Origin of the sequence: Bradyrhizobium sp. LA2.1, from assembly GCF_040547725.1 — a bacterium.
Taxonomy (GTDB): Bacteria; Pseudomonadota; Alphaproteobacteria; order Rhizobiales; family Xanthobacteraceae; genus Bradyrhizobium; species Bradyrhizobium barranii.
Genome location: NZ_JBEPQI010000010.1, coordinates 56674 through 114045, shown reverse-complemented (window position 1 = coordinate 114045; position 57372 = coordinate 56674). Strand labels below are relative to the sequence as shown.

Annotated in this window: 47 protein-coding genes and 1 pseudogene (2 of these 48 cut by a window edge); 28 read left to right on the top strand and 20 right to left on the bottom strand. The window is 65.2% G+C overall.

Annotated elements, in window-relative coordinates:
• Positions 1-1200, top strand: the 3' portion of a protein-coding gene (locus ABIB95_RS21045) for an aspartate:alanine exchanger family transporter (RefSeq protein ID WP_354241736.1). 501 nt of this gene lie to the left of the window's left edge; 1200 of the gene's 1701 nt are visible here — the last part of the coding sequence; its start codon lies beyond the left edge, outside the window; it ends in the stop codon at positions 1198-1200.
• A gap of 32 nt (positions 1201-1232) precedes the next feature.
• Positions 1233-1667, top strand: a complete 435-nt coding sequence (locus tag ABIB95_RS21040) for a hypothetical protein (protein WP_354241733.1) — start codon at positions 1233-1235, stop codon at positions 1665-1667.
• Between the two features lie 55 nt (positions 1668-1722).
• Here ABIB95_RS21040 and ppk2 read toward each other — a convergent pair whose 3' ends face one another.
• Together ppk2 and ABIB95_RS21030 are read right to left on the bottom strand one after the other, a co-directional pair.
• A complete protein-coding gene (gene ppk2 / locus ABIB95_RS21035) occupies positions 1723-2523 on the bottom strand; it encodes a polyphosphate kinase 2 (protein WP_071911459.1) in 801 nt (266 codons plus the stop codon).
• Positions 2524-2525: 2 nt separating this feature from the next.
• Complete coding sequence (locus tag ABIB95_RS21030; RefSeq protein ID WP_166343343.1) at positions 2526-2978, bottom strand: hypothetical protein; 453 nt, start codon at positions 2976-2978, stop codon at positions 2526-2528.
• A 174-nt stretch (positions 2979-3152) separates the two neighbouring features.
• Between ABIB95_RS21030 and ABIB95_RS21025 the strand changes: the two genes are divergently transcribed.
• The 6 genes and pseudogenes from ABIB95_RS21025 to ABIB95_RS21000 all read left to right on the top strand — a co-directional run bounded on the left by ABIB95_RS21025 (position 3153) and on the right by ABIB95_RS21000 (position 10071).
• Positions 3153-3587, top strand: coding sequence for a hypothetical protein (locus tag ABIB95_RS21025; protein ID WP_049807440.1), 435 nt, complete (start codon positions 3153-3155; stop codon positions 3585-3587).
• On the top strand, positions 3580-4812 hold the full coding sequence (locus ABIB95_RS21020; RefSeq protein WP_354241730.1) for an HlyD family secretion protein: 1233 nt from the start codon (positions 3580-3582) through the stop codon (positions 4810-4812). Before ABIB95_RS21025 ends, ABIB95_RS21020 begins: the two co-directional genes overlap by 8 nt.
• Positions 4813-4949: 137 nt before the next feature.
• Positions 4950-6839 (top strand): sensor histidine kinase, encoded by a 1890-nt coding sequence (locus ABIB95_RS21015; RefSeq protein WP_354241727.1) that lies wholly within the window; start codon positions 4950-4952, stop codon positions 6837-6839.
• Between the two features lie 140 nt (positions 6840-6979).
• Positions 6980-8707, top strand: a complete 1728-nt coding sequence (locus ABIB95_RS21010) for a DUF3300 domain-containing protein (protein WP_354242044.1) — start codon at positions 6980-6982, stop codon at positions 8705-8707.
• Positions 8704-9623: pseudogene (locus ABIB95_RS21005) on the top strand (DUF2950 domain-containing protein). The gene ABIB95_RS21010 and the pseudogene ABIB95_RS21005 overlap by 4 nt, the downstream one beginning before the upstream one ends.
• The gene (locus ABIB95_RS21000) at positions 9607-10071 is read left to right on the top strand and encodes a lipid-binding SYLF domain-containing protein (protein ID WP_354076849.1); all 465 of its coding nucleotides are present in this window, start codon (positions 9607-9609) and stop codon (positions 10069-10071) included. Before ABIB95_RS21005 ends, ABIB95_RS21000 begins: the two are co-directional and overlap by 17 nt.
• A gap of 17 nt (positions 10072-10088) precedes the next feature.
• On the opposite strand, the gene ABIB95_RS20995 is transcribed toward ABIB95_RS21000, so the two are convergent.
• On the bottom strand, positions 10089-10478 hold the full coding sequence (locus ABIB95_RS20995; protein WP_479711147.1) for a RidA family protein: 390 nt from the start codon (positions 10476-10478) through the stop codon (positions 10089-10091).
• Between the two features lie 267 nt (positions 10479-10745).
• Here ABIB95_RS20995 and ABIB95_RS20990 point away from each other — a divergent pair, with 267 nt between their 5' ends.
• Positions 10746-13067 carry a molybdopterin guanine dinucleotide-containing S/N-oxide reductase gene (locus ABIB95_RS20990; protein WP_354241724.1) on the top strand — a complete coding sequence of 774 codons (2322 nt, stop codon included), beginning with the start codon at positions 10746-10748 and terminating at the stop codon, positions 13065-13067.
• A 294-nt stretch (positions 13068-13361) separates the two neighbouring features.
• Here the strand turns inward: ABIB95_RS20990 and ABIB95_RS20985 are convergent, their stop codons facing one another.
• Positions 13362-14339 (bottom strand): helix-turn-helix domain-containing protein, encoded by a 978-nt coding sequence (locus ABIB95_RS20985; RefSeq protein WP_247303606.1) that lies wholly within the window; start codon positions 14337-14339, stop codon positions 13362-13364.
• A gap of 348 nt (positions 14340-14687) precedes the next feature.
• Here ABIB95_RS20985 and ABIB95_RS20980 point away from each other — a divergent pair, with 348 nt between their 5' ends.
• The gene (locus ABIB95_RS20980; protein WP_354241721.1) at positions 14688-17567 is read left to right on the top strand and encodes an ATP-binding protein; all 2880 of its coding nucleotides are present in this window, start codon (positions 14688-14690) and stop codon (positions 17565-17567) included.
• A gap of 6 nt (positions 17568-17573) precedes the next feature.
• On the opposite strand, the gene ABIB95_RS20975 is transcribed toward ABIB95_RS20980, so the two are convergent.
• The 6 genes from ABIB95_RS20975 to ABIB95_RS20950 form a co-directional block, all read right to left on the bottom strand.
• Positions 17574-18293, bottom strand: a complete 720-nt coding sequence (locus ABIB95_RS20975; RefSeq protein ID WP_354241718.1) for a hypothetical protein — start codon at positions 18291-18293, stop codon at positions 17574-17576.
• A 105-nt stretch (positions 18294-18398) separates the two neighbouring features.
• The gene (locus ABIB95_RS20970; protein WP_354241715.1) at positions 18399-19442 is read right to left on the bottom strand and encodes an alpha/beta fold hydrolase; all 1044 of its coding nucleotides are present in this window, start codon (positions 19440-19442) and stop codon (positions 18399-18401) included.
• Between the two features lie 38 nt (positions 19443-19480).
• A complete protein-coding gene (locus tag ABIB95_RS20965; RefSeq protein WP_354241712.1) occupies positions 19481-20437 on the bottom strand; it encodes an alpha/beta fold hydrolase in 957 nt (318 codons plus the stop codon).
• Between the two features lie 237 nt (positions 20438-20674).
• The gene (locus ABIB95_RS20960) at positions 20675-21373 is read right to left on the bottom strand and encodes a type 1 glutamine amidotransferase domain-containing protein (RefSeq protein WP_354241710.1); all 699 of its coding nucleotides are present in this window, start codon (positions 21371-21373) and stop codon (positions 20675-20677) included.
• Positions 21374-21570: 197 nt separating this feature from the next.
• Complete coding sequence (locus ABIB95_RS20955) at positions 21571-22278, bottom strand: hypothetical protein (protein ID WP_071911486.1); 708 nt, start codon at positions 22276-22278, stop codon at positions 21571-21573.
• A gap of 118 nt (positions 22279-22396) precedes the next feature.
• Positions 22397-25240 carry an ATP-binding protein gene (locus ABIB95_RS20950; RefSeq protein WP_354241707.1) on the bottom strand — a complete coding sequence of 948 codons (2844 nt, stop codon included), beginning with the start codon at positions 25238-25240 and terminating at the stop codon, positions 22397-22399.
• A 326-nt stretch (positions 25241-25566) separates the two neighbouring features.
• Between ABIB95_RS20950 and ABIB95_RS20945 the strand changes: the two genes are divergently transcribed.
• The 7 genes from ABIB95_RS20945 to msrA all read left to right on the top strand — a co-directional run bounded on the left by ABIB95_RS20945 (position 25567) and on the right by msrA (position 31038).
• Positions 25567-26235 (top strand): sensor histidine kinase, encoded by a 669-nt coding sequence (locus ABIB95_RS20945; RefSeq protein ID WP_354241705.1) that lies wholly within the window; start codon positions 25567-25569, stop codon positions 26233-26235.
• A 33-nt stretch (positions 26236-26268) separates the two neighbouring features.
• A complete protein-coding gene (locus tag ABIB95_RS20940) occupies positions 26269-26970 on the top strand; it encodes a VOC family protein (protein ID WP_354241702.1) in 702 nt (233 codons plus the stop codon).
• Positions 26971-27229: 259 nt separating this feature from the next.
• On the top strand, positions 27230-28543 hold the full coding sequence (locus ABIB95_RS20935) for an epoxide hydrolase family protein (RefSeq protein ID WP_354241699.1): 1314 nt from the start codon (positions 27230-27232) through the stop codon (positions 28541-28543).
• Positions 28544-28608: 65 nt separating this feature from the next.
• Complete coding sequence (locus ABIB95_RS20930) at positions 28609-29457, top strand: enoyl-CoA hydratase/isomerase family protein (protein ID WP_354241696.1); 849 nt, start codon at positions 28609-28611, stop codon at positions 29455-29457.
• Between the two features lie 121 nt (positions 29458-29578).
• Positions 29579-30001 carry an OsmC family protein gene (locus tag ABIB95_RS20925; RefSeq protein WP_166343305.1) on the top strand — a complete coding sequence of 141 codons (423 nt, stop codon included), beginning with the start codon at positions 29579-29581 and terminating at the stop codon, positions 29999-30001.
• A gap of 21 nt (positions 30002-30022) precedes the next feature.
• Complete coding sequence (locus tag ABIB95_RS20920; RefSeq protein WP_354241693.1) at positions 30023-30493, top strand: cupin domain-containing protein; 471 nt, start codon at positions 30023-30025, stop codon at positions 30491-30493.
• A gap of 29 nt (positions 30494-30522) precedes the next feature.
• Positions 30523-31038, top strand: a complete 516-nt coding sequence (gene msrA / locus ABIB95_RS20915) for a peptide-methionine (S)-S-oxide reductase MsrA (protein ID WP_283017274.1) — start codon at positions 30523-30525, stop codon at positions 31036-31038.
• Between the two features lie 94 nt (positions 31039-31132).
• On the opposite strand, the gene ABIB95_RS20910 is transcribed toward msrA, so the two are convergent.
• The gene (locus ABIB95_RS20910) at positions 31133-31774 is read right to left on the bottom strand and encodes a TetR/AcrR family transcriptional regulator (protein WP_354241691.1); all 642 of its coding nucleotides are present in this window, start codon (positions 31772-31774) and stop codon (positions 31133-31135) included.
• Positions 31775-31913: 139 nt separating this feature from the next.
• Here ABIB95_RS20910 and ABIB95_RS20905 point away from each other — a divergent pair, with 139 nt between their 5' ends.
• From ABIB95_RS20905 to ABIB95_RS20895, 3 genes are all read left to right on the top strand, one after another.
• Complete coding sequence (locus tag ABIB95_RS20905; RefSeq protein ID WP_354241688.1) at positions 31914-33056, top strand: HlyD family secretion protein; 1143 nt, start codon at positions 31914-31916, stop codon at positions 33054-33056.
• Positions 33053-34546: an MDR family MFS transporter gene (locus ABIB95_RS20900; protein ID WP_354241686.1), complete on the top strand. Its 1494-nt coding sequence runs from the start codon at positions 33053-33055 to the stop codon at positions 34544-34546. The genes ABIB95_RS20905 and ABIB95_RS20900 overlap by 4 nt, the downstream gene beginning before the upstream one ends.
• Before the next feature lie 83 nt (positions 34547-34629).
• Positions 34630-35568 carry an aldo/keto reductase gene (locus ABIB95_RS20895; RefSeq protein WP_354241683.1) on the top strand — a complete coding sequence of 313 codons (939 nt, stop codon included), beginning with the start codon at positions 34630-34632 and terminating at the stop codon, positions 35566-35568.
• A gap of 45 nt (positions 35569-35613) precedes the next feature.
• Here ABIB95_RS20895 and ABIB95_RS20890 read toward each other — a convergent pair whose 3' ends face one another.
• A complete protein-coding gene (locus tag ABIB95_RS20890) occupies positions 35614-38454 on the bottom strand; it encodes an ATP-binding protein (RefSeq protein ID WP_354241680.1) in 2841 nt (946 codons plus the stop codon).
• A gap of 298 nt (positions 38455-38752) precedes the next feature.
• Here ABIB95_RS20890 and ABIB95_RS20885 point away from each other — a divergent pair, with 298 nt between their 5' ends.
• Positions 38753-39742 carry a Bug family tripartite tricarboxylate transporter substrate binding protein gene (locus ABIB95_RS20885; RefSeq protein WP_354241677.1) on the top strand — a complete coding sequence of 330 codons (990 nt, stop codon included), beginning with the start codon at positions 38753-38755 and terminating at the stop codon, positions 39740-39742.
• A gap of 6 nt (positions 39743-39748) precedes the next feature.
• Here the strand turns inward: ABIB95_RS20885 and ABIB95_RS20880 are convergent, their stop codons facing one another.
• The 7 genes from ABIB95_RS20880 to ABIB95_RS20850 all read right to left on the bottom strand — a co-directional run bounded on the left by ABIB95_RS20880 (position 39749) and on the right by ABIB95_RS20850 (position 47919).
• Entirely contained in the window at positions 39749-40909 is a 1161-nt protein-coding gene (locus ABIB95_RS20880; protein WP_354241674.1) for an MFS transporter, read from the bottom strand.
• Between the two features lie 1023 nt (positions 40910-41932).
• Entirely contained in the window at positions 41933-43165 is a 1233-nt protein-coding gene (locus tag ABIB95_RS20875) for a Zn-dependent hydrolase (RefSeq protein WP_354241672.1), read from the bottom strand.
• The gene (locus ABIB95_RS20870) at positions 43158-43943 is read right to left on the bottom strand and encodes an ABC transporter ATP-binding protein (RefSeq protein WP_354241670.1); all 786 of its coding nucleotides are present in this window, start codon (positions 43941-43943) and stop codon (positions 43158-43160) included. Before ABIB95_RS20870 ends, ABIB95_RS20875 begins: the two co-directional genes overlap by 8 nt.
• The gene (locus ABIB95_RS20865) at positions 43940-44713 is read right to left on the bottom strand and encodes an ABC transporter permease (protein ID WP_085405609.1); all 774 of its coding nucleotides are present in this window, start codon (positions 44711-44713) and stop codon (positions 43940-43942) included. Before ABIB95_RS20865 ends, ABIB95_RS20870 begins: the two co-directional genes overlap by 4 nt.
• Positions 44714-44785: 72 nt before the next feature.
• The gene (locus tag ABIB95_RS20860) at positions 44786-45730 is read right to left on the bottom strand and encodes an ABC transporter substrate-binding protein (protein WP_354241667.1); all 945 of its coding nucleotides are present in this window, start codon (positions 45728-45730) and stop codon (positions 44786-44788) included.
• 105 nt (positions 45731-45835) lie between these two features.
• Entirely contained in the window at positions 45836-46564 is a 729-nt protein-coding gene (gene hutC, locus ABIB95_RS20855) for a histidine utilization transcriptional repressor HutC (RefSeq protein ID WP_014493578.1), read from the bottom strand.
• Positions 46561-47919, bottom strand: a complete 1359-nt coding sequence (locus ABIB95_RS20850; RefSeq protein ID WP_354241664.1) for a formimidoylglutamate deiminase — start codon at positions 47917-47919, stop codon at positions 46561-46563. The genes hutC and ABIB95_RS20850 overlap by 4 nt, the downstream gene beginning before the upstream one ends.
• An 82-nt stretch (positions 47920-48001) precedes the next feature.
• Here ABIB95_RS20850 and hutI point away from each other — a divergent pair, with 82 nt between their 5' ends.
• From hutI to hutU, 3 genes are read left to right on the top strand one after another with little or no spacing between them, the layout of a single operon-like run.
• A complete protein-coding gene (gene hutI / locus ABIB95_RS20845; RefSeq protein ID WP_354241661.1) occupies positions 48002-49216 on the top strand; it encodes an imidazolonepropionase in 1215 nt (404 codons plus the stop codon).
• Positions 49213-50772 (top strand): histidine ammonia-lyase, encoded by a 1560-nt coding sequence (hutH, locus tag ABIB95_RS20840; RefSeq protein WP_354241659.1) that lies wholly within the window; start codon positions 49213-49215, stop codon positions 50770-50772. The genes hutI and hutH overlap by 4 nt, the downstream gene beginning before the upstream one ends.
• A 13-nt stretch (positions 50773-50785) precedes the next feature.
• Entirely contained in the window at positions 50786-52456 is a 1671-nt protein-coding gene (gene hutU / locus ABIB95_RS20835) for a urocanate hydratase (protein ID WP_354241656.1), read from the top strand.
• 7 nt (positions 52457-52463) lie between these two features.
• On the opposite strand, the gene ABIB95_RS20830 is transcribed toward hutU, so the two are convergent.
• Positions 52464-53084, bottom strand: coding sequence for a TetR/AcrR family transcriptional regulator (locus tag ABIB95_RS20830; protein ID WP_283017252.1), 621 nt, complete (start codon positions 53082-53084; stop codon positions 52464-52466).
• Between the two features lie 257 nt (positions 53085-53341).
• Between ABIB95_RS20830 and ABIB95_RS20825 the strand changes: the two genes are divergently transcribed.
• The 4 genes in view from ABIB95_RS20825 to ABIB95_RS20810 are tightly spaced (at most 22 nt apart) and all read left to right on the top strand, a layout consistent with a single transcriptional unit that may run on beyond the window.
• Entirely contained in the window at positions 53342-54202 is an 861-nt protein-coding gene (locus tag ABIB95_RS20825; RefSeq protein WP_354241654.1) for an FAD binding domain-containing protein, read from the top strand.
• The gene (locus tag ABIB95_RS20820; protein WP_354241651.1) at positions 54199-54723 is read left to right on the top strand and encodes a (2Fe-2S)-binding protein; all 525 of its coding nucleotides are present in this window, start codon (positions 54199-54201) and stop codon (positions 54721-54723) included. Before ABIB95_RS20825 ends, ABIB95_RS20820 begins: the two co-directional genes overlap by 4 nt.
• A complete protein-coding gene (locus ABIB95_RS20815; protein WP_354241648.1) occupies positions 54720-57095 on the top strand; it encodes a xanthine dehydrogenase family protein molybdopterin-binding subunit in 2376 nt (791 codons plus the stop codon). The genes ABIB95_RS20820 and ABIB95_RS20815 overlap by 4 nt, the downstream gene beginning before the upstream one ends.
• 22 nt (positions 57096-57117) lie before the next feature.
• Positions 57118-57372 carry the 5' end (the start) of an ABC transporter substrate-binding protein gene (locus tag ABIB95_RS20810; RefSeq protein WP_354241645.1) on the top strand. It continues 987 nt past the right edge of the window, so only the first 255 of its 1242 coding nucleotides appear in the window; the start codon lies at positions 57118-57120; its stop codon lies off the right edge, out of view.

Sequence of the window (57372 nt, the reverse complement as noted above, 5' to 3'; positions counted from 1 at the left end):
GCGTTGTCCTACGGCATCACTTACATCTGGGGCACCGTCGGCATCATCCTGATCTGCAAATATCTGCCGCGCTGGTGGGGGATCGACGCCAAGGCCGCCGCCAAGCAGTATGAGCGGGAATTTGGTGTCAAGGATCTCGAGGGCGGCGGCCTGACCGGTTATCGCCAGTTCGCCCTGCGGGCCTACCGGCTGGAAAATCCCGCGACGGTCGGCATGAGCATCGCAAAATTCCGTACCGTGAATCCGGAATACCGCATCGTCAATGTTGGGCGGAACGGTGAGCCGCAAGGCGCCGATGCTGACCTCGTCTTGCAAAAGGGCGACATCGTCGCGCTGGGCGGTGCGACCGAGCATCTCACGGAGAAAATGGGCCTGATCGGTCCGGAGGTTGCGGACGCCAAGACGCTCGGCATCCCCATGGACCAGGCGGACATCCTCGTCACCAACAAGGACATGGTGGGACGCACCTTCGAGTCCTTCCGCGACACCGCAATCGCCGGCCAGTTGCAGGTGACCAAGGTCGAGCGTGGAGGCGTCCAGATTCCGGCGGGTCTCAAGACCAAGCTGGAGCGGATGGACATCGTCTCCGTGGTCGGTCTGAAGTCCGCGGTCAACGATCTCGGCGAGATGTGGGGGCGCATCGCGCGCACCAACACCTCGACCGACCTGCTGACGCTGGCGGTCGGCATGATCATCGGCTTCCTGATCGGCATGATCGAATTCCCGGCCTTCGGCGCCAAGATCGGCCTCGGCAACGCGGGTGGTCTCCTGCTCTCGGGCGTCATCGTGTCCTCGATCGTGTCGCGCTTGCGCTTCTTCGGCAACACGCCGAACGCGGCGCGCAATGTGCTGGAGGATCTCGGTCTCGTGGTCTTCGTCGCGATCGTCGGCGTCAATGCCGGCGCCGGTCTGCTGGCACAGCTCACCGGTGCGGTCGCCTTGAAGATCTTCCTCGCCGGTTTCATCGCTTGGACGATCCCGCCGTTCATCGTCTGGGCGATCGGCTTCCACCTCTTCAAGATCAATCCGGCGGTGCTGATGGGCGGCGTTGCCGGCGCCCGGTCGCATTCCGGGCCGTGCCGTGAAGCCGCAGTCGAAATCCAGAGCTCCGTGCCATGGATCGGCTTCCCGGTCGCCTACGCCGTATCGGGCATCCTGCTCACCGTGTTCGGCTACTTCGCGATGATCCTGGCACAATAGTCCGTTGCAACAACCAAAGGGGAATGAACGTCATGAGGAAATCTGCCATCGCCGCCTCCTTGATCATCTCGTTTGCGGCCGCTGCCGGCTTCAGCACGCCGTCACGTGCCGAGACCGGCCAGGTCGCCGTCGTCTTCACCAAGGGCGGCTTCATCGTCGGCGTCGGCGGCGGCGAGGGTGTTTTGGTGTTGCGGGGCAAACAATATCCCTTCACCGTGTCAGGCATGAGCGTCGGTTTCACGATCGGAGCTTCGACGACCAAGTTTGTCGGCCGCGCCCTCAATCTGAGGGGTCCGCAGTCGATCGAAGGCTCTTACGCGGCGGGCGGAGCCGGCGGCGCCGTCGCCGCGGGAGCCGGAGCCGTGCAGTTGCAGAACGGCAATGGCGTGATCCTTCAGCTCAGTGGACCGAGGGTCGGCGCGGAAGTATCGGCTGCGGTTGGCGGCGTCACGATCCGGCTGAAATAGGCCCGGGAGGGCACTCAAGCTAAACGGGCTGCGTCATCGCAGCCCGTTTCGCGTTTCAGTAGCGTTCCTCGACGAACTTCAGGCCGCGCAGGCTCGCCTGGTCGTTGTAACGTCCCTTGTCGGACCGCGGCGGCAGCTTGACCTTCTCCCGCTTGACCTTCTTGTAAGGGATCGTTCTCAGGATGTGCGAGATGACGTTGAGCCGCGCTCGCCGCTTGTCGTCGGAGCGGATCAGTCGCCACGGTGCATGCTTCGTGTCGGTCGCCTCGAACATCGTGTCACGCGCGCGCGAGTAATCGTACCAGCGCCCGAACGACTCGGTGTCCATCGGGCTCAGCTTCCACTGCCGCAGCGGATCCTCGATACGCGCCTTGAAGCGGAGCTCCTGCTCCTCCATCCCGACCTCGAGCCAGAGCTTGATCAGGACGATGCCGGCGTCCACGGCGAATTTCTCGACCAGCGGACACAATTCCAGGAAGCGCTTGTGTTCGGTCGGCGAGCAGAAGCCCATGACGTACTCAACGCCGGCGCGGTTGTACCAGCTGCGGTCGAAAATCACGATCTCACCGCCGGCCGGGAATTGCTCGATATAGCGCTGCAGGAACAGCTGGGATTTCTGCCGGTCGGAGGGCGCGGGCAGGGCGCAGACACGGAACACGCGCGGGCTCACCTTTTCGGTCAACGCCTTGATGGTCCCGCCCTTGCCGGCCGCGTCGCGCCCCTCGAAGATGATGATCACCTTCAGTTTCTGGGCTCTGACCCATTCCTGAAGGTGACACAACTCGACCTGGAGTTTTTCGAGCTCCTTCTCATAGTCCTTCCGCTTCATCCGCTCCACGGGCGCGTCCTTGGCCATGCTCAATCACCCCAGGAAATGGTCACCCCGATGTCGCCGGGCACACCGCCCGGAAAATCGATGATCTGATAGGCGATGCGATAGCCGCGCGGTTTCAGGTAATCGCTCCAGAGCTGGAAGATTTCCTTCGGAATCCCGGTCAGGGTGTTCTCCCAGCCCGCTTCCATCTGATTGATGGCGCGACCCTTGTCGGTGCACAGCGTGTTGGGGAAGCGATAGACCAGAACTTCGGTCAAGCCGTTCCGCACCGCACGCTGGATGATCGTCGAGGCGAGCTTGATCTTCTCGTCCTCGGTCTTGCCAGAAGGCTTGCTGAGGCGTTCAATGAGGGCGTGTTTCTCGGCTTCGGCGGCGGCGGCAAGGCGCGCATATTCGTCGGCCTTCTCTGCCTCCTTGAGGGCTGCTTCTTTCCGGATCTGCGTGGCGCTGGGGATGAGATCATCGATGCCGGGCATGGCAGGCGGCTCCTGTTGTTGCACGTCAACTTTCAGGCGAGGCTAGGTGGGGCCGTTCCAGGCCCGTTGATCCAAATCAAGCAATTGCGCCACCCGATACCGACACTGCTTTCGACGCATTCAAGTGGAAACGCGCCTGACGAGGAGAGAGCGTTGAGCGATCAGCTTCATCCGATGGCCCCGCATCATCTGCCGTTCTATCTCGCACCGGGAAGCGGGGCGGATCCGCTGATGGTCGTGATGGGAATCTTCCTGATCGGCACCGTGCTCTGGGTCGGTACTCTTTATTGGAAATTGCACAGCCTGCCCGAGCGAATGGCGCACAAGTCGCAGAAACTGCAATTCGAATTCGTAGCCGTGCTCGGCCTGATCTCGCTCTTCACGCACATGCACATCTTCTGGATCGCAGGCCTGCTGCTGGCCATGATCGACATTCCCGACTTCGGCGGTCCGCTGCGCAGCATCGCCGATTCCGTGGAGAAGATCGCGGATGCGACGCCCGAAGACAGCGACGCGGCCACGCAGGCCAGCCCGCGACCTACAGGTGGCGACACGCCGCCCCCAGAAAAGCCGGGGCCCGCGAAGGAGAAGGAGCACAGCCATGTTTGAGCTGATGTTCTGCTCGCTGCTGACGATCCTGCCCGACTATCTCTACCGCCGCTACGTCCAGGGCAAGCGCTTTGGCAAGGAGATCACCTTCTTCTCCATCTGGTACGAGCTGCGCTGGGGCATTACCGGCTGCCTGATGCTGACGGTGTCGCTGATCACCATGATCTTCTATTTCCATCCGTCGACATCCAACGCGACGCTTTATTTCCGCACCGTGCCGATCCTGCCCGAAGGCTCGGGCCGCGTGGCCGAGGTCAAGTTCGGCTTCAGCGCGCCGGTGAAGAAGGGCGACGTGCTGTTCACGCTCGACGCCTCGAAGCAGCAGGCCGCATTTGAGACCGCCAGGCGCAAGATTGCCGAAGTCGATGCCGCCATGCAGACGGCACAAGCTGACGTGGCCAAGGCCGAGGCGCAGATCGGCGAAGCGAAGGCGAATTACCAGCAGGCCAAGGACGAGCTCGACGTCAAGACCGAGCTGCAGCGCCGAAATCCCGGGATCGTGCCGCAGCGCGATATCGAAAAGCTCCAGGTGCTGGTCGACCAGCGCCAGTCCGGCATCGATGCCGCGACGGCCGCGCGGCAGTCGGCGGCCTTGCAGGTTTCGACCTCGCTTCCAGCGCAGAAGGCGAGTGCCGAGGCGACGCTTGATCAGGCCCAGGTCGATCTCGACAAGACACTAGTCCGCGCCGGCGTCGACGGGCGCGTCGAGCAGTTCCTTGTGCGCCCCGGCGACGTCGTCAACCAGTTGATGCGGCCGGCGGGAATCCTGATTCCGACGGAGGCCGGCCGATCGGTCCTTCAGGCCGGCTTCGGTCAGATCGAGGCCCAGGTGATGAAGACCGGCATGGTGGCGGAGGCGACCTGCATCTCGAGGCCGTGGGTCATCATCCCGATGGTGATCACGACGGTGCAGGACTACATCGCCACCGGCCAGTTCCGCTCCGGCGAGCAGTTGCTGGAAGCGCAGAACGCCGTTCGGCCCGGCACGATCCTGGTGTTCCTGGAGCCGCTCTACAAAGGCGGCCTCGAGGGCGTGACGCCGGGCTCGAGCTGCATCGTCAACGCCTACACCAGCAATCACGAAGAGATTTCCGCCAAGGACACGCCGACCAGCCGGAAGATCGCGCTGCACGTCGTCGACGGCGTCGGCCTGGTCCATGCCCTGCTGCTGCGCATACAGGCGTTGCTGCTGCCGATCCAGACGCTGGTGCTGAGCGGGCACTGACGTGCCAGATTGGATCGTTTCGCCCCGTCCTGCGTGCAGCTTGACTGCGTCCTCGGCACTGTCGAAGCGGCCCATTTGCCGCTAGAATTGTGGTCCGGAGGCGCCGGAGAGCGGTTGAGGCGAAGGGGAACGGGCGCATGACCATGGCGTCGGTCAAGCAGTGGCTGGTTGCTGCCACGCTGTTGGGTCTCGGCTTGTTGCTCGCCGCGTGCATGCTGTCCGGGCCCGCGCGAGCCGCTGAGCCCGGCTCGGCTGCGCGCAGCGAGCCAAAGCGCGTGCTGATCCTGCACTCCTTCGGCCGCGAGTTTCGCCCCTGGAGTGAATATGCGCGGAGCATCAAGGCCGAGCTCGAGCGGCAATCGCCCTGGCCGCTCGACGTCCAGGAGCACACGCTGCTCACCGCCCGTTTCAACAGTCCGGGCCCCGAAGCGCCTTTCGTCGATTATCTCGGTTCGCTCTACCAGGGTAAGCCGCCCGATATCGTGCTGAGCATCGGCGCACCTGCGGCGCGGTTCGTGCAGAGATACCGTGCGAAGCTCTTTCCGGAAACGCCGACGGTGCTGACCGTCGTCGAACAACGGCTGGTGAACCGCCTGGACCTCACCGACAATGACGTGGTCGTGTCCGTCCGCAATGATTTCGTGGCGGCCTTCGAGAACATTCTCAAGCTCTTGCCCGATACGAAAACGGTCGCCGTTGTGGTCGGTGCCTCGCCCCTCGAGAAATTCTGGATCGACGAGGTGAAGCGGGAGTTGAAACCGCTGGAAGGCCGGCTCGAGCTCGTCTGGTACTCGGACCTGCCGTTTGAGGAGATCCTGAAGCGCGCATCGGTGCTTCCGCCTCATTCCGCGCTGTTCTGGGGACTGATGTTGGTCGATGCCGGCGGCATTGTCCACGAGGGCGATATCGCCCTGCACAGGCTGCATGCTGTCGCGAACGCGCCGATCTTCTCGTATCAGGAGCCTTTCTTCGGCGACGCCAGCGTCGGCGGGCCCATGCACTCCGTCGCCGAAACCAGTTCGAAGACCGTCAGTGCCGCGATCCGGATCCTCGGCGGCGAGAAGCCGGCCCGCATCAAATACGAGCCGATCGGGTTCGGGACGCCGAAATATGATTGGCGGGAGTTGCAGCGCTGGGGGATCAGCGAGAGCAGTCTGCCGCCGGGCAGCGAAATCCTGTTTCGTGAGTCGACCGTCTGGGATCGCTATCGCTGGCAGATGCTGCTGATCGCGGCGGTGATTTTGATACAGGCCGGGTTCATCAGCGGGCTTCTGCACGAGCGCCATCGCCGTCAATTGGCCGAGATCGAGTCGCGACAGCGCCTGACCGAACTCGCCCACGCCAATCGGTACTCGGCCGTCGGCGAGTTGACGACGTCGATTGCCCACGAGCTGAACCAGCCGCTCGGCTCCATTCTGACCAATGCCGAGACGGCGGAGCTCATGCTCAAAGCCACTTCACCCGACATCAACGAGATTCGCCAGATTCTAGCCGACATCAGGCGCGACGATCAGCGGGCGTCCGAGGTCATCCGCAGGCTTCGCAGCGTTCTGAAGAAGCGGCCGTTTGAAATCAAGGACACCGAACTGAACGACACGGTACGGGAAGCGATTGGCCTGGTGACAGCGCTCGCCGACGGGCGCCGGATCACGCTGGCTTACGCGCCAGCCGCTGCGGAGCTGCACGTCAAGGGTGACCCCGTGCAGCTGCAGCAGGTCGTTCTCAACCTGATCATCAATGCGTTGGATGCGGTCTCCGACGCGGACATGAAGAAGCGCGAGGTCAGCGTATCGACCGGACGCGCCGGAGGCCACGCCGAGATCCGGATCGCCGACACCGGTTCGGGTATTGCGGTCGGCGACCTCGCGAAAGTCTTCAATCCATTCTTCACGACCAAGCCTCAGGGCATGGGTATGGGGCTTGCAATCGTCAAGACCATCGTCGAGGCCCATCACGGCACCATAGCCGCCGAGAACCAGCCGTCGGGCGGCGCGCTGTTCACGATTAGGCTCCCGATCATCCATTAGCGCGGACGCTTGCGATCCGGCAGCGCGGCATTGCTCTCGCGCCGCAACAAGGCGGCGAAGCCGTCCTTCGTTGATCTTGATCAATAAACGCCAGTACCGCGGCCCGATCTTGGTGGTCGGAAAGTTCGATGGAGGATGGCATGTTTCGCTGCGGCAAGACCCTGTTGGCGCTTGCGCTCGTGGTTGCGATCCCGGTCGTCGCGACTGCTCAGACCGCCGACAAGCCGGCGGCCCCGAGCACGCAGGCGCAGCCGGCAAGTCCGCCGGCACCGGCCGCCGAGGTTCTGAAGCCCGAGCAGCTCGAGGCCCTGGTCGCGCCGATCGCACTCTATCCCGATGAGCTGCTTGCCAATCTGCTGGCTGCCTCGACCTATCCGCTCGAGGTGGTGCAGGCCGACCGCTGGCTGAAGGACCACAAGAGCCTGAAGGGCGACGCGCTGAAGGCGGAGGTCGACAAGCAGGGCTGGGACGACAGCGTCAAGGCGCTCGCAAGCACGGCCGATGTTCTCTCCATGATGAGCGACAAGCTCGACTGGACCCAGAAGCTCGGCGATGCCTTTCTTGCGCAGCAGCCCGACGTGATGGATGCGATCCAGCGTCTGCGCAACAAGGCCTATGACAACAAGAAGCTGGTCACCACCAAGCAGCAGAAGGTCAGCGTCCAGAGCCAGGAAGGCAGGCAGGTCGTCGTCATCCAGCAGGCCGATCCGGAGACGATGTACGTCCCCTATTACGATCCGGCGACGGTCTATGGCACCTGGCCCTATGCGGACTATCAGCCGTATTATTTCGGCTATCCATCCTATATCGGTGCTGGCGTGGTCGCTGCTGGCCTCGCCTTCGGCACGGCCTGGGCGATCGGGCGCTGGGGCAATTACTGGGGCGGCGGCGCCAACTGGGGTAACCGCAACGTCTACGTCAACCGTCGCACCACCAACATCAACAACGGCTGGCAGCACAATCCGGCGCATCGCCAGGGGGTGCGCTACAACAACGTCAATGTTCAGCAGCACTTCGGGAACAACAATATCAGGGCTGGCGCGTCGGACCGGATGGACTTCCGCGGCCGCGATGGAAACCAGGTGCTGCGTCCGAACCAGGGTGCGGGAGATCGGGCGGGAGATCGCGCCGGCGACCGTGCCGGTGATCGTGGCGGTCCGGGTGATCGTGCAGGAGATCGTGCCGGTGATCGCGGTGATCGTGCCGGCAATCGCGGCGACCGGCCCGGCGGCGGCGATCGCGCTGGCGCGGGAGATCGTGCCAAGGGTGGTGGAGATCGCGCCAAGAATGCAGGCAAGAATGTGGGTAAGGGCGGCGGCGATCGTGCAAAGGCTGCCAACCGTGCCGGCGGCGGCGCTGCCGCCAATCGTGGCGGTGGCGGCAATCGCGGCGGTGCGATGAACGTCTCGTCCGGTCGGGCGGCGGCCGCAGCATCGGCGCGCGGACGCTCCAGCATGGCGAGCATGCCGCGCGGTGGCGGCGGCGGGGGCTATGCCGGGCGCGGCGGCGGTGGCGGAATGGCCATGCATGGTGGTGGTGGTGGTGGCTTCCGTGGTGGTGGAGGCGGAGGAGGAGGCCGCGGCGGTGGCGGCGGTGGCCGGCGCTCCGACATCGCGCTGAAGCATGACATCGTCCTGCTCGGCCATCTCTCTAACGGCCTCGGCTATTATCGCTTCAGCTACATCGGCAGCGACAAGGCCTATGTCGGCGTGATGGCGCAGGAAGTCGAGCGGGTGATGCCTGACGCCGTGACCCGCGGCAGCGATGGTTATCTGCGCGTGTATTATGACAAGCTTGGCCTGACATTCCGCACCTACCGCGATTGGCTCGCCGACGGCGCGAAGATCCCTGCGGAGGTGACGCCATGATCGGCCTGAAATCGCTCCATCGCGTGATCCTGCCGGGCGTGGTGGCGCTCGCCATGCTCGGCTCGGCGGCACAGGCACAGCAGTCCTACAAGACACCGGAGGATGCGGCCGCCGCGCTCGCGGCCGCAGTCAAAAGCGGGCCGGGCGACATTCTGAAGGTGCTCGGCAGGGCCGCCGAGGATATCGTCTCGTCCGGTGACGAGGTCGCCGACAACGACATCCGTCAGCGCTTCACGTCGATGTTCGAGGCCAAGCACGGCATCAAGGCGGAGGGCAACAAGACCGCGACCTTGATATTGGGGCCGGACGATTTCCCGTTCCCGATTCCGCTGGTCAACACCAAGACAGGCTGGGCGTTCGACACCGACGAGGGGCGGATCGAGGTGCTTCGCCGCCGCATCGGCCGCAACGAGCTCGACGCGATCCAGACCGCGCTCGCCTATGTCGATGCCCAGAATGAATACGCCGACAAGGATCGCGGCGAGGGCGCCGGTGTCTACGCGCAACGCTTCCTTTCCACGCCCGGCAAGAAGGACGGCCTGTTCTGGCGTGACGACAGTGATCCGAGCCCGCTCGGCGCGCTGGTCGCGGAGGCCTCGGCCGAAGGCTACAAGCAAGGCACAGGCGAGGGACCCGCGCCTTATCACGGCTACTACTTCCGAATACTGAAAGGCCAGGGTTCCGACGCGCCCGGTGGCGCGCTCAACTACGTCGTCAAAGGCAAGATGATCGGGGGCTTCGGACTGATCGCCTGGCCCGCCGAATACGGTATTCCGGCGTGATGACGTTTCTCGTCAATCATGCCGGCACCGTCTACCAGAAGGATCTCGGCAACCGCACGGCGGTCATCGCCGAGCGCACCACGCTGTTCGATCCCGACCAGACCTGGAAGAAGGTCGATGCCGCGAAGCCATAAACCGGGACGCATGCGGCGCGCGATCGCAATCGGCTTTACGGCGCTCGTGGTGCTCCTGCTCGCAATGCCGACGACGCCCTCGTTGGCGCAAGCGAGCGGCCATGTCCAGGTGAGGTTCGTCAAGGCTGGCCTGCTGGTCGGAGGCGGCACCGGCAGTGGCGTGCTGAACTACCGCGGTCGGAACTATCCCTTCAAGGTCTCCGGCTTGAGCGTCGGCATCACGGCCGGTGCGACCGTCGGCAGATTTGATGGCCGGGCGTCGGGCATTCGCGATGTCGGCGATTTCGTCGGCACCTATAGCTCCGTCGGCGGCGGCTTCGCACTCGTCGGCGGCGTCAACGGCGCCCATCTGCGCAACGAAAAGGGCGTGACGATCGTGCTGCAAGGCCCGAAGGCCGGACTTGAGCTCGCCTCCAACATCAGCGCGATCACGATCGCCTGGAAGTGAGTGCCTCGAGCCTGGGGTTACCGGGCCGCGATGGCCGTCATCTCGAGTTTGACGCCTGGACCGAGATCGGCCACGCCGATCGCAGCGCGCGCCGGCAGATGAGCTTCCGCAAAGTGCGCCTTCCAGGCCGCATTGAACTCCGCCTTCTCCTTCAGGTTGGTCATGAAGATGGTCACCTGCAAGACGTTGGCGAGATCGGAGCCGAGCGTCTTCAACAGGCGCGCCAGCTGCCCGAGGACGTCGTTGGCCTGGCCCGACATATCGAGGCTGGTGTCCTCGGGGACGATCCCGCCGATGTAGAGCACGCCATTATGCTCGACCACTTCGTGGAGGAGTCCTTCGTAGGGCAAGACGCGCTGGATCATGATGAGACCGATGTTGCTGTGGGGATGGGCGGCATATCGCACATTTCCATATCGATGTCGTTTGAAGAGATTTCGCGACCGGGGCGTCCCGAAGGTCATCCAACAAGATATTGAAAATAAAGAATAAATTGGCTTAAGAATCGCCGCTCGTCGCGCGGTCGGACGGTCACCAAGCTGTACTTGCGCGCGGGAGCCCGGCGTTTCCGACGGCCCTGATCCCGACGACATCGGGATGCGGATCGGTATACTGCCACCGGAATCGACGCGGCAGCGGCTGGGCCCGTGCCGTACCGGAACAAGGATCAGACGATGGACGATACGATTGGCTTTCCCGACCCCGGCCTCGACCTGTCTGACGGCTTCAAGCCCCACACCTCGCATTGGGGCGTGTTTTCCGCGCGTCAAAGCGAAGCCGGGCTCGAGGTCAGGGCCTATGCGGGCGACCCCGATCCGAACGGCATCATCGGCAATTTCCCCGGTGCGCTGCGTCATCAGGCGCGCATCGCCCAGCCGGCGATCCGCCGCGGCTGGCTCGAGCGCGGACCTGGCCCGGACGATCGCCGCGGCCGGGACGAGTTCGTCTCCGTCAGTTGGGAGAAGGCGCTCGATCTGCTCGGCGACGAGCTCGGCCGCATCCGCGACACGCGCGGCCCCGGCGCCGTGTTCGGCGGCTCCTACGGCTGGTCGAGCGCGGGCCGCTTCCATCACGCCCAGAGCCAGGTGCATCGCTTCCTCAACATCGCAATGGGCGGCTATGTGCGCTCGGTGAACACTTACTCTTCGGGCGCATCCTCGGTGCTGCTGCCGCAGATCCTTGCCGGCTACGAGGACATCACCAAGCGCAACGTCACCTGGGAGCAGATTGCCGAGAACACCGACATCGTGCTGGCGTTCGGCGGCATGGCGCTGAAGAACTCCATGGTGGCCGGCGGCTCGATCAGCAAGCATGTCGAGCGCGGCGCCATGGAAGCCGCGCGCCGCCGCGGCTGCGCGTTCATCCTGGTCAGCCCGCTGCGCGACGATCTTCCCGTCGAGGCCGGCGCCGAATGGATGACGTGCCTGCCCGGCACCGACACCGCCCTGATGCTCGGCATCGTCCACACACTTGTGAGCGAAGGTCTGCACGACCAGGCCTTCCTCGATCGCTACACCGAAGGCTGGCCCGTGTTCCTGCGCTATCTCAATGGCGAGAGCGACGGGCAGGCCAAGCATGCCGAATGGGCCGCCGCGATTTGCGGTGTCGATGCGGACGCGATCCGAAAGCTCGCGCGCCGCGCCGCCGGAAAGCGTGCGCTGATCACCGTTTCGCATTCGCTCCAGCGCGCCGAGCATGGCGAGCAGCCGGTGTGGATGGGCATGGTGCTCGCAGCGGCGCTCGGCCAGATCGGCCTTCCCGGCGGCGGCTATGCCTATTCGCTCGGCGCGATCGGGTATTACGGCCGCCGCGTCAACGACGTGCCGGGACCGACGCTGGGGCAGGGCCGCAACGGCGTGCGCGATTTCATTCCGGTCGCGCGCATCGCCGACATGTTGCTCAATCCCGGCACGACCTATCGCTACAATGGCGAGACGCGTACCTATCCGGACATCCGCCTCGTCTACTGGGCCGGCGGCAATCCCTTCCATCACCATCAGGACATCAACCGCTTGCGCAAGGCTTTTGCGCAGCTCGATACGTTCGTCGTGCACGAGCTCGCCTGGACCGCGACGGCGCGGCACGCGGACATCGTGCTGCCCTCGACCATGACGCTGGAGCGCGAGGACATCGGCTATTCGACCAACGATCCCCTGATGGTCGCGATGCACCAGATCGCCGAGCCCTTCGGCCTTGCGCGTGACGATTACGACATCTTTGCCGATCTCGCCGAGCGCCTGGGTGCGCGCGAACCTTTCACCGAAGGGCGCACGTCGCGGCAGTGGCTCGAACATCTGTACGAGCCGACGCGCGCCTCGCTTCAAGCGCGTGGCCTCGAGGCGCCTGATTTCGACGAATTCTGGCGGCGCGGCAGCCTGGTCGTGCCGCAACAGCCCGACGACGGAGGCCGGCTGCGCAGCTTTCGCGAGGATCCGGCCAATCATCCGCTGCCGACGCCGAGCGGACGCATCGAGATCTATTCAGCCAAGATCGCTGCGCACGGCGATGCCGATTGCCCCGGCCATCCGGTCTGGCTGGAGAAGACCGACACGCCGAAACCCGGCGCGCCGTGCTTCCTCGTCGCCAATCAGCCGATGACGCGCCTGCACAGCCAGCTCGATTTCGGCGGCCATTCGCTGGGCGCGAAGCATCGCGGCCGCGAGGTGGCGCGCATGAATCCGCGCGATGCCGATGCACGCGGAATTAAGGACGGCGACATCATCCGCCTGTTCAACGAGCGCGGCGCCTGTCTCGCCGCCGTCCATGTAACCGACGGCATCGCGGCCGGCGTCGTGCAGCTTCCGACCGGCGCGTGGTACGACCCGATGGACCCCGAGGACGACGCGCCGCTCTGCGTTCACGGCAATCCCAACGTGCTCACCCGCGACATCGGCACCTCGTCCTTCGCGCAGGGCTGCACCGGCCAGCTCACGACGGTCGAGGTGGAGAAGTTCACCGGCAATCTGCCGCCGATCCGCGCGTTCGATCCGGTGTAGGCGCGTCGCCGGGACTGCTGCGCCGTAGTGCGAAGGCGCCGGATTACGCTGCGCTCGAGAGGCAGAAAGAAAAGGGGCCGTCCTGTGTGGGCGCAGGGGCGGCCCCGAGTGGCTCGCAGACCCGGGAGGGAAAGGGCTCGAGCCGGCGCGAGTGGCAGGGCACTCACGCCAAAGAAATCGCAAACCGGTCGAAGTGCAGGTGGCGTGATCCCAAGTGGCTTGATCCTAAGTCGCTTGATTCCAAGTCCCCTGATTCCAGATTCCTCGATCCCGATTCACCTGCCGGCGCACGAACTACGCGGCAGCGCCGACCATCCAGTCCATGTCCGCGGCAGGTCGCCGCCGCGGAAGCGCCTCCGTAGCAGGCAGAACAGCCCTGCTGGCCAGACGCCAGCGTGCCGGTGACTCGCCGCTGATGCGCTTGAACACGGTCGAGAAATGCGCCTGGGTGCTGAAGCCGACGGCAAGCGCGATCTCCGCCAGCGGCCGCTCGGTCGTCGTGAGCAAGGTCTTCGCATGCTCGACGCGATGATTGAGCAGATATTCGCGTGGACGGTAGCCGGTCGCGGCGCGGAACTGTGCCGCGAAATGCATCCTCGAGAGGCCCGCGACATTGGCGAGCTCTGACAGGCTGATGCAGCGATCAAAGTGATCGGCGATATATTGCTCGACGCGGCGTAGCCGCCATTTCGGCAAGGCATTGACTTTTGAGCGTGGCAGCTCGAGCCGAGTCAGATGCATCGCAAGGGTCTCGCCGATGCAGCGCGCGAACTGCTGGTCCGCGGTATCGCCATGCTCGGTCAGTGCCTTCGCGAGCTCGGCTGCGAGCGGGTCGCGCAGCAGGACGAGGTCGTTGAGGCCCTCGGTCGCCGGTCGCGCCGCCGAAAAATGATCGGTGGAGATGTGGAAGTGCAGGAAAGCGCTGGGCGACTGGAATTGCACGCCGAGAAGCTTCGATGGCGCACTGACGTACAGCGTGCCCGCGGGCATGGTGCCGTCGAAGATGATCTGACGGTCCCGCGTCAGCTTTACCCGAGCGGTCTTCAGGGCGATGGCGACGAAATAGCGGTCCGCCGGCGTCGTCGCTTCGTGCGACGAGGTGGTCCGAGAATCCTCCCATCGCGAAATCGTGATGTCCGCGTCCAGGCCGCGGTCGATCTTGCGCCATCCGCTTTCCTGCGCGATTGCTCGCATCCCGTGCGAAGCCTCGCGATCACACCGGCTGGTAGGAAATTCGATCCAGGCATGCGCTGCTTGCAAGTCATTGAACATCGCTCGTCCTCTCCTGGCCTCGTCGCCGCTTGCAGCGATCGGCCAACTCTCAGTGCTTTCCACGATCAGAGGATAGGCGTGAGCCAGGCAAGAAGCCCGTTAGTGATGATTAGGAGGTGTTAGATTTTGTGCGAGCGCCTGTAGTGTGACAGCCCGCCGCAGGACGTTTGATTTTGTCCAGCTTTTCAATTATTTGCGCAGATCTGTGCGGTGTGAGGACATTGCAGAACATCGCGCGGCGATCGATGTGCCGGTGTGAGGCCGGCACGGTGCCTTGCTGGACCGCGCATCGACGGCGGGTATAGTCGCCGCGCATTTGAATGAAATGGCCGTCAAGATGAGTCAGAAGTGACCGAACCCCCGGCAGGACATGGCTCGCCCGGCAATGGCGCCGGGGCGAGCCTTGATTTCGACGCAGTCTCGTTCGGACCGTTTTCGCTGCGGTCGCGGTTGCTCGAGAGGGACGGAGCGCCGGTCAAGCTCGGCAGCCGCGCGATGGACATTCTGCGCCTGCTCCTCAGCCGTGCCGGCGACGTGGTGCCGAAGAACGAGATTCTGAGCTACGCGTGGTCCGGCCTCGCGGTCGAGGAGATCAGCCTGCGCGTCCATGTCGCGGAGCTGCGCAAGGTGCTTGGCGACGGCAAGGACGGGGCCCGCTACATCACCAACGTCCCGAGCCGCGGCTATTGCTTCGTCGCGCCTGTGCAACGCGGCGAGCGCAACGCCGCTCCGGCGCTCGCGCCGCGTGCACCTGAAAGAGCGGTGCCGCCAGCGGCCTTGCCGCATCGGCTGGACCGGATGATCGGTCGGGACGACGTGCTGCCCGAGTTGTCGGCGCGTCTGCTGAGCGACCGCTTCGTCACGCTGCGAGGACCGGGCGGCATCGGCAAGACCACGGTTGCGACCGCGCTCGCGCATGACATGTGGCAGGCATTCGAGGGCCACGTTCATTTCCTCGAATTCGGCCCACTGAAGGACGCCACGCTGGTCGCGAGCACGGTAGCCGCCGCTCTGGGCCTCGTCGTGCATCACGATGATCCCTCAGGCAGCATCGTCAATTTTCTGCGCGGACGGCGGCTGCTTCTCATCCTCGACAGCTGCGAGCACGTCATCGACGAGGTCGCTCGTTTGGCCGAAAACATCTATCGCGAGGCGCCGGGCATCGCGATTCTCGCCACCAGCCGCGAGTCGCTGCTGGTGGAAGGCGAGCAGATCTTCGAGCTCGTTCCGCTGGCCGGCCCGCCGCAAGGGGCGCGCCTCAGCGCCGGCGAAGTGCTGGATTATCCGGCCGCGCAGCTGTTCATCGATCGTGCCGCGGCCGCAGGCCATCGGGGCGATATCACGGACGAGGATGCCGAGGTCCTGGCCGAGATCTGCGGCAAGCTCGACGGCATCGCGCTCGCGATCGAGCTCGCCGCCGTGCGCGTCGGCGTCTACGGATTGCGGGAGATGGCCGCGCTGCTCGACTCCAGGCTCAAGCTCGAATGGCGCGGACGGCGAACGGCGCCGCCACGGCAGCAGACGCTCGGCGCGACGCTCGACTGGAGTTTTGGCCTGATCGGCGAGAGCGAGCGCACGGTGCTTCAGCGACTCGCCATCTTCGCCGGACCCTTCACGCTCAAGGGGGCGATCGCAGTCGCCGCGGATGAGGGCGCCGCGGCCGATCGCGTCGTCGATGCGCTGGAGCAGCTCGTGGCCAAGTCGCTGGTGTCGGCACAGCCCGATGGCGCATCGCGGCGCTATCGCCTGCTGGATGCCACGCGCGCCTATGCGATGCAGAAGCTGGTCGACGCAGGCGAAGCGGCGGCGATCGCGCGCCGTCACGCGGCCTATGTTCAGCGCACGCTCGATGCCGGCATGGCGGAGCAGGGCGGCGACCCGGCTTCGCGCCTGCAGGCGCGCGCGAGCCTGCTCGCAGATGCCCGTGCGGCGCTGGAATGGAGTTTTGCCAACCACGACGGTGCCGCCTTGCGCGTGCCGCTCGCCGGCAGCGCTGCAAGGCTGTTCGTCGAGCTCAATCTGTTGAACGAGGCGCGCATCTGGTCGGGCCGCGCGCTCGCGATGCTCGACGATGCCAACCAGGGCGGCAAATGGGAACTCGAGCTGCAGTCGACGCTCGGCCACGCCTTCATGTTCACGGAGCGCAACAGCGAGCAGGCCGAGGCCGCGCTCCGGCGCGGGCTGGAGATCGCGGAAGCGCTCGACGATTACGCCAATGCATTCAGGCTGCTGTCGCGGCTGAACATGTTCTATCGCCGCACCGGCGACTACAGGCATCTCGTGCCGACCGCACTCCAGGCCGAGCGCATCGCCCGCCAGATCGGCGATACCGCGGGGATCGCAGGCAGCAAGGCGCTTCTCGGCGTGTCCTATCATCTCGCCGGCGACCAGGCCGAGGCGCAGGCCCATCTCGACGAAGGCGTGCGCGACGACGCCGCGCTGCGCGGGACCGAGCCCGGGCATTTCGCCTATTCGCGCACGCCGCAGATTCCGCTCGCGCGGGTGCTGTGGTTGCGCGGCTTTCCCGACCGCGCACTCGATTGCGTCCGCCCGCTCGTCGGCGCCGCCGCGCCGCGCGACGTGGTGATGCATTGCATTGCGCTGTGCTGGTCATCCTCGGTGTTCGGCTGGGTCGGCGACTGGGCCGCCGTCGAGACGATGACGGGGCGCCTCGCGACCCATGCGAATTTGCACGGGCTCGCGCCGTACGAAGCCGTCGCGACCGGCTTTCGCGCGCAGACCATGATCGCCCGCGGCGAGCTGGCCGGCGGTGTCGATCTGCTGCGGAGCGCGCTGCCGCGCCTGCATGCGGATCGCTACGAGCTCTACGCATCCGCGTTCGCCGCAGACCTGTCGCAGGGACTGGCTGCGCTGGGACGGTTGACGGAAGGGCTGCAGATCCTGTGCGAGACGATCGCTCGCGTCGAGCAGGGCGGCGGAGGTTTTGACATGCCCGAGCTCCTGCGCCGGCGCGGCGACCTCGAGGCGCGCACCGGTGATCTCGGTGCCGCCGAAGCGAGCTTTGCCGCATCGCTCGCGCTGGCCGAGCAGCAGGGCGCGCTGTCCTGGCGATTGCGGACGGAGATGTCGCTTGCGGCGCTTCGGCTTCAGCAGGGCATCAAGAATCCGCTCGGCGATCTCGCCGCAACCTACGCCCGGTTCTCGGAGGGATTCGAGACGGCGGATTTGAAGGCCGCACGGCTCGTGCTGGACGAGGCATCGGCCTGACAAGGCTCAGTCGAACCGGAAATCCGCGAGATCGATCGACACCATCAGCTCGTCACGCAGCGGCATCAGATCGTCGCCGCGCAGATAGATGCGCCGGCGGGTCGGGAGCTTGAAGCCGTCGACGGTGACGGGATCGGATACGTACTGAGCTGCCGGAAAATTGCCGGCGATCTCGACCCGGTAATCATGCCGGCGGATCAGCATGTCGGGGCCAAAATAAAAATCCTGCTCGGCGCTGTGGCTTGCGATCACGGCCGGGAACGTCGCCCGCAATCCGCGCCAGACCTCCGCGCCCTCGCGCCAGGGTGCGATCTCCCGGACCTCGAACCCGTCCGCCGCCAGCAGGAACGGCGCAGTCATGTAGGTCCAGAGCGCGTAGCCGTTGAAATAGGCGCGATGCAGCGGATCCCAATGCGTGCGCATATCGTGCCGCGCGAACGCGGCGCGCGGATTGTTGCGCTCCGCGACGACGCGGCCGTCCGCAGCCACGATGGCAATCCGCTCCGGGCTGAAGTCGGTGCGCTGGCCGGGCTTGCCGAACGGCTCCACCGAAGCCCGCTCACGATGCAGCTCGATCCGCATCGTGCGCGGCGCTTGGTCCTGATCGACGCCCTTCAATATCCAGAGGTCGCCGCCGGTCACGATCGTGGCGGTGAGCCGCTCGTGGGCATTCCATCGATCGAGCCCGCCATGGGCCTCGATCGCATTCGCCAGCAGCGGAATCATCCGGCCGTTTCCTCTCGCATCGGTGGTGTCGCCCCAATAGAGATACCCCCGCGCGCAGACGGCCGCCCGTTAAGCGTTGTTAAGTGCCGTTGGCAGGCCCCGCGCCTAGGCTTCGGCCATGACGTCCAGCACCGCGTCGGCAAAGGCCTTCGGCGCTTCTTGCGGCAGATTGTGGCCGATACCGCCCTTGATGGTCCGGTGCGAATAGCGCCCGGAGAATTTCTTCGCGTAGGCGGACGGTTCCGGATGCGGCGCGCCGTTGGCGTCACCCTCCATGGTGATGGTGGGCACGGCGATCACGGGCGCCTGCGCCAATTTCGCCTCGTCGTCGGCGTATTTCGCTTCGCCTTCGGCGAGGCCCAGCCGCCAGCGATAATTGTGAATTACGATCGCCACATGGTCCGGATTATCGAACGCCTTCGCGCTGCGATCGAAAGTGGCGTCGTCGAAATGCCATTGGGGCGAAGCGAGCTGCCAGATCAGCTTCGAGAAATCGTGGCGGTACTTGTCGTAGCCCTCGCGGCCGCGCTCGGTCGCGAAATAGAACTGGTACCACCATTGCAGCTCGGCCTTCGGCGGTAGCGGCATCTTGCCGGCCTGCTGGCTGCCGATCAGGTAGCCGCTCACCGACACCATCGCCTTGACCCGCTCCGGCCGGAGCGCCGCGATGATGTTGGCGGTGCGCGCACCCCAGTCGAATCCGGCAATCGTCGCCTTGTCGATTCTGAGCGCGTCCATCAGGGCGACGATGTCGGCCGCGATCGCCGCCGGCTGCCCGTTCCGCATCGTCGAGTCGGAGAGGAAGCGCGTGCTGCCGTAGCCGCGCAGGTAAGGCACGATCACGCGACGCCCGGCCGCGGCGAGCAGCGGTGCGACATCGACGAAGGCGTAGATGTCATAGGGCCAGCCATGCAGCAGGATCACGGGCGGGCCATCCGCGGGGCCCGCCTCGGCATAGCCGACGTTGAGGAGGCCGGCGTCGATCTGCTTCAGGGACGCGAACGCGGTGTTGGCGCCGGGCTTGACGACGGTGGCGGACTTCGCCGGCTTCGCCGTAGCCGTCGTGCTCAGCGCAAGCTGGGTCGCGGCAAGCGCCATCGCAGCCCTGCCGACGAAACGACGTCGTTCGTGGCTGATGTTGTCGGGCATGTGTGCCTCCTGTGGTCGGTGCATTGTGTAAGTCGCCGTCAGCCCTTGTGCCCATCCAGACGCGCAAGGAAGTCGCGGACCAGCGTGGCGATCTCGTCGGTCGCCTCGTCGAGCGCGAAATGGCCGGCTTCGAGGATGTGGACATCCGAATCCGGCACATCGTCGCGATAGGCCGAAGCGCCGGCGACGGCGAAGGACGGATCGTACTTGCCCCAGACCACCAGCGTCGGCGGCCGCGTCTTGCGCAGCCACTCCTGCCATTTCGGATAGGAGGCGACGTTGGTCCGGTAATCCAGGAACAGCGTGGTCTGGATCTCGGCCTCGCCGGGACGCGTCAGGAACGCGTATTCGTCGGTCCAGCTATCGGGGTCGTAGCGCTCGGGGTGCGGGCTGGAGCCGAGGTGCCGCTGGCGCGTCGCGGCCAAGGATGTGAAGTTGGCCTTGAGCGCCTCGAGCTCATGCGCCGGATCAGCCCAGTATTTGCGACGCGCTTCCCAGAGCGGGCTCAGTCCCTGTTCATGGGACACTGCGTTCTGGATCATGATGGCGCGAACGCGCTCGGGATGCGCCAGCGCCATGCGGAAACCGACCGGACCGCCATAGTCCTGCATGAACAGCACGTAGTTGGTCAGGCCGAGCTTGTTCGTCAGCTCGCCCATCACGCCGGCGATGTTGTCAAAAGTGTAGGTGAAGTCGGACGGCGGCGGCGCGCTGCTGTTGCCGAAGCCGGGATAATCAGGCGCGATCAGGTGATATTTGTCGGCGAGCAGCGGCAGCAGGGATTCCCACATCCGCGACGAGGACGGGAAACCATGGAGCAGCAGTACGGTCGGCGCGTCGGCGGGCCCGGCCTCGCGGTAGAAGATATTGAGACCCCCGATATCGATCGTGTGATAGCTGATCGAGCGTCGGCTCGACCGCAGATCCTGTGCCGAGGCCTGCACGGTCGCGCAGGCCAGCGCGGCCGAGAGGGCGAGGGTGGCTGGAATGTTCATGTCATCGCTCCTATGTGGCGTGTCGCGTCGAGACGTGCCGGCGCGTCATGCGCCGGCAACCGCTCTGACGGGATTGAGCGGCACGCTGCCACCGTGATCGCTGTTGTGCGCAGTAGCTTCCGCTCGCCGGATCACATTCGTGAGCTCCGGCGTAAAGCTTTCGTCATCATCCTCGATGTGTCCGGTCAGTGCCGGAGCGGTGCTGATTGATGCGCACCGCTCCGATGCGAGCCTGACTTACGCGGCCGACTTCGCCTTCTTGGCGAGGGCGGCGAGCAGCGTCTGCGCGGCCGGGCCGGAGGAGTGCGGATTCTGTCCCGTGATGAGCTGGCCCGCGCTGACGACGTGTACGCCCCAGTTCGCCGTTTTCGAGAAGACCGCGCCGAGCTTCAACATCTCGTCCTCCACGAGGAACGGCACGACATGGGTCAGGCCCACGTCCTCTTCCTCGCCGTTGGTGAAGCCGGTCACTTCCTTGCCCTCGACCAAAGGCTTGCCATCGGGCGTCTTGACGTGGCGCAGCGCACCGGTCGAGTGACACACCACCGCGATGGTCTTGCCCGCGGCGAGGAAGGATTCGATCAGCTTGACCGAGTCCTTGTCTTCGGCGACGTCCCACATCGGGCCGTGACCGCCGGGATAGAACAGCGTGTCGAACTCTTCCTGCTTGACGCTGTCGAGGCGCACCGTCTTGTCGAGCTGGGCTTCAGCGGCAGCGTCCGCCTCGAAGCGTAGCGTCAGGTCAGTGCGGAACTCGGGCTCGTTGCTCTTGGGATCGAGTGGCGGCCGGCCGCCCTTGGGCGAAGCCAGCGTGATCTCCGCGCCGGAATCCTTGAACACGTAGTAGGGGGCGGCGAGCTCCTCGAGCCAGAACCCGGTCTTGCGTCCGGTGTTGCCGAGCTGGTCGTGGGAGGTGATAACCATAAGAATCTTCATGACGATCTCCTTGAGTGCGTTCGCTGCAATGACGCATTCCCTCGTGGTGGAGGTGCGCCGGCCTCGGTCTCGTTCGAGCGCAACACTTGTTCGTTGCTCGTGAGCCCAATGTTGCACCCAAGGCCGCGTGTTAGCTCGTTATGTATTGTTAGGCGTTGAGAGCAGTGAACGGTTCCCGCTCTCGCGCGTCGCCACCGCTATTCGAACACGGCGTCGAAGATCTCGACGTCCATCAGCACGGGCTTGGCGATCACGCTTCCATCAGGCCGCAGCGTCTGCACACGCCGCAATGTCGGCACGACGATGCCGCCGAAGCTGTCATGGGCCCAGGAATAATGTGCGACCTTGTTTCCGAACAGATCGTGATCCGTCCGCCGCTGCAGGGCGTTCTCGTCGAAGTAGAAGATCTGCTCGGGCGCGAGCGTGATCAGGTTCGGCGGGAACTGCGCGCGCAGCCGACGCCACGTGTCAGCGTTTTCGCGCCACGGCGGAAGCTCCTCCGTGACGACGTCGGGATGGGCGAGCAGAAATGGGTTGGTTAGATAATTCCAGATCGCAACGCCGCAGAAGAAGACGAGGTGCAGTTCGTCCGCGAGCGCAGGAGAGCCGGTCTCGGGAAATGCAGGGCTCGGGTTATCCCAGGTGCGCAGGACCTCACCCTCGAGGCTCTCGATCGTGATCGCGTCGGGTTGAAAGCAGCCGGAGTGTTCACCCCCGGTGATGCCGGTGAAGCGGACCGACTGGGCGCGGGTCGAGCCCTCCGCCGTCACGTCCTTGAATTCGCTGGCATGTCCGGCGCTGGAGAACAACGAGCCGCCGACGGAAAGGTGGAGCGTGAATCGGGTCAAGCTATTCCAGCGGGCCATACCGCCGCTGGCATCAATTACATCGTCAAGAAGCGCCATATCCCGCCATATCCACCGTGAAGTGCCACCACCATGGCGGGGCGGATGCGGCTTGGCGTGTTAGAAGTTGTTAGGACTTGCGAGCAGGTGCTTGGACGGTATCCCGTTGAAGATACTGTCAATTCAGCGTGCTCAGGAGCTCCCTGGCGGCCACGAGATCGCGGGTCTGGAGGCCTTCCTGGTATCGCGCGACGAGCGGGGCGAGCAGAGCGCGTGCTTCGCCCGCTTGTCCGGCCTGGCGCCAGACCCGGCCGAGGCTGATCGCCCCCCGCAGCTCCCAGCCGAGCGCGCACTGCCGGCGCGACAGATCGAGCGATTTCCGGAAGCAGCGCTCGGCCTCCGCGGTGTTTCCCGACCGGACGAGGATGTCGCCCTTGACCCGGAGCATCTCCGGCATGTCGAAGGATTCGCCATGATCTGGAATCTGCGCAATGGCATCATTGATCGTGCGCAGGGCCTCGTCCGGCTGGTTCTCCGCCACGAGGCCCTCCGCCAGCGCCGTCGCAAACACCGTCGTCATGATCCGGTGCCGCGTCGCGTACAGCGTGGCCTGGCTGCGGCGTAGATGCTCGATCCCGCCGGCGGTGTCGCCGCGGCGAAGCATGAGCTCGCCCTTCTGGCCGATGCCGACGGCGTGATAGGGACCGAGGAAGTGCCGCGCCGAATGATCGATCAGCCGCTCGATCAGGATTTCGGCATTGGCCCAGTCGCCGACCCAGAGGAACACGTAGATCGTCCAGATCAGGGAGATGCCGAGGGTGAGGGGTTGTTCGAGCAGTTCGGCCTCGCGAACGGTGTATCTCGCCGCCTCGATCGCGCGATCGGGCCGGCCGGTGAGCCAGAGCCCGCGCGCCAGCGCGACCAGCGCGACGATGCGGTCGTCATAACCGAGATGCCCGATGTTCAGCCGCTGCGAGCCGGGATTGTGCACCATCGCGCTCTCGCAGAACTGCACGGCCTTGTCCTGATTGCCGATCAGATGGTGCGCGACGCCCAGCATCCATTCCACGTTCAGCGCGGCGGCCGGATCATTCAGCTTGCGCGCAACGCTCTCGCCCTGCTCGCCGGTGCCGAGCGCGCCGTGAAAATCCCCGACCCTGGTCAGGTAGATGTGCAATCCGCGCAGCAGCCAGAGCTGCCAGTGCAGATCCTCGAGATCCCGCGCAAGCTGAAGACTGCGTGTGAACGCCGACCGGACCGCCTCGGTATTGCCCTGCGTGAACATCACGGAGACGCCGAGCGCGGCCTGCAACGTCATCTCCTGGCGGCGGTCGATCGAATTCGTATCGAGAGAGACCAGCGCCTGCTTCGTCCAGCGATAGCACTCCGTCAGCAATGTCAGTTCGAGGAAAAACTGGGCCGCCGAAGCCGCCAGATCCACGCCGATCGTTCGGTTGGCGCTATCCGAAAAGCTCCAGGTCAGCGCGGCCCTGACATTGGGCAAATGGTCGGCATAGGGAAGGAAGCCGCCCGCGGTCTGCATGCCCGTGGATTTGAGCGCGATGTCGCGCAGGAAGTCGCGGAAATATTCGGCGTGAGCGCGCGCGACACGGGGCGCTTCGCCGTTCTCGACGAGCTTCGCGCCGACGAAGGCGCGGGTGGTGTCGAGCAGACGATAGCGCAGCCGCCGCTCCGCGGGTGAGGTTGCGATCAGCGATTTGGAGAGCAGGTTCGAGATCGCCTCGACCGCCTCGGGCTCGCTGATGCCCTGGCTGAACGCAACGGCGAGCGCGGCCTCCATCGTGAATGGCCCGACGAACACCGACAAGCCGCGCAGCGTCGCGCTTTCGGCTGCCGGCAACAGATCATAGCTCCAAGCGAGCGCCGCGCTCAGGGTCTGGTGCCGCGGGATCGCGGTACGGCGTCCCCGCCACAGCAGCGCGAAGCGGCTGTCGAGCAGCGAGGCGGTTCCGGCAATGCCATAGGCGTTCACGCGTCCGGCGGCGAGCTCGATCGCGAGCGCGATGCCGTCCAGTCGCCGGCAGATCTCGGCGACAAGCGGTGCATCCTCCTCGCTCAGTTCGAATTCGCCCAGGCTCTCGGCAATGCGTTCCACGAAGAGCTGGCTTGCGGGATAGGCAAGGATGTCGGCGATGCCGAGCCCGTCGCGCTGGGGCGGACAGTCCAGCGGAAACAGCCGGTGGACGCGTTCGCCTTCGGTGCGAAAGGATTCGCGGCTGGTGGCGAGAATATGCAGCTCGGGCGCCTCCTGGACGATGTGCTCGGCCAGCGGCGCAAGCTCGTCGATGATGTGCTCACAGCTGTCGAAGATCAGCAGCATCCGACGGTTGCGCAGCACCGTCAGCAGGCCCGGCATCGGGTCCTCGGAATTGACGGTCAGGCCGAGCGTGGCGGCGATGGTGCTTGGAACGAGCCTGGCATCCGTCAGCGCGCCGAAATCAACGAAGTTGACCTGACCGTTGAAGGCCTGGAGCTCGCGATGCGCGACGGCGAGCGCGACGGAAGTCTTGCCAATCCCGCCAGGGCCGACAATTGTCACGAAGCGATGCTGCGCAAGCTCGGTGGAAATCCGCTCGACCGCGTCGTCTCGTCCGATCATCCTGGCAAGCGGCGGCGGGAGTATGTGAGGCGACGGGACGGCCGGGCCTGTCCGCTTCTCCGGCGATTCGGACCGGACCAGCGGGCCCGCGAAGCAATAGCCACGGCCGGGCACGTTGACGACATAGCGGGAGCCTTCGCCGGCATCCCCCAAAGCCTTGCGCAGCGTCGTGATGTGGAAGCGCAGGCTGCCTTCATCGACCGTCACGTCGGCCCAGACGCGCTTGATCAACTCACGCTTGTCGATGACCTCGCCGGCGCGCTCGACGAGAAAAATGAGAATATCGAGTGCGCGGCCGCCGAGGTGAAGCGGAGCGCCGTCCTTCTCGAGCAGGCGCGACCTTGCGTACAGCCGGAATGGCCCGAAGGAAATCGCCGCATCCTGGTCGTTAGTGTCCACCACGCGCCAATGAATCCAGTGAAGGGGCTGTTGTCCGCATCCTGATCTAGCAGAACGAGGTCATGAGTAAACTGGTCGAAAGTGGCGAAATCGCGCGGCAAGTCATTCGGCCGCACCGGGATGATGCGTGACAAATTTCGCTTAAACGCGAGCGGCTTGGGAAGCGATCGGAACGACCCGTCAGCGTGCTTGACCGTCGAGAGGACGGTCTGGCCGCCAACTTGTGCCGCCGATCATAACAAAATCTTGCAACGTCTAACGAGCAAAACGCGCGCGGTGCATCCAGTATACGCTTCGAGTTAGGTCCTAGATCCAACGGGGAGGCTATCATGTCCGCTATCGGCTTGGAGACGAGCGACCATTTCGTTCGTTCTCAGCACATTGCCAGCCTTGATGATCAGTCGCGTGATTGGGAACTCGTGCTGCGGGAATCCCACCATCGGATGAAGAACACGCTGACGCTGCTGGGTGCGTCAGTCCGCCGCGACTTCTCGCGGCCGGGCACCAGGGACATGTCGGGCGCGGTGGACCGGTTCGAGCAGCGCATCGTCGCGTTCGGCAGGCTCTATCAGCTTTTGTCCGACAGCGACAGTCTGACCGCCGTCTCCGTCGAGGCCTTCTTCGAAAACCTGTGCGAGGCGCTCTCCGAGGCAGTGCTGGAACCGGCCGGCATCCGCTGCGAGGCAGCGATCGAGAGCGGGGCGCTGCCGGCATCGCAGTGTCATCGGCTGGCGTTGATGCTGACGGAGCTGGTCACGAATGCCGCCAAACATGCCTTCCCGAACAGGAACGATGCGCTGATCCGGATCGAAATGGCCAACCGCGACGGCGCCTGGCTCTGCACGGTGGCTGACAACGGCATCGGCGCGACCGGTCCGCTTCAGGGCACCGGCAGCCGCATCCTTGAAGGGCTCGCACGCAGTATCGACGCGCGGTTGCAGGGCGAGGCGAGCCAGGGCGGCACACGCGTGACGATCGTGATGCCCACTGCCGCTTGAAGCTCGCTTCAATTTCAACTCAGGGAGTTCGACATGGCCGGCACCGAAATCGACCGCGACGCCGCGGCCGGGTCTCCGAACACATCTTCGACATCGCGTGGCGTTGATCTGAAGCTCGAGATCGTCGTCATCCCCGTGTCGGATGTCGACCGCGCCAAGGCGTTCTACACGCGCCTCGGCTGGCGATTGGACGCCGATTTTGCCTCAGGTGACGAATGGCGCGTGATCCAGTTCACGCCGCCGGGTTCGGCCTGTTCGGTGATCTTCGGCAAGAACGTCACACCGGCAGCGCCCGGTTCGGCGCGCGGGCTGTACCTGATCGTCTCCGATCTGGCGGCGGCGCGACAGGATCTGCTCGACCGCGGCATCGCGGTGAGCGCACCATTCCATGGTGCGGGCGACGTTCACGCCGGTCCGGACGAGCCGTATCTGTTCGGCAGCGTCCGGGTCAGCGGTGCTGACCCGGAGCGCGGCAGCTACAGCTCGTTTGCCTCGTTCAGCGATCCCGACGGTAATGGCTGGCTGTTCCAGGAGGTCACGACGCGACTGCCTGGACGCATCGCGGGTGACGGCACGACGTTTGCCTCAACGGCCGATCTGGCCGCAACCCTGCGACGTGCCGCTGTCGCGCATGGTGAGCACGAGAAGCGCATCGGCGGACACGACGAGAACTGGGCGGATTGGTACGCCGACTACATCGTCCGCGAGCAGGCCGGTCAACCGCTGCCCTCCTGAGTTGTAATGAACACATCGCCTGAATTCACAGACAGGGCGCGCGCCGATTGAACTCGTCGCGCGCCGAGTTGCTTCTGCATCGCGCGCATCGTCATCGTCGCTCGCTCTCCTGCATCCCGCGGACTCGCAACGGCTAACGCGGCCTAACAACCGATAACGAGCTAATTGCCAGGACCTGCGCCAATCTCTCTTCACGACGAACCAACGCGTCGATTTCGAATTCGGTTGGCGTCACCGACCAAAGCCAGGGAGATCCGACATGACAACGCAAGCACGAGCCGACATACTCAATCCCGACCGCCGTCAATTGCTGAGCCAGGCCGCAATGACCGCGGTTGCCGCCAGCGTGGCGAGCCTGCTGCCGCTGCGTCCGGCAAAGGCCGCTGCAAGCGGCGCCATCCGCCCGTTCCGCGTCAGCGTGCCCGAAGAAGATCTGCTTGACCTCCGCCGCCGCCTCGCAGCGACACGCTGGCCCGATCGCGAGATCGTCGCCGACCAATCGCAGGGCGTGCAGCTCACGACGCTTCAGCAGCTCGTGCGGTACTGGCAGAACGACTACGACTGGCGGAAGATGGAAGCGCGGCTGAACGCCTTGCCGCAATTCGTCACCGAGATCGACGGCGTCGACATCCACTTCATTCACATCCGCTCCCGCCACGAGAATGCGCTGCCGATGGTCGTCACGCATGGCTGGCCCGGCTCGATCATCGAGCAGATGAAGATCGTCGGCCCGCTCACCGATCCCACCGCGCATGGCGCGAAGGCTGCGGATGCATTCGACCTGGTGATCCCCTCGCTTCCCGGCCACGGCTTCTCCGGCAAGCCGACGGAGCTCGGCTGGGATCCCCAGCGCATCGCGCGTGCCTGGATCTTGCTGATGAAGCGCCTCGGCTACAACCGCTACGTGGCGCAGGGCGGCGATTGGGGCAATGCCGTCACGGAGCAGATGGCGGTGATCGCGCCGCCGGAGCTGCTCGGCATTCACACCAATATGCCCGCCACCGTTCCCGATGATATCGCCAAGGCGCTTCAGCCCGGCGGGACGCGGCCGTCAAACCTCTCGGCCGACGAGCGCATTGCCTACGACCAGCTCGACGATTTCTACAAGCACGGCCTCGGTTACGCGATCGAGATGTCGAACCGGCCGCAGACGCTCTATGGCCTCGTCGACTCGCCGGCCGGCCTTGCGTCCTGGATGCTCGATCACGACGCACGCAGTGCTGCGATGATCGCGCGGGTGTTCGACGGCAAGACCGAAGGCCTGTCGCGGGACGACGTGATCGACAACATCACGCTCTACTGGCTCACCAACACCGCGGTGTCGTCGGCGCGGCTCTACTGGGAGAACAAGCTGGTGTTCTTCGCGCCTAAGCACATCAAGATCCCGGTCGCCGTCAGCGTGTTCCCTGACGAGATCTATGCCGCGCCGCGCAGCTGGGCCGAGAAGGCCTATCCGAAGCTGATGCACTACAACCGCCTCGACAAGGGCGGCCACTTCGCAGCCTGGGAGCAGCCCGCGCTGTTCTCTGCGGAAATGCGCACCGCCTTCCGCCCGCTGCGCCAGTCGATCTGAACCGAGCAGGGGACGCGCGCTGCCGTGCGTCCCTTTTCGAACACACCACACCAGGAGTGCCAACAATGAACCGCCCCGTACAGATCTTCACCACCGAGGACATTCGCCTGGAGCGTCGCCTGCCGACATACTGGCGCGTCACCTTCGACATGCCGCCGGTGAACATCTTCGGCCCAAAGCACCTTCCGCTGCTCAACGACATCATCACCGCAATTGAGACCGATCCGGACGTGAAGGTCGTCGTATTCGACAGCGCCGTCGAAGGCTTCTTCATCACGCATTACGACTTTCTGGCGCCGCTTGAGGACTCGCTTCGCGTTCCGCCCGGGCCGACCGGCCTTCAGGCGCTGCCCGACATGCTGGTGCGCCTCAGCCGCGCGCCGGTCGTCTCCATTGCCTCGATCCGGGGCCGTGCGACCGGCGTCGGCAGCGAGCTCGCGCTGGCCAGCGACATGCGCTTTGCCAGCCGCGAGAAGGCGATCCTGTCGCAATGGGAGGTCGGCGCGGGACTCGTGCCCGGCGGCGGGCCGATGGCCCGGTTGCCGCGGTTGATGGGCCGAGGCCGTGCGCTCGAAGTGTTGCTCGGTGCCGATGACATCCACGGCGATCTCGCCGAGCGTTACGGCTACGTGAACCGTTCGCTGCCGGATGCCGATCTCGACGGCTTCGTCGAGGCGCTCGCCATGCGCATTGCGTCGTTCGACACGGAGGCCATCGCCGAGACCAAGCGTCTTGTCGATGTTGCGAGCCTGCCGCCGGATGCCGAGATCAAGCCGGAGTGGGACGCGTTCCTGGCCGCGCTCGGCCGTCCCGCCAGCCAGACCCGCATCAAGGCGCTGATGGCGCGCGGTTTCCACCGCGCTGGCGACGTCGAGAACCGGCTTGGCTTCCATGTGGGTCAAATCAGCGGCTAACGGAACCGCTGTGGCGTTCGGCCGGTTGGAGGGGTGACAGGCGGTCGTGCCAATGTCGCTTTCCTCCGCTACCGAGCGCCGGTGCTAAAAACCAACCTGAAAACCAACAAGGAGAATTGAGATGATCCGCAAGGCAACAGCAGTCTGGAAGGGCACCGGTCGCGACGGCACCGGCAATCTCTCAAGCGAATCCGGCGTGCTCGCCGGGACGCCCTATTCGTTCAAGACCCGCTTCGAGAACGAGAAGGGCACCAATCCCGAGGAGTTGATCGCCGCAGCCCATGCCGGTTGCTTTACCATGGCACTGGCCTTCGGCCTTCAGCTCGCCGGCTTCACGCCGGACGAGCTGTCGACGGAAGCCGCCATCACGCTCGAGCCGGAAGGCAAGGGCTTCAAGATCAGCAAGTCGGCACTGACGCTTCGCGCCAAGGTGCCGAACCTTGACGACGCAGGTTTCGCCAAGATCGCCGGCGAGGCCGAGAAGAACTGTCCGGTGTCGAAGGTGCTCAACGCCGCGATCACGCTCGACGCCAAATTGACCTGATCCAACACAGGGAGCGGTGCCATGTCTCGCCAAGATCTGTCTCGCCAAGATCCGCCTCGCCAGCATCAGCCGGATGAAGACAGGTTCCGGGCGATTTTGCCCGAGGACATCGCTTGGCAACCGTTCCCTGCGTTCCCGCCGGGCGCGCGACTGGCCGTGATGGTCGGCCATCCCAGCGAACCCGGACCTTACGTGGTCCGGGTGAAGGTGCCCGGGGGCACAAAACTGATGCCGCACAAGCATCCGGAAGATCGCATCTACACGGTCATGTCGGGTGTGTTCTACATCGGACTCGGCGAGCGTTTTGATGGCGACCAGGTGAAAGCCTATCCGCCGGGCAGCGTCATCGTGCTGCCCGGCGAGACCTGGCATTTTCACTGGGCGAAGTCCGGCGAATACGTCACACAGGTCTCCGCCATCGGGCCCCTGGGCCTCGAATATCACGATGACCATGATGACCCGCGCTTGCATCCGGCAGCGGACAAGCGCTGACTATCTCGACGAAACGAATGGAGCATCAGATGACGACAGAGCGCGCAGTTTTGGCCGGAGGCTGTTTCTGGGGCATGCAGGATCTGGTCCGCAGGCAACCGGGGGTGATCTCCACCCGTGTCGGTTACACCGGCGGGCATGTGAAGAACGCCACCTATCGCAATCACGAGGGCCACGCCGAGGCCATCGAGATCATCTTCAATCCCGCCAAGACGAGCTTCCGGACCATGCTGGAGTTTTTCTTCCAGATCCACGATCCCACCACGCTCAACCGCCAGGGCAATGATCTGGGCACGAGCTACCGCTCGGCAATCTTCTATACGAGTGACGAGCAGAAGCGGGTTGCGGAAGACACCATCGCCGATGTCGAGGCGTCAGGTCTTTGGCCCGGCAAGGTGGTGACCGAGGTTGCGCCCGCAGCTGAGTTCTGGGAAGCCGAGCCGGAGCATCAGGATTATCTCGAGCGCTATCCCGATGGCTACACCTGCCACTTCATCCGGCCCGACTGGAAGCTGCCAAGGCGCGCGGCCGCCGTGGGAGGTTAGCCGGATTGTCGCGCACGGCCGCCGAGGGCCTTTTGACGAGGAGTGCAAATGTGCGAACTCCCCTCATCGTACGATCACGAGAATTCCTCGCGGCTCAATGCGCCTCCGGCCGACGTCGGCAGATCACGGTCACCGCCTTGCGGGCAATCTCCCTCAGATCGGCGCGGCGTGCGCCGGCCCGTGCGCGGATGGCGATCGTCTGCATCGTGGCGGCGGCAAGGATCGCAAGTGCAGCCGGATCGGCCTCGCGATCTAGCTCGCCCTTGTCCTGCGCCAGGCGGAAGCGGGCCTCGAAATCGGCATCGATCGTCCGCAGTCCCGTCGCAACGCTGCTCCGGATCGCCGCATCGTCGGCGACTTCGGTCACCGCGGTACCGACCACGAAGCAGCCACGCGCTGATCCCTTGCCGGAAAAGTAGATCGACAGCGCCGCGTCATAGGCCAGCATCAGCGCTTCGTCCAAGGGATGGTCCCCTGCGAGAGCCTCGCGCGTTGCCGCGAGGCTGATCTCCCAATAGCGCGCCAACGCCTCGAGATAGAGCGCGTGCTTGTTGCCGAACACCGCGTAGAGGCTCGGTGGACTCATGCCGGTCGCGGCCGCGACCTTGTCCAGGGACGTGCCGGAATAGCCCGTCCTCCAGAACGTTTCCGTGGCCCGCTTGAGGGCCGTCTCGGTGTCGTAGGCGGGTGGCCGTCCCCGGCGCGCCGGCCCCGTCTCGCTTTTTTTCCGTGCCATGTCGTCCGAACCTGGTTGCCATGTTCCACACGTATATTTGTATGGATCGTTATAAAAATCAATGGCCGCGCGGCTTGATCGCCGCATCGGGGTACAATATTTGTAACGAACGTTAGTAAATGAGATAAGGACGAGGACGATGGGTTTGAACTTTGCGCCAATCGCCGGCTGGCTGGGCGATCGCAGCTTCCGCGGGAGCGAGGCTGCTGCGCCGTTGTTCGGAGCGGATCTTGCCAGGCGGCTGCGCCGGCCCCTGATGCTCGTGGTGCCCGCCGCGGCTGCCGTGTTCGGCGCCTTCATGTATCTGGCGCAGGAACAATTTGTCTCGACCGACGATGCGTTCGTGCGCGCCGCGAAAGTCACCATCAACGCGCGGGTGTCGGGCCAGGCGGTCGAGATCGCCGTGCGCGACAATGAGCGCGTCCGGCAGGGCCAGGTCCTGTTTCGAATTGACCCGGAGCCCTACCAGATCGCCGTCGATCAGGCCGAAGCCCGGCTCGGCAGCGCGCGGCTCCAGATCGACTCCCTCAAGGCGACCTACCGCCAGCAGCAGGCGGAGCTGCAATCGGCGAAGGACTCGGCCTCGTTCGACGAGCGCGAGTTCGACCGCAAGAGGATGCTGGTCGCCTCCGACTTCACACCGCGCGCGGTCTACGAGCGGGCCGAGACCGATCTCAAGGTCGCGCGCCATCGGATGGCATCGATCGAACAGCAGATCGCCAATACGGTCGTCGCGCTCAACGGCGACCCCGACATCGATGTCGACCGCCACCCGACGGTCCGCGCGGCCAGGGCGCAGCTCGATCGCGCGCGGCTCGACCTCTCCTACGCCACGGTGAAGGCGCCCGACGACGGTATCGTGACCAAGGTCGACGATCTGCAGATCGGCGGCTTCGTCAACGCAGGCGCGCCCACGTTCTCGCTGATGTCGAGCCGAGACGTCTGGATCGAGGCGAATTTTCGTGAGACGGGCCTGACCCACATGCGGCCGGGCCAGGAGGCGACGATCGACGTCGACGCCTATCCGGATCGAAAATTCAAGGCGCATATCGTCAGCATGAGTCCCGGCACCGGCTCGGACTTTTCGATCCTGCCACCGGAGAATGCGACTGGGAATTGGGTCAAGGTCGTGCAGCGGCTGCCGGTGCGCCTCGAGCTCGACGATCCCGATCCGGCCCGGCCACTGTTCTCCGGCATCAGCGTGACGGCGCGGGTCGACACCGGCCATCGTCGCAACTGGCTGCATCTGCTCCAGCCTGCGCTCGCGACGGAGGTCAAATGAGTACGCCCCTCCCATCGACCGCGACCGGCGGTCATCATGCAATCTCGACGGCCGCCCTGATGGCGACCTATATGCAGGCCGTCAACATTTCGATACCGAACGCCGCGCTGCCGCACATCCAGGCCACGCTCTCGATGGCCAATGACGAGGTCGGCTGGGTGTTCTCCTCGTATATCGCTGCAAGCGCCGTGACCATGTCGATCACGCAATGGCTCGCGGGACGCTACGGCCGCAAGGCGGTCTATCAGACAGCCCTTGCCGTCTTCACGCTTGGTCTTGTCCTCGACACACTGGCGACGACGTCGATCCAGTTCGTGCTGGCGCGGATTCTCCAGGGCGCGGCGAGCGGACCACTTGCGCCGCTCTCATTGGCGATTCTGCTCGAGGCGACGCCGGCGGCGCGGCAAGCGCGCATGGGCCTGGCATTGACGGTCTGCTCGCTGCTCGGCATCAGCACCGGCCCCGCTCTTGGTGGCTGGCTCAGCGAATATTACGGCTGGCCGTCGATCTTCTATGTCAGCCTGCCCATGACGGCCTTCATAGCCCTGACGATGGCCCTGTTGCTGGGCGAGAAGCGGGCAGAGCGGAGCCAGCCCTTCGACGTCTTCGGCCTGACGACCTTCTCCGCCGGCATGATCGGGCTGCAGATGCTGCTGGATCGCGGCGAGCGCCTCGAATGGTTCGCCTCGACGGAGATCTGGGTCGAAGCGATCGCCTCGGTCCTGGGATTCTATCTCTTCATCGTGCACGTTCTGACGAAGAAGGAACATTTTCTCCGCACGGCGCTGTTCAGGGATCGCAATCTCGTCCTCTCGACGGTGATCTCCTTTGCGCTCGGCTTCGTCCTGCTGCCGACATTGGCATTGACGTCCCCGATGCTGGAGGAGTTGCTCAACTACCCTGTCGACACCACCGGCTACATGAGCATTCCACGCGGCGTGGCGCTGGTGGGAGCGCTCGTGCTGACGAGCCTGGTTCCGAGACAGGTCGACTACCGGCCGTTCCTCATGGGTGGAATGGCGCTGGTGGTCTATGCCAACTGGCTGATGCTCGGCTATTCGCCGGCGATGGATTGGCGGCCGGTCGTCGAAGCAGGTTTCCTCCAGGGCGCTGGTCTCGGCATGTTGTTGCCGGCGCTGGTGAGGGCCGCGTTCGGAACGCTCGATCCGAAGCTTCGCCCTGAAGGCAGTGCGCTGATCAACCTGTCGCGCCTTTATGGCAGCACCATCGGCATCGCGGTGGTCCAGCTCTTCTTCTATGCCAACACCCAGGCCGTGCATATCGCGCTCGCCAAGCATCTCACGCCTTATCGTGTCGCGGCGAATGTCACGGGCCCGATCGGGAAGTCAGGTCTCGCCGCCCTCAACGGCATGGTTACGCGCCAGGCGGCCACGGTTGCGGTCATCGATCAGTTCGAGATCCTGATGTTCGCCATGCTCGTCGTGATCCCGCTGGTGTTCTTTCTTCGTAAGCCGCGTCCCGTCGGCTAACGCCGGAGAGTCGTGAAAAAGTGTCCGCAACCTCGATCGCTTCGTCCGCATCGCGCGGCCAGCAGTCAACAAGGAGTATTACCATGACGACCTCCGATTCACTTCGTTACACGAGAATTCCCACGCATGAGTCCGTGACGATTCCCGCAGTCGGATTTGGCACGCTCATTCCGGATCCGCTCGTGACCAGGCAGGCGACCAGGGCTGCATTGGAGGCCGGATTTCGACATCTCGATTGTGCCGAGCGCTATCGCAACGAAGCGACCGTCGGCGACGCGATGCAGGATGCGTTCAGGGCAGGCACGCTTCGGCGCCAGGACCTGTTCGTTACGACGAAGCTATGGAACACCAATCATCGGCCGGAGCGGGTCAGGCCTGCCTTCGACGCCAGTCGCCGGCGGCTGCAACTCGACGAGATCGATTGCTACATCATCCATACCCCTTTCGCCTTTCAACCCGGCGACGAGCAGGACCCGAGGGATGCGAGCGGTCATGTGATCTACGATTCAGGCGTGACGCTGGCGGAGACATGGGGGGCACTGGAGCGCCTCGTCGACGAGGGGCACTGCAAGTCGATCGGGCTGTCGGACATCACCTTGGAGAAGCTGCGCGAGATCGTCGAGGTCGCGCGGATCAGGCCCGCCATGGTGCAGGTCGAATCGCATCCGTACCTGCCCGAATGGGAGCTGCTCGACTTCTGTCGGGAGCATGGAATTGTCCTGCAGGCGTTTGCCGCGCTGGGACACGCGATGAAGCCGAACCTCCTCGCTGACCCCGTGATCACCGCCATCGCGGAACGCCTGCACAAGACGCCGGCTCAAGTCGCCCTGGCCTGGGCCGTCCAGCGCGGCACGGCTTTCCTGACGACCTCAACCAATCCTCGGCGGATCGACGAAAACTTCGATATTTCGACGCTGCCTGAAGACGCCATGCGGGAGATGCGGGACCACATCACGACGAATGTCCGCTTCAACACAGTGGTCGAGACCGGCGTGCCCGGATTCATTCCGCGGGCAGGATGAAGCGAGCGGTGTGGTACGAAGGCCGAAGGCCTTCGGCCGGCCTCGTCAAGTCCGGAGTTGCGCGATCAAATCGCGTGCGCTGCGGATATCGGCGATGCCGGCGCCCTCGCTGAACGCCCCGCATGCACGTTCGAGAATTGCCAGGGCCTCTGCATTCTGACCGGCTCCGATCATGAACCGCGCGAGGCTGATCGCACCGCGCAGCTCCCAGAACCGCGCGCCCTGCTGGTTGGCAATGTCCATGGCCTCGCGAAAGCGCGCCTCGGCGTCCCCCGCATGCCGCGGGCTCTTGAGCAACAATTCGCCCTTGATGCGCATCAGTTCCGGCAGATACCACAGCTCCTGCCGGTCGTTGCAGCGGGTCAGGACGTCCTCGATCACGTCGAGGCCACGGTCGACCTGGTGGGCCTCGCCGGAACATGCGGCGAGTTCGCCGAGCAGAGGAAGAAAGCGCGGCAGGAAACGCGCATCGCCGGCGCGATTGAGCTCTTCGCGCAGCAGCGGCAGGCCGGTTGCGACGTCGCCACGCCTTACGACGACCACCGCGTTGAAGGCCCGTGCCCACAGGCCCCACAGCCGGATGGCGTGGCGCTCGGTGTGTTCGAGCAGCTCGGCGCCGTGGCGCTCCGCGGCCTCGAAATCGCCGGACCAGAAGGCAATCGGGCAGGCGGCTTGCCCCAGCACGCTGCAGAAAGTCAGCGCGTGGCCGTTGGCGCGACCTTCCTCGATGTTTCGGGCGGCGAGCGCCTGGGCCTGATCGGCGAGGCCCTGAAGCCACAGGATGCGGGCCCGGAAATATTGCGTCGATATCCTGAGGTCGAGCGGGAAGATCTTCGGCTTCTCCGCCAGCACATGCAGCGACGCGTTCACGCGCTCGATGCGCAGCCGTGCGTCGTTCTGATCGCCGAGATAGTGCAGCGCCACCGCCATCAGCCGGTCGCCCAGCATGAGATCGGTCCTGTCCGACGAGTTCGCCGCTGCATTCGCAAACCGGTCGGCGAGCGCACGGGCCTTGCCGAACTGTCCGTTGTTGAACTGGTCGATGCACAAGCCCCAGAGCGCGCGCAGCCGGAAGTCCTTGTCGTCGAGCCTGTCAGCCAGCTCCAGGGTCGTCTCGAGGATCGGACGCGCCTCGCGGGCGCGGCCCTCGCCATACATCAGCGACCAGCCGAGCGCCGACAGGAGTTGCATGCGAATGCGATCATCGCCGCCGCTATCGCCGAGCGCGGTGAGCGCCGTCTTGGCGCGCTCGCGGCATTCGGCGAACAGGGACAGGCGGACCCAAAGCGTGACGGCAGCCGCCGTCAGCGCAATCCCGAGTGCGGCGTCGCCGTCGGGCCCGAAGGCCCAGTTCAATGCGGCGCGCACATTGTCCAGCTCCGCGCCATAGATGCTCAGCCATTCCGGCAGCGGCGTCGATGTATCGGCCTCCGCGCGCTCGAAGAAGTCGCGGAAATGCTCTGCATGACGGCGCGCGAACTGACCGGTCTCGCCGAGCTCGTTCAGCTTTCCATGCGCATAGGTGCGTGTGGTGTCGAGCAGGCGATAGCGCAGCGTTCGCGAGCCGGATGGCGAGATCAGCGATTTGGTGACGAGGCTGTCGATCGCCTCCAGCGTTTCGGACGTGCCGAGGCCGTCGCCGGCAGCCACCGCGGCAGCCGCCTCCGGCGCGAAGGGCCCGGCAAAGACCGACAGGCGTCGCAGCGTGGCACTCTCGGCGGGAGGTAGCAGATCGTAGCTCCAGTCGAGCGCCGCGGCGAGCGTCTGGTGTCGTGGCACGGCGGTGCGCCGACCCCGCCACTGCAACGAGAAGCGGCTGTCGAGCAGCGACGCCGTGCCGGCAATGCCATACGCATTGACACGGCCGGCCGCGAGCTCGATTGCGAGCGCAATGCCATCGAGGCGCCGGCAAATGCTCGCGACGAGCGGCGCTTCTTCCGCACTGAGCTGGAACGGACCCGAGCTCTGCGCAATGCGCTCGACGAAGAGCTGGGCCGCGGGGTAAGCGAGCACCTCGGCGACATCAAGGCCCTCGCGCTCCGGCGGGCAATCCAGCGGGAACAGGCGGAAAATCCTTTCGCCGTCGCTCCGGAACGACTCGCGGCTGGTAGCGAGAACGCGAAGCTGCGGTGCGTCGCGAACGATGCGCTCGACGAGCGGCGCCAACGCATCCAGCACATGCTCGCAGCTGTCGAAGATCAGCAGGGCTGGGCCGGTCTTCAGAAATGTCAGCAGGGCCGGCGTCGGATCCTCCGCGCTGATGGTCAGTCCCAGTGCGGAGGCGATGGTGGTCGCGATGTGGCTGGCATCCCTCAGTGGACCGAAGTCGACGAAGAATACGCGCCCGCCGAAATCCGCCGATCTGCGATGCCCGACGGTGACGGCGACGGCGGTCTTGCCGATGCCGCCGGGGCCGACCACCGTCATGAAGCGATGCAGCGAAAGCCCGTTCGATATCTTCTCGACGATCTCCTCCCGTCCGACCATTTTCGAGAGCGGCGAGGGAAGGGAACGGGGAGGTGCGATATTCACGGCGGGCTGAGCGGCCGGCGGGGCCGCGTGAGCGAGCGAGGCGACAAAGCAGTAGCCGCGGCCGGGCACATTGACGACATAACGGGCCGACTTGCCGGTATCGCCCAGCGCCTTGCGCAGTGCCGCGACGTGGAAGCGCAGGCTGCCCTCGTCGACATTGACGTCGGCCCAGATGCGCTTGACCAGCTCTCTCTTGTCGATGACTTCGCCGGGGCGCTCGGCGAGGAAGATCAGAATATCGAGCGCGCGGCCGCCGACGTGAAGCGGCGAGCCCTCCTTCTCCAAGAGCCGCGACTTCGGAAATAGTCGAAATGGCCCAAAAGAAATGGCCGAGTCTTCGGTACGATCTGGCACGCGCCATTGCCCCCGCAACGGGAGTCAAAATGTATTACTTTTTGGTCTATCAGAACGAGGCGTACAGTAAACTGGCCGAAAGCAGTGGGCAGAGCTGGTAGCCCTCCGCGCATGGCTTCGATCGGTCGGTCCGCCGAAATAACCCTTAAGAAGTAAAGGGTTATATTGACATGACAAGGCGATGACACCGGTGCTCTCACCCGGATGGCGCATTGACGGCGGTAGCAGATTGCTGAGACTGGATGGTTCGGGAGCCGGTCCCGCCTCGACAGTGACCACCGACTTCCGGAATTCGAACATGGCTTCCTTCTCGCGGCGACGATTCGTCCATGCGCTATCGGGCGCAGCGGCGCTGGCGGCCATCCCGCGCAGCGGACAAACCGCTGATTATCCGTCTCGTCCCATTCGCCTCGTGCTTCCGTATGGAGCCGGCGGAGCGGGGGACCAGATCGGGCGCCCCTGGGTGGACAAGATGTCATCGCTGCTTGGGCCGACCTTCGTGGAATATATCGGCGGTGCGGGCGGCGCGATCGGGGCTGCGACGGTCGCGCGCGAGGAGCCCGACGGCTATTCGCTGCTGCTCGGCAACGGCAGCACGCAGGTCATCATTCCCCTGACCTCGAAAAATCCCGGCTATTCCGTCGACGATTTTCGCGCCATCTATCGCCTGATCAACACCGCGCTGGTTTTCGCGGTCCATCCGTCGGTGCCTGCCGCGGATCTGCGTGAGCTGATCGCCTACGCTAGGGACAATCCGGGAAAATTGTCCTACGGGACACCAGGCATCGGCACTGGCAACCATCTGGTCGGCGAATCCTTCAAGCAGCAGGCCGGCGCGCTGGACATCGTCCACGTGCCGTATCGGGGCATTTCGCAGGCGACCAACGACCTCGCCGGTGGCCAGATATCGCTCGTCATCGGCGTCATGTCCGACCAGTTGAAGCAACTGGGCGAGGCCGGGAAGGTCAGGCTGCTGGCGGTCACCAGCGAAAAGCGGTTGAGCGGTGCGCCGGAGATTCCGACCGCGGTCGAATCCGGCATGCCGGATCTCCGCTATGAGGGCTGGTTCGGCATCTTCGCACCCAGGCACACCGACGATGCGATCGTCGACCGGATCGCGCAGGCGACGCTGGTCGCGATGGCCGATCCGGCGATGCAAGCAAACTACCGTGCCCAGGGCATCGAGCCCGACATCGATTCGAGTCCCGACAAATTCCAGCGCATCATCGACGCGACGACGGCAAGCCTGGCGCCCGTGATCAAGTCGATCGGGCTGAGCAATTTGTGAGGCCGCTCAGGCCTCCACGCGCGACGTCTGCCGGCCCTCCGCCGTGACCATGCGCGCCGACAGCGCGACGAGACACATCAGCGCGGCCAGCAGCCAGAACGCTGTCGGCAATCCGCCAAGCCGTGCGACGAAGCCGACGCCGGCGGGACCGATGAGGATGCCCGCGTAGCCTGCGGTCGTGATGGCGGCGACGGCGAGCCCCGTGGGCATCACAGTCTGCCTGGCCGCCCGGCGGAACAGCACCGGCACGAGGTTCGATGCACCGAGGCCGATCAGCAGGAAGCCGCCGATGGCGACAGCCGCTACGGGCGCCCTGAGCAGGACTACGAAGCCCGCGATCGCAATGATGCTGCCCCAGAACAATGTCGCGCGATCCCCGATGCGTGCGACGACGGCGTCGCCGCCGAGCCGCCCCGCGGTCATCGCGATCGAGAACACGATGTAGCCGATCCCGCCTTGCACTTCCGAGACGAGGCCGGCGCCGATGACGAGCAGCGCGCCCCAATCGAGCATCGCGCCCTCGACGAGGAAAGTGATAGCGGCGAGCAGAGCCAGCAGGAGCACGGAGCCATGCGGCAGCACGAAGAGCGGTCCGTCCTGCACCTGCACCGAACGAAGCAGGCGCGGCCAGGCCGCCAGCATCGTGACCAGCATCAGCACGGAGCAGATCAGCGTGCAGGCGAGCGCGCCGAGTTGCAACGAGAGCAGCGCAGTCATCAAGGCGGATCCCGCGAAGCCGCCGATGCTGAACAGCGCGTGGAAGCCGGACATCAGCGGGCGGCCCGCGTCGCGCTCCACCTCGACCGCATGAATGTTCATGGCGACGTCGATGGAGCCGAGCGCGGCGCCGAAAGCGAACAGGGCCAGCGCCAGCGTTGCAGGCGAGCTCGCGATCGCCAGCAGGGGCAGCGCCAGGGCCAGACCGAGTCCGCCCGCGATGATGATCGGCTTGCTGCCGTAGCGCGCGCTCATGACTCCGGTCAGAAGCATCGCGACGACCGAGCCGATGCCGAGGCTGAGCAGGAGCAATCCAAGAACGCCGTCATCGACGCCGAGCCGCGTCTTTGCGAACGGCACCAGCGGCGCCCAGCATGCGATGCCGAAGCCCGCGACGAGAAAGGCGAGCCGCGTCGCGAGGCGCGTTGCCGGACGGTCGGCAGAATGCATGGGAACTCCGGGGAAGCAGGGCGGGGGCGATCGACAAGCCCTGAGATTGCCGCGCCTTTATGTCCGAGGCGTGCTCGAATTGTCGCAGATAGTGCTCAAGAACGGCGCGACGTCAACCTGGGTTCCGAAGCGTGTTGCGTTCGGGACGATATTCGTAAGCGCGCCGCCGGATTCGCGAGCGCGCCGCCGGGCCCGGCCGTCGGGCAAAACACCGGGTCATTCCGATCTGCGCCGGTGTCAAGCCGCGCTTGCAAGAATATTCCACTTTACCGAAATTCGGAAATGGCGTATGTGTCGTCCATCCCGGCTCACCAAGAGGGGCGATCTTGTGTCGTCACTGTCGCGAGCCGGGCTTGCGGTGGACGCGACAGCGTCGGGCGCGAGAGGTTAAGGGCAGGGCGGATTGCTCTCCGTGAGCCCAAAACTTCGTGCTGGATGAGCGGCGCTGTCAGGTTCGTCTCGTCTGTAAGTTTCCGGCTCTGTCGACAGGGCTGGAAAAACTGCGACGAAATGGCGGGCCGTGCGTACGGCAAAACCGTGTCGTCCTGGCCGTCGTTGCTACGGTCAAGTGCTTTGCGAATGCGGCAGTCGCGTCAACCGGCGCGGTGCTGGTGACTTTTGCAAGCGTGAGGGAGACCAGAAGGAATTCGGCTCCCGGGAGAGCACGGCATAAGCCGTCCAACCACTGCGCAGGGAAGGCCGAGTGATTGGCACCACCTGTATGCTGCTGTGCGGTTTCCTTGCGCTACCTTTCGCGCAGCGGACCGCGGGTGCGAGGTCAGCACCCGGCCTTCCCTGCGCCCTCTTGGCTTCGAGGGTGGAGAGATCAAGCAAAGCTCGGGCGAAATGCGCTGCGAGGATGCGAAGGTGTGTCTGTAACACGCGCTGTCATCGCCCGCGAAGGCGGGCGACCCAGCATTCCAGAGGCGGGTGTGGTTGAACGCTGCGCTTCGGCTATGCCGTGCCGATCACGAAGGGCAAGTACGACATCGTCCAGGAGTTCAGATGCGGCGGCACGTCGTTCTAACCACCGAGGAGCCGCCGGCAGGCGTCGACGAAGACCTGCGCGCCCGTGACGATGTCGGCGTCGGCGGTGTTCTCGGTCCAGTGGTGGCTGATGCCGCCGATCGACGGCACGAACAGCATGGCCGCGGGCATGACGGTCGCGAGCAACTGCGCGTCGTGGCCGGCGCCGCTGGGCATGCGAATGGATCGTCCGCTGGCAAGGGCCTTGCTCGCGGCTTCGATGGCGTCCTGGAAGCCGGCGTTCATCATCGCGGGCGCGCCGGTGCGAATCTTCTCCACGGTGACGGTGCAAGGGCCCTTCGCGTTGGCCTCTTCCGCCATGGTGCGCAGCAGCTCCTCCAGCCGCGCGATGACCGCCGGATTGTCGTCGCGGATCTGGAACAGCATCTCGGCGCCGCCGGGAATGATGCTCGGCGCGCCGGGATCGAGCGTGATGCGGCCGGTGGTCCAGACCGTGCGCGCGCCACAGGCGCCTGGGAACCGCTCGTCGATCGCGACGCAGAACTTGGCCAGCGCGAGGCCGGCATCTTTCCGCGCCGCCATGCGGGTGGTGCCGGCATGGTTCTGCTCGCCGACGAAATTGATCTGGTACTGCCAGATGCCGACGATGGAGGTCACCACGCCGATCGCGAGCTTGCCGCTTTCGAGCGTGTCGCCCTGCTCGATATGCGCCTCCAGATATCCGATGTGGCGTCCCGGCTCGGCGGCGACGCGGGCGCGGCCCGAGAGCCCCATGTCGGCGAGTGCGTCGCGCATGGTGCGGCCGCTGGTGCGGTCGCGGGCGGCATCGATGTCGGCCTCGGTCACCTGTCCGACATAGGAGCGCGAGCCGAGGAAGTGCCCAAAGTGTCCTTCCTCGTCGCACCAGGCGGCAATTTCGACCGCACCCTTCACGGACGGGTCGGCATTGAGCACGCGGGCCGCTTCGAGCGCGTAGATGACGCCGAGCGGGCCATCCAGCCAGCCGGCGTAGTTCTGGCTTTCCAGATGCGATCCCGCCAGCAGCTTCGGCCCCGGCTTCGTGCTGGTGCCGAACACATTGCCGATGCCGTCGATCGCGGCGGTAAGGCCGGCGTCGGGCAGCTTCTGCACCAGCCAGTCGAGCGACTGCTTGTGCGGCTCGGAGAAGGTCGGCTTGTGCACGCCGGTCTTGTAGGCGCCGATGGCACGGAGCGCATTGAGATCGGCGAGAACGCGTTGCCCATCGGCACGCGGCTTGGTGTCAGGCATGTTCGGCAACCTTCAGCGCCTCGGAGCGGATCTCCTCGACCAGCCGTTCCTTCAGCTGGACGAATTCGGGCGTGGTCTTGATCTTGTAGGAGCGCGGATGCGGCAGGTCCACATTGATCTCGGCCTTGATGCGGCCGGGGCGCGCGCTCATCACGATGACGCGGCTGCCGAGGAAGATAGCTTCCTCGATGTCGTGGGTGACGAACAGCACGGTCTTCTGGTCGCGCTCCCAGATGCCCAGCAGCATCTCCTGCATCAGGGCACGGGTCTGGTTGTCCAGCGCGCCGAAGGGCTCGTCGAGCAAGAGAATCTTCGGATCGTTGGCGAGCGCGCGGGCGATCGCGGTGCGCTGCTGCATGCCGCCGGAGAGCTGCTTCGGCCAGTGGTTCTCGAAGCCGGACAACCCGACCTGGCGGATGAAGGCATCGGCGATCTTGTTGCGCTCCGCCTCGGGCACGCCGCGCTCGCGCAGGCCGAAGGCGATGTTCTCGCGCACGCTCAGCCACGGAAACAGCGTGTAGGACTGGAACACCATGCCGCGATCGGCGCCCGGGCCGGTCACCTCGCGCCCGTCGAGCGTGACGCGCCCGCTGGTCGGCCGGTCGAGACCGGCGACGATGCGAAGCAGCGTGGACTTGCCGCAGCCGGAGGGGCCGAGGATGGTGACGAAATCGTTGTTGCCGATGGTGAGATCGGTCGGCTCCAGCGCCCTGGTCGGCGCGTTGCCGTGGCGCGCGGGGAAGGTTCGCGAGACCTGTTCGATCTTCAGCGTGGTCATGCGAGCCTCCACGGAAACAGCCAGGCGTTGAACGCCTTGAACATGAAGTCCGAGAGGAGACCGATCACTCCGATCACGATGATGCCGAAGATGATCTGGCCGGTGTTGAGCAGCGCCTGGCTGTCGGTGATCATGTGGCCGATGCCCGAGGACGAGCCAATCAGCTCGGCGACGATGACATAGGTCCAGGCCCAGCCCAGCACCAGCCGCAGAATCTCCGCGATCTCGGGTGCGGAGGAGGGCAGCAGCACCCGGCGGATGATGCCGCGGTCGCTGGCCCCGAGCGTATAGGCCGCCTCGACCAGATCGCGCCGCGTGGTGCCCACGGTGACGGCGATCATCAGGATGATCTGGAACACCGCGCCGATGAAGATGACGAGCAGCTTCTGTAATTCGCCGATGCCGGCCCACAGGATCAGCAGCGGGATAAAGGCCGAGGCAGGCAAATAGCGAGCAAAGGAGACGAACGGTTCGAGGAACGCTTCGACCGGCTTGTAAGCGCCCATCAGCACGCCGAGCGGAACCGCGATGATCGCAGCGAGCGCGAAGCCGCCGACGACGCGCCAGATCGTCATGCCGATGTCGAACAGGAAGCCCTGCTTGGCGAGCAGGTCATAGCCTTCCTGCATCATGGTCAGCGGGTTGGCGAGAAAGGTCTTCGACACATGGCCGCCGAGCGTTGCCCACGACCAGAGGGCGACGAACAGCACGAAGAACGCGAGGCCGTAAGCCACGCGCTGCTTCGATGTCACGGGATCCAGGGGACGCATCAACGATCTATCCGGGCGGTGAACGAGTTTTCGGGCCCCGCCGCGAGACGGGGCCGGCAGCTCCTGAAGGGTTTACTTGATGTAGCTCGCGTCGAAGAGGTCCTCGACCTTCGGCGCGGCCTTGATGATGCCGATCTCGAGCAGGAGGTCGGCGGCCTCCTTGTTGAAGGTCAGGAAATCGCCGGCAAAGAACTTCTGGTTCGCGGCCTTGTCCTGCCAGCGCAGATATTTTGCCGAGTTGCCGAACGCCTCGCCGGTCTGCTTCACATCGGCACCCATGATCTCATAGGCCTTGGCCTGATCCTTGCCGATCATGTCGAGCGCCTCGAAATAGCTGTCGGCGAGCGCCTTGGCAGCCTTCGGGTTCTCGGTGAGGAACTTCGGCGTGCAGCCAAAGGTGTCCATGACCATCGGATAGTCGAGCGTGGTCGCGATGATCTTGCCCTTGTCGGGCGCGGCCCGAACCGTCGACAGATACGGCTCATAGGTCATCGCGGCGTCGTTCTGGCCGGAGACGAAGGCCTGCGCGGCCGCGGCCGGCTCGAGGTTCACGACGGTGACGTCCTTCACCGAGAGCCCGTTCTTCTTCAGCATCCAGGCCAGCGCGAAATAGGGCGAGGTGCCGGGCGCGGAAGCCGCGACGGTCTTGCCCTTGAGGTCCTTGATCGATGCGAGATCGTTGCGCACGGCCATGCCGTCGGCGCCGTAGCTCTTGTCGAGCTGGAAGATCTGCTTGGTCGCAACGCCATTGGCGTTCCACGAGATCCAGGTCTCGACGGTCGTGGCCGCGCACTGGACGTCGCCGGAGGCGATCGCGAGGTGGCGGTCCTTCTGCGGGATCTTCTTGATCGTCACGTCAAGACCATTTTTCTTGAAGATCCCAGCCTCCTTCGCCAGCGTGAGCGGCGCGAAGCCGGTCCATCCGGAGATGCCAATGCCGACCTTGACGTCGTCGGCGAGCACGGGAGTGGTGGCCGCGAGGGCAATGATTGTCGCAAAAATTGTCGAACTACGCATGATTGTCGTCCTCTTGCCGATCGATGGATTGACGTCCCTGTTGATCATTCGGTCCTGATGGACCGTTGCCCGAAGCGTTGCACGATTTGTGCCGACATCGTTCTCTCAGCCTCCCTTGAATCGGGCGACAAGGCGGTGAGAGTCACCGGGATAGAGCAGGCGCACTGCGGTGATGGTGCGCGCGCTGCGCCAGGTATAGCGGTCGATCACGAGGCAAGGCGCGCCGACGGCGATGTCGAGCGCCTCCGCCGTGCGATCGTCCGCAACGATGGCGCTGATCGTATGCTCGGCTTCCGTCCATGGGACATGATGAAGCAGCCACGAGCCGGGAGGCTCGCGCGAGAAATCCGCGGTCGCTGCATCCGGTACGGAGGACAGATCGATCAGTCGGTCCTCGACGGCAAACGGCACCTTGTCGGCGCTGTGCCGGCAGGTGATCGCAACGACCTTTCCGGCCTTCTTGACACCAAGACGCTCGCGGTCGGCGGCGGTCGCCGCGCGCAGCTTGCGCCCGATCAGCTCGTAGCCGTAGCCGCGGCCAAGCGCGGTGATCTCGGCGCGAATGTCTGCGATCTTCAGCACCGCGGACAGATGCTGCGGCCGGCGTACGAAGGAGCCGGCGCGCCGCCGCCGTTCGATCAGGTCCGCCTGCGCGAGCTCCGACAGCGCCTTGTTCACCGTCATGCGCGAGCAGCCGTAACGTGCGACCAGTTCGTGCTCGAACGGGATGCGATGCCCGGGCGGCCATTCGCCGGTGAGGATGCGCTTCTCGATATCGGCGCGGATGCGCTTGTAGAGCGTCGGCTGGTCGGCGGCATCGGTGGCCAGGCTCATGCGACAAGCCTCCGCACCGCCGCGTTGAAGCGCTCGCGCGCGGTCTGTCGCAGTCTGTGTCGTCCGCCTTCGACGACCTTGTGGCCGCCGGCCCAGACGCAATCGATCGCGCCGGTCCCTCCGGCAAAAATCCAACCGTCGATGGCGGCGTCGCGCAAACGTCCCGCGAGCGACGGATGTGCGGTGTCGAGCGTGACGATGTCGGCGCGTGCGCCGGGCCCGAGGCCAGCCGTCGCCTGTGCCAGCGCGCGTGCACCGCCGGCGAGCGTATGATCGAACAGCGTACGTCCGGTCGAGCGGCCTGCGCCGCCTGAGAGCACGTTGCGCTCGCGATGCTTGAGACGCTGGCCATATTCGAGCTGACGCAGCTCGTCGGCTGCGCCGACCAGCACGTTGGAGTCGGTGCCCACACCGAACGCGCCGCCGGCATCGACGAATTCGCGCGCCGGAAAAATGCCGTCGCCGAGGCTCGCTTCCGTGATGGGGCAGAGACCCGCCACCGCACCGGTCTTCGCGAACGCGGTGACTTCCTCATCCGTCGTATGGGTCGCGTGGATAAGGCACCAGCGTTGATCAACGGGCGCGTGTTCCAGCAGCCATTGCACCGGCCGTCGTCCCGACCAGGCCAGGCAATCCTCGACTTCCTTCACCTGCTCGGCGGCATGGATATGCACCGGTCCACCGTCGGCGAGCGGAATGATCGCCGCGAGTTCGTCCGGCGTCACCGCACGCAGGCTGTGCGGCGCGATGCCGATATTGGCGCCCGGTAAGCTTGCGATCGCCTTGCGTGACGCTGCCATCAGCGCGGCGAACTGATCGACCGAGCAGATGAAGCGGCGTTGTCCGGCATGCGGTGCGGCGCCGCCGAAGGAGCCATGCGCATAAAAACTCGGCAGCAGCGTCAGGGCAATGCCGGAAGCTTCGGCAGCCTGTGCAATGCGCGCAGCCATTTCCGCGAGGTCGGCATAAGGGGAGCCGTCGCGATCGTGGTGGAGGTAGTGGAATTCGCCGACGCGGGTAAAGCCCTGTTCGAGCATCTCGACATACAACAGCGTCGCAACGGCGGCGACATCGTCCGGCGTCATCGTCAGCGCGAAGCGATACATCGTGTCGCGCCAGGTCCAGAACGTATCGGTGCTATCGCCGCGCAGCTCGGCCAGCCCCGCCATGCCGCGCTGGAATGCGTGGCTGTGCAGGCTCGCCAACCCCGGAAGCGCAATTCCGTGACGCTCGTCGCCGGCGGCCGGCGCCACGCCCGGCGTCACCTCGGCGATCGCGCCGGCGGTGATCACCATCTGCACGTCATTGGCCCAGCCGGAAGGCAGGAGCGCGGAGGCGAAATGCAGTCGGGTCATGATTACACGCCGGCTGGACAGAACCGCCCCACGATTATATGTCTAGACATATAAGTCAAGCATCCCACGAAGGGACCATTGCATGGCAGAGCGCTTCGACCGGATCTGGCACAACGCCCGGCTCGCCACGATGCGGGCCGACCGTCCCGATCTCGGCGAGATCGAGCATGGCGTGATCGCCACGCGCGGCGGCCATATCGTCTATGCGGGCGCGGCGGCGGATTTTCCTGGTGATGCAGATGCGATCAAGCGGATCGATTGCGAGGGGCGCTGGATCACGCCCGGCCTCGTCGATTGCCATACCCATCTCGTCTACGGCGGCAATCGCGCGCATGAATTCGAGCTGCGCCTGAAGGGCGCAAGCTACGAAGAAATCGCGCGCGCCGGTGGCGGCATTGTCTCGACAGTCGCCGCGACTCGCAAGGCGAGCGAGGCCGAGCTCGTTGCCAGCGCGCTGCCGCGGCTCGATGCGCTGATCGGCGAGGGCGTCACCACCATCGAGATCAAGTCCGGCTACGGCCTCGATGTCGAGACCGAGATGCGGCAGCTCTCAGCGGCGCGCATCCTCGGCCGTCAGCGGCCGGTTGCGATCCGCACCTCCTTTCTCGGGGCGCATGCGCTGCCTGTGGAGGCCGGCGGTGACAAGGATCGCTACATCGATCTCGTGTGTCATGAAATGCTGCCGGCTGTCGCAAAGGCCGGTCTTGCCGATGCCGTCGATGCATTCATGGAGGGTATCGCGTTCTCGGCCGAGCAGACCGCGCGGGTGTTCGAGACGGCGAGGGGGCTTGGGCTGCCGGTCAAGCTCCATGCCGACCAGCTGTCGAATCTCGGCGGCGCAGCACTTGCCGCAAAATTCTCGGCGCTCTCCGCCGATCATCTCGAGCACACCGACGCGGCCGGCGCTGCCGAGATGGCGAAGGCCGGAACTGTCGCCGTGCTGCTGCCCGGCGCCTTCTATTTCATCCGCGAGACGCAAAAGCCGCCGATCGAGGCGTTCCGCAAGCACGGCGTCCACATGGCGCTCGCGACCGACTGCAATCCCGGCAGCTCGCCTCTGACATCGCTGCTGCTCACGATGAACATGGGCGCGACGTTGTTCCGGTTGACGGTGGCCGAATGCCTCGCTGGTGTTACCCGCGAAGGCGCGCGTGCGCTCGGCGTGCTCAATGAGACCGGCACGCTGGAAGCTGGGAAGTGGTGCGATCTCGCGATCTGGGACATCGAGCGGCCCGCCGAGCTCGTCTACCGCATCGGCTTCAATCCGCTGCATCGCCGGGTGTGGAGGGGACAGTGACGGAACAGGGCGCGGCGATCATCGTCAAGCCGGGAACGGTCAGCCTCGATGATCTCGCGCGCGTGCTCAAAGGCGCCGCTGTCGTGCTCGATCCACCATTCTGGCCGCGCGTCGAGGCGGCGGCGGAGATCGTCGCAAAGGCAGCACACGCCGCTGCGCCGGTCTACGGCATCAATACCGGTTTTGGAAAACTGGCCTCGAAGCGGATTCCACCCGACCAGACCGCGCTGCTCCAGCGCAATCTCATCGTCTCGCATTGCTGCGGCGTCGGCCCGGTCACGCCGGAGCCGATCGTACGGCTGATGATGGCGCTGAAGGTCGTCTCGCTCGGCCGCGGCGCCTCCGGCGTGCGTCGCGAGGTGATCGAGCAGTTGCAGGCCATGCTGGCGCAGGGCGTCTATCCGCTGGTGCCGCAGCAAGGATCGGTCGGTGCCTCCGGCGATCTTGCGCCGCTCGCGCATATGACGGCGGTGATGATCGGCGAGGGGCAGGCGATCGTTGGTGGCAAGACTGTCTCCGGCCGTGAGGCACTCGCCGTCGCCGGACTTGCGCCGCTGACGCTGGGCCCCAAGGAGGGGCTCGCGCTGATCAACGGGACGCAGTTCTCGACCGCCTACGCCGTCTCCGGCGTGCTGCGCGCGTTTCGCCTGGCTCGCGCCGCGCTCGTCACTGGCGCGCTGTCGGTCGATGCGGCAATGGCCTCGACGGCGCCGTTCCGCCCGGAAATTCAGGCGTTGCGCGGTCACGCAGGACAGATCGCTGCGGCCGCGACGCTGACCGCGTTGCTCGACGGCAGCGATATCAGGTTGTCGCATCTCGAAGGTGACGAGCGCGTGCAGGATCCCTATTGCCTGCGGTGCCAGCCGCAGGTCGCGGGCGCTGCGCTCGACCTGATCACGCAGGCCGCGCGCACGCTCATCGTCGAAGCCAATGCCGTCACCGACAATCCGCTCGTCCTGGTCGAGACCGGCGAGATCGTCTCCGGCGGCAATTTCCACGCCGAGCCGGTCGCCTTTGCAGCGGACGCCATCGCGCTGGCGCTGTCGGAAATCGGTGCGATCAGCGAGCGGCGCATCGCGACGCTGGTCGATCCCGCGCTCAATTTCGGCCTGCCGCCGTTTCTAACGCCCGATCCCGGCATCAATTCCGGCTTCATGATCGCCGAGGTCACGGCCGCCGCGCTCTACGCCGAGAACAAGCAGCGTGCGGCTGCCTGCTCGATCGACTCGGCCCCGACCAGCGCCAACCAGGAAGACCATGTCTCGATGGCCGCGCACGCCGCGCGTCGCCTCTCGGACATGGCCGACAACCTCGCCGCCATCCTCGGCATCGAGCTCCTGGTCGCCGCGCAGGGAATCACGCTGCGCGCGCCGCATGCGACCAGCGCCCCACTCGTTGCCGTCATCGCTGCGCTTCGCGAGCATGTGCCCGCGCTCGGCGCCGACCGCTACATGGCCGGCGATCTCGCCAAGGCGGCTGCGCTGATCGAAGCCGATGCGCTACCGGCCGTGGCGATCGCGGCGCTTCCAACCGATCCGTTTCCGAGACTTGACTAAAGAGGTGCTCCGCATGAACCGCCGACTGGACAATGACCGCACCATCCGCGCTCCCCGCGGCAGCGACATCAGCGCCAAGAGCTGGCTGACGGAAGCGCCCCTGCGCATGCTGATGAACAATCTCGATCCCGATGTCGCGGAGCGTCCGAGCGAGCTCGTCGTCTATGGCGGCATTGGCCGCGCCGCGCGCGACTGGGAGAGCTTTGACCGCATCACGGCTGCCTTGCGCAAGCTCGAGAATGACGAGACGCTGCTGGTCCAGTCCGGCAAGCCGGTCGGTGTCTTCCGCACCCATGCCGATGCCCCGCGCGTCCTGATCGCGAACTCCAACATCGTGCCGCATTGGGCGACGCTCGACCATTTCAACGAGCTCGATCGCAAGGGCCTGATGATGTACGGCCAGATGACGGCGGGCTCCTGGATCTATATCGGCAGCCAGGGCATCGTGCAGGGCACCTACGAGACCTTCGTCGAGGTCGGCCGGCGCCACTATGGCGGCAGCCTCGCGGGAAGATGGATTCTCACCGCCGGTCTCGGCGGCATGGGCGGCGCGCAACCGCTGGCCGCGACCATGGCGGGCGCCTCGATGCTCGCGGTCGAATGCCAGCCGAGCCGCATCGAGATGCGACTGCGTACCGGCTATCTCGATCGACAGGCTACAACGCTCGACGAGGCGCTGGCGATCATGGAAGATGCCGCGAAGACGAAGAAGGCGGTTTCGGTCGGCCTGCTCGGCAATGCCGCAGAGATTTTCCCCGAGCTGGTGCGCCGCGGCATCAAGCCCGACATCGTCACCGACCAGACCAGCGCGCATGATCCGATCAACGGCTACTTGCCGAAGGGCTGGACGCTCGCCGATTGGGAAGCCAAGCGCGCCTCCGATCCGAAGGCGGTGGAGCGAGCGTCGAAGACGTCGATGGTCGAGCACGTCCAGGCCATGCTGGATTTCCATGCGCAGGGCATTCCGACGCTCGACTACGGCAACAACATTCGCCAGATGGCGCAGGACATGGGCCTGAAGAACGCCTTCGATTTCCCAGGCTTCGTTCCCGCCTATATCCGTCCCTTGTTCTGCCGCGGCGTCGGGCCGTTCCGCTGGGCTGCGCTGTCCGGCGATCCGGAGGACATCTTCAAGACCGACGCCAAGGTCAAGGAGCTGATGCCCGACGACAAGCACCTGCACAACTGGCTCGACATGGCCAGGGAACGCATCAAGTTCCAGGGCCTGCCGGCGCGGATCTGCTGGGTCGGCCTTGGCGACCGAGATCGCCTGGGCCTTGCCTTCAACGAGATGGTGGCACGTGGCGAATTGAAGGCGCCGATCGTGATCGGCCGCGATCATCTCGACAGCGGCTCGGTGGCGAGCCCCAACCGCGAGACCGAGGCGATGAAGGACGGATCGGATGCGGTGTCCGACTGGCCTTTGCTCAACGCGCTGCTCAATTGCGCCAGCGGCGCGACCTGGGTCTCGCTGCATCACGGCGGCGGCGTCGGCATCGGCTATTCGCAGCATGCCGGCATGGTGATCGTCGCCGACGGCACGCCGGAAGCCGCGAAGCGCATTGAGCGCGTGCTGTGGAACGATCCCGCCAGCGGCGTCATGCGCCACGCCGACGCGGGCTATGAGACTGCGATCGATTGTGCCCGCGACAAGGGGCTCGATCTGCCGAGCCTGGCGAAGTAGTTACGCTTCAGTCGCGCGCCAAAAGCTTCGGCATCGTCATCTTCGCGCCGTCCATGAAGGTCTGGACGGCGTCGCGGACGATCGCGTCGAGATCGGGCGGGATCGGCGTCTCGTAGATGAACTTGCGGATGGCGAGATAGAAGATGCGGCCGTGCAGGCCCCAGAACAGCTCGGTCTCGCGTTCGCTGAGCGGATGGGACTTCGCGTCGGGCAGCTTCAGATCGTGGCGCAGCTCGGCCGCCGCGGGCTCGATGATCTCGCGGCGGACAATGTCGAGATAACGGCCGGTGATGCCGAACGACTTCATGCCGGAGAAGACGAAGATCCGCACCCAATTGTACTCGAACACGCGTTCGACATAGTCGAGATAGAAGCGCGTCAGCCGCGCCTCGAGCGGCAAGGTTCGGTCGCGGATCATCGGCCCCCAATCGGGCGACCAGCGGCTGAGATAGACCTCCTGGTAGACCCGCTCGATCAGCGCCTCCTTGCTCGGGAAGTGGCGATAGATCGCCGAATGCGTGATGCCCATGCGTTTGGCGAGTTCGCGGGTCTGGCCCTCGAAGCCATGCTCGGCGAAGAAGCGGATCGCCTCGTCCACGATTGCACGCTCGCGGTCGGCCGCACGCATGTTGCGGCGCTTTGGCGCGGACTTGGTGCCTGTGTCCGTCCGCTTCCGGACCGGTCGCTTCGCTGGTTTCTGCGCTTTTCGGGCCATTTCGTCGCTGTTTAGCAATCTCCGGCTGCCTTCTTAGCCTAAAGGTGCATTTGTGACCAAATGGTCATTTCCTGTTGACCGCCTCTCGGCAGCGTGTCAGGATTTTGAGACCAGATGGTTACAAATCTGGCATCCCGGCTGATGAGCCGACGGATCTCGAGGAAACGGCGGTGAAGGCGAGGGCTTTCAGCTATTTTCGTGCTGCGACGATCGACCAAGCGCTGGATGCTCATGCCCGCGCCGGCGATGACGCGCGCTTCATTGCCGGGGGCCAGAGCCTCGTGCCGGCGTTATCGCTGCGGCTACAAGCGCCGCGGTTGCTGATCGACATCACCCACATCGAAGAGCTGCGCGGCGTCCGGCGCGAAGGCGGTTACTTGCGCATCGGCGCGCTGACGCGCCATTGCGAGATGCTGAGCGAGCCGCTGATCGCCGAGTTCGCGCCGCTGCTGCATGCGGCCGCCCCCTTCGTCGCCCATCCCGCGATCCGCAACCGCGGCACCATTGGCGGCAGCGTCGCGCTCGCCGATCCTGCCTCCGAATTCCCGGCGATGACCCTGGCGCTCGATGCCGAGATCGAGATCGCAGGCCTGTCCGGCAGCCGGCGCATCAAGGCCGACGACTTCTTCGTCGAGCTGTTCGAGACCGCATTGCAGCCCGGTGAGCTGATCACCGCGATCTACGTTCCGCTGTTCAAGGCCGATCAGCGCTTTGCATTCGACGAGCTGGCGCGCCGGCGCGGCGACTACGCGCTGGTCGGATGCGGCATGCTTGCGACTTTCACAGCCGAACGCATCGACGACATCCGCATTTCCTTCTTCTCGGTCGGCAATACACCGACGCGGGTGAAGGGCGCTGAGGCAACCCTGATCGGCTCGAACCTGGATCCTGAACGTATCGCCGCCGCACAAGCGGCGCTCGAAGGCGATCTCGCGCCGCCCGACAGCGACGAGGTGCCGCCGGCGATGCGGCTGCATCTCGCCCGCGTGCTGCTCGGCCGCCTGCTCGGACGTCTGGGTGAGGGCGCATGAGCGGTTTTGACGAAACCCTTTTGGACGACCCCGACGAGACCGTGCGGGTCCGCTTCGTCGTCAATGGCCGCAAGGTCGCATGCGAGGTGGCGCCGCGCGAGACGCTGGTCGATTGCCTGCGCAACGCGCTCGAACTGACCGGCACGCATGCGGGCTGCGAGATGGGGGCCTGCGGCGCCTGCCTGGTGCAGCTCGACGGCCGCGCTGTGCACTCCTGCCTGATCTTTGCAGTGCAGGCCGATGGCGCCAAGATCAATACCATCGAAGGTCTTACCGAGAGCGGCGTGATTGCCGATCTCCAGGACGAATTCCATCGCCGCAACGCGCTGCAATGCGGCTTCTGCACGCCGGGCATGTTGGTCAATGCGCACGAGTTGCTCTCGCTGATCGCGCTGCCCAGCCGCGACGAGATCCGCGACGCGCTGTCGGGCAACTATTGCCGCTGCACCGGCTATGAGGCGATCGTGGACGCCATCGACGCGGTGGCCAAAGCGCGCAATGAAAATGGAGGCGCGACATGAGCGCGCCGCTGACCTCGCTCGACCGCCCGAATTCCTATATCGGCCGCTCCGTGCCGCGCCCGAACGCCAAGCGGCTGCTCGCCGGCCGCGGTCGCTATGTCAGCGACCTCCGCCTGCCGCGCATGCTCCATGCCGCGTTCCTGCGCAGTCCGCATGCGCACGCGAAGATCGTCGCCATCAATACCGAGCAAGCGCGCGCACTCGAAGGCGTGCATCTCATCGCCACCGGCGAGGACCTCGCAAAGATCTGCACGCCCTGGACCGGCACGCTCGACCACTTCAAGGGCATGACGTCGGCTCCGCAATTGCCATTGCCGCTCGACCGCGTGGTCTGGGCCGGGCAGGCTGTGGTGGCCGTCGTCGCCGAGAGCCGGACAATCGCGGAAGATGCGCTGGAGCTGATCGAGATCGATTACGAGGACCTCCCTGTCGTCGTCGATATCGACAGTGCACGAGAGGTTGGTGGCCCGCTGATCAATCCCGGCAGTGTCAATAACACCTGTTTCCGGGCCCAGCTCGACAATGGCGCCGTTGACGACGCCTTTGCGCATGCCGCGCACGTGGTGGAAGAAGTGTTCTCCTTCGGCCGCCACACCGCGGTGACGCTGGAGCCGCGCGCCATCGTCTCCGACTACGATCCCGCCGCCGGCGCACTCACCGTGCATCATGCGACGCAGACGCCCTACCAGTTCCAGGATCTCTATTCGCGCCACTACGGCATCCCGGAGGCCCGCGTCCGCGTGATCGCGACCGACATCGGCGGCTCCTTCGGGATGAAGCTGCATGTCTATCACGAGGACATGGCGGTGGTCGGCCTGTCGATCCTGCTCGGCCGTCCCGTCAAATACGTCGCCGACCGCATCGAGTCGTTCGTCTCCGACATCCACGCCCGCGATCATCGCGTCCGCGCCCGCATGGCGCTCGATGCCAAGGGCGAGATTCTGGCGATGGACGTGCTGGACCTGACCGCGATCGGGGCGTTCTCGACCTATCCGCGCACCAGCGTGGTCGAGGGCAACCAGGTGATCCGCCTGATCGGCGCGCCCTATCGTTTCAAGAACTATCGCGCCACACTGGAGGTGATCTTCCAGAACAAGGTGCAGACCAGCCAGTATCGCGCCGTCGGCCATCCCATCGCCTGCGCCGTCACCGAACGGCTGGTTGACATGGCGGCGGCCAAGGTCGGCCTCGATCCCTTCGACATTCGCGCGCGGAACGTGATCGCCGACGATGCCTATCCGCAGACCTCGCCGACCGGTTATCGCTTCGAGGCGCTGTCGCACCAGGCCTGCCTGAAGCGCCTGCACGAGATGATGGGTTATGAGGCGTTGCGCGCGGAGCAGGCCGACTTGCGCAAGCGCGGCAGCTATCGCGGCATCGGCATTGCGGCCTTCGTCGAGATCACCAATCCCAGCCCGGCCTTCTACGGCGTCGGCGGTGCGCGCATCTCGTCGCAGGACGGCGCGATCCTCAGCCTGACGCCGTCGGGCGAGGTCCGCTGCCTGATCTCGGTCACCGAGCAGGGGCAGGGCACCGAGGCGATCATCAGCCAGATTGTGGCCGATCAGCTCGGCCTTGCGCAGGAACACGTCAAGGTCATCACGGGAGATACCGAGGTGACGCCGCATGGCGGCGCCACCTGGGCCTGCCGTGGCGCCGGCATCGGCGGCGAGACCGCGCTGCGGGCCACGCGCGTGCTCAAGCGCAATATTCTGGAGATTGCCGCGCTCATTCTTCAGGAGCAGCCGTCGGCACTCGACATCATCGATGGTGAGGTCGTCGACGCCGTGACCCGGAACCAGCGGTTGCCGATCTCCGAGATCGCGCGGATCGCCTATTTCCGCTCCGACACCTTGCCGCCCGGCACACAGGCGCAGCTCACCGTCAGCCATCATTTCGCGCCGCAGGGCTATCCGTTCGCCTTCACCAACGGCATCCAGGGCTGTTCGCTGGAGGTCGATGTCGAGACCGGCTTCATCAAGGTGCTGAAGCACTTCATCGTCGAGGATTGCGGCCGCGTCATCAATCCGATGCTGGTGGACGAGCAGCTTCGCGGCGGCATCGTCCAGGGGCTGGGTGCGGCGCTGTTCGAGGAATGCCGCTACAGCGAGACTGGTCAGCTCATGAACGGCTCGCTCGCCGACTATCTCGTTCCGATGCCGATGGAGATGCCCGACATCGTCATCGCCCACGTCGAGACGCCGACCGCCGACACCGTGCTCGGAGCCAAGGGGGTTGGCGAGGCCGGCACGGCGGCGGCCTCCGCCTGCGTGCTCAACGCCGTCAACGACGCGCTCACGCCGTTCGGCGCGACGATCAATTCGATCCCGATCACGCCCATAAAAGTCCTGAAAGCCCTGAAACGTTTCTAAAAAAAGACAGTTGGAGGAAATCATGCCCAAATCCGGTTCGACCTCGACAATATCCCGCCGCACCGCGCTCGCTGGCCTCTCCGCCGGCGCCGCCCTGCTCGCCATGCCGCGGCTCGGCCGCGCCGCGGACGAGACGATTCGCATTGGCTTCCCGACGCCGCTGACCGGACCGTTCGCCGCTGAGGCGCGCGATCAGGTCAAATGCGCCGAGCTCGCCGTCAAGCTCGTCAACGACAAGGGCGGCATCGGCGGCCGCAAGGTCGAGCTCTTGGTGCGT

What these genes read in the sequence shown, in the direction of transcription:
- ABIB95_RS21040 (WP_354241733.1), top strand. Translation starts at nt 1,233, where the DNA reads ATGAGGAAATCTGCCATCGCCGCCTCCTTGATCATCTCGTTTGCGGCC.
- ppk2 (WP_071911459.1), bottom strand. Translation starts at nt 2,523, where the DNA reads ATGGCCAAGGACGCGCCCGTGGAGCGGATGAAGCGGAAGGACTATGAG.
- ABIB95_RS21030 (WP_166343343.1), bottom strand. Translation starts at nt 2,978, where the DNA reads ATGCCCGGCATCGATGATCTCATCCCCAGCGCCACGCAGATCCGGAAA.
- ABIB95_RS21025 (WP_049807440.1), top strand. Translation starts at nt 3,153, where the DNA reads ATGGCCCCGCATCATCTGCCGTTCTATCTCGCACCGGGAAGCGGGGCG.
- ABIB95_RS21020 (WP_354241730.1), top strand. Translation starts at nt 3,580, where the DNA reads ATGTTTGAGCTGATGTTCTGCTCGCTGCTGACGATCCTGCCCGACTAT.
- ABIB95_RS21015 (WP_354241727.1), top strand. Translation starts at nt 4,950, where the DNA reads ATGACCATGGCGTCGGTCAAGCAGTGGCTGGTTGCTGCCACGCTGTTG.
- ABIB95_RS21010 (WP_354242044.1), top strand. Translation starts at nt 6,980, where the DNA reads ATGTTTCGCTGCGGCAAGACCCTGTTGGCGCTTGCGCTCGTGGTTGCG.
- ABIB95_RS21000 (WP_354076849.1), top strand. Translation starts at nt 9,607, where the DNA reads ATGCCGCGAAGCCATAAACCGGGACGCATGCGGCGCGCGATCGCAATC.
- ABIB95_RS20990 (WP_354241724.1), top strand. Translation starts at nt 10,746, where the DNA reads ATGGACGATACGATTGGCTTTCCCGACCCCGGCCTCGACCTGTCTGAC.
- ABIB95_RS20985 (WP_247303606.1), bottom strand. Translation starts at nt 14,339, where the DNA reads ATGTTCAATGACTTGCAAGCAGCGCATGCCTGGATCGAATTTCCTACC.
- ABIB95_RS20975 (WP_354241718.1), bottom strand. Translation starts at nt 18,293, where the DNA reads ATGATTCCGCTGCTGGCGAATGCGATCGAGGCCCATGGCGGGCTCGAT.
- ABIB95_RS20970 (WP_354241715.1), bottom strand. Translation starts at nt 19,442, where the DNA reads ATGCCCGACAACATCAGCCACGAACGACGTCGTTTCGTCGGCAGGGCT.
- ABIB95_RS20965 (WP_354241712.1), bottom strand. Translation starts at nt 20,437, where the DNA reads ATGAACATTCCAGCCACCCTCGCCCTCTCGGCCGCGCTGGCCTGCGCG.
- ABIB95_RS20960 (WP_354241710.1), bottom strand. Translation starts at nt 21,373, where the DNA reads ATGAAGATTCTTATGGTTATCACCTCCCACGACCAGCTCGGCAACACC.
- ABIB95_RS20955 (WP_071911486.1), bottom strand. Translation starts at nt 22,278, where the DNA reads ATGGCGCTTCTTGACGATGTAATTGATGCCAGCGGCGGTATGGCCCGC.
- ABIB95_RS20945 (WP_354241705.1), top strand. Translation starts at nt 25,567, where the DNA reads ATGTCCGCTATCGGCTTGGAGACGAGCGACCATTTCGTTCGTTCTCAG.
- ABIB95_RS20940 (WP_354241702.1), top strand. Translation starts at nt 26,269, where the DNA reads ATGGCCGGCACCGAAATCGACCGCGACGCCGCGGCCGGGTCTCCGAAC.
- ABIB95_RS20935 (WP_354241699.1), top strand. Translation starts at nt 27,230, where the DNA reads ATGACAACGCAAGCACGAGCCGACATACTCAATCCCGACCGCCGTCAA.
- ABIB95_RS20930 (WP_354241696.1), top strand. Translation starts at nt 28,609, where the DNA reads ATGAACCGCCCCGTACAGATCTTCACCACCGAGGACATTCGCCTGGAG.
- ABIB95_RS20925 (WP_166343305.1), top strand. Translation starts at nt 29,579, where the DNA reads ATGATCCGCAAGGCAACAGCAGTCTGGAAGGGCACCGGTCGCGACGGC.
- ABIB95_RS20920 (WP_354241693.1), top strand. Translation starts at nt 30,023, where the DNA reads ATGTCTCGCCAAGATCTGTCTCGCCAAGATCCGCCTCGCCAGCATCAG.
- msrA (WP_283017274.1), top strand. Translation starts at nt 30,523, where the DNA reads ATGACGACAGAGCGCGCAGTTTTGGCCGGAGGCTGTTTCTGGGGCATG.
- ABIB95_RS20910 (WP_354241691.1), bottom strand. Translation starts at nt 31,774, where the DNA reads ATGGCACGGAAAAAAAGCGAGACGGGGCCGGCGCGCCGGGGACGGCCA.
- ABIB95_RS20905 (WP_354241688.1), top strand. Translation starts at nt 31,914, where the DNA reads ATGGGTTTGAACTTTGCGCCAATCGCCGGCTGGCTGGGCGATCGCAGC.
- ABIB95_RS20900 (WP_354241686.1), top strand. Translation starts at nt 33,053, where the DNA reads ATGAGTACGCCCCTCCCATCGACCGCGACCGGCGGTCATCATGCAATC.
- ABIB95_RS20895 (WP_354241683.1), top strand. Translation starts at nt 34,630, where the DNA reads ATGACGACCTCCGATTCACTTCGTTACACGAGAATTCCCACGCATGAG.
- ABIB95_RS20885 (WP_354241677.1), top strand. Translation starts at nt 38,753, where the DNA reads ATGGCTTCCTTCTCGCGGCGACGATTCGTCCATGCGCTATCGGGCGCA.
- ABIB95_RS20880 (WP_354241674.1), bottom strand. Translation starts at nt 40,909, where the DNA reads ATGCATTCTGCCGACCGTCCGGCAACGCGCCTCGCGACGCGGCTCGCC.
- ABIB95_RS20875 (WP_354241672.1), bottom strand. Translation starts at nt 43,165, where the DNA reads ATGCCTGACACCAAGCCGCGTGCCGATGGGCAACGCGTTCTCGCCGAT.
- ABIB95_RS20870 (WP_354241670.1), bottom strand. Translation starts at nt 43,943, where the DNA reads ATGACCACGCTGAAGATCGAACAGGTCTCGCGAACCTTCCCCGCGCGC.
- ABIB95_RS20865 (WP_085405609.1), bottom strand. Translation starts at nt 44,713, where the DNA reads ATGCGTCCCCTGGATCCCGTGACATCGAAGCAGCGCGTGGCTTACGGC.
- ABIB95_RS20860 (WP_354241667.1), bottom strand. Translation starts at nt 45,730, where the DNA reads ATGCGTAGTTCGACAATTTTTGCGACAATCATTGCCCTCGCGGCCACC.
- hutC (WP_014493578.1), bottom strand. Translation starts at nt 46,564, where the DNA reads ATGAGCCTGGCCACCGATGCCGCCGACCAGCCGACGCTCTACAAGCGC.
- ABIB95_RS20850 (WP_354241664.1), bottom strand. Translation starts at nt 47,919, where the DNA reads ATGACCCGACTGCATTTCGCCTCCGCGCTCCTGCCTTCCGGCTGGGCC.
- hutI (WP_354241661.1), top strand. Translation starts at nt 48,002, where the DNA reads ATGGCAGAGCGCTTCGACCGGATCTGGCACAACGCCCGGCTCGCCACG.
- hutU (WP_354241656.1), top strand. Translation starts at nt 50,786, where the DNA reads ATGAACCGCCGACTGGACAATGACCGCACCATCCGCGCTCCCCGCGGC.
- ABIB95_RS20830 (WP_283017252.1), bottom strand. Translation starts at nt 53,084, where the DNA reads ATGCGTGCGGCCGACCGCGAGCGTGCAATCGTGGACGAGGCGATCCGC.
- ABIB95_RS20820 (WP_354241651.1), top strand. Translation starts at nt 54,199, where the DNA reads ATGAGCGGTTTTGACGAAACCCTTTTGGACGACCCCGACGAGACCGTG.
- ABIB95_RS20815 (WP_354241648.1), top strand. Translation starts at nt 54,720, where the DNA reads ATGAGCGCGCCGCTGACCTCGCTCGACCGCCCGAATTCCTATATCGGC.